Annotated in this window: 52 protein-coding genes, 2 tRNA genes and 1 pseudogene (2 of these 55 only partly in view); 32 read left to right on the top strand and 23 right to left on the bottom strand. The window is 70.6% G+C overall.

Going from position 1 to position 56,577, the window contains the following annotated elements:
- Together L3Q67_RS19210 and L3Q67_RS19215 are read right to left on the bottom strand one after the other, a co-directional pair.
- Positions 1–683 carry the 5' portion of an ankyrin repeat domain-containing protein gene (locus L3Q67_RS19210; protein WP_499190789.1) on the bottom strand. It extends 658 nt beyond the left edge of the window, so only the first 683 of its 1,341 coding nucleotides appear in the window; it begins with the start codon at positions 681–683; its stop codon lies off the left edge, out of view.
- A 135-nt stretch (positions 684–818) separates the two neighbouring features.
- Positions 819–1,640 (bottom strand): LLM class oxidoreductase, encoded by an 822-nt coding sequence (locus tag L3Q67_RS19215; RefSeq protein ID WP_499190790.1) that lies wholly within the window; start codon positions 1,638–1,640, stop codon positions 819–821.
- Between the two features lie 133 nt (positions 1,641–1,773).
- Here L3Q67_RS19215 and L3Q67_RS19220 point away from each other — a divergent pair, with 133 nt between their 5' ends.
- From L3Q67_RS19220 to L3Q67_RS19245, 6 genes are all read left to right on the top strand, one after another.
- Entirely contained in the window at positions 1,774–2,340 is a 567-nt protein-coding gene (locus L3Q67_RS19220) for a TetR/AcrR family transcriptional regulator (RefSeq protein ID WP_499190791.1), read from the top strand.
- 167 nt (positions 2,341–2,507) lie between these two features.
- Positions 2,508–4,106, top strand: a complete 1,599-nt coding sequence (gene serA, locus L3Q67_RS19225; protein WP_499190792.1) for a Rossmann-fold NAD(P)-binding domain-containing protein — start codon at positions 2,508–2,510, stop codon at positions 4,104–4,106.
- 314 nt (positions 4,107–4,420) lie between these two features.
- Positions 4,421–7,759: a S8 family serine peptidase gene (locus tag L3Q67_RS19230; protein WP_499190793.1), complete on the top strand. Its 3,339-nt coding sequence runs from the start codon at positions 4,421–4,423 to the stop codon at positions 7,757–7,759.
- Between the two features lie 265 nt (positions 7,760–8,024).
- Entirely contained in the window at positions 8,025–9,062 is a 1,038-nt protein-coding gene (locus L3Q67_RS19235; RefSeq protein WP_209670008.1) for a 3-isopropylmalate dehydrogenase, read from the top strand.
- Between the two features lie 302 nt (positions 9,063–9,364).
- Positions 9,365–10,972, top strand: coding sequence for a (R)-citramalate synthase (gene cimA, locus L3Q67_RS19240; RefSeq protein WP_499190794.1), 1,608 nt, complete (start codon positions 9,365–9,367; stop codon positions 10,970–10,972).
- Positions 10,973–10,982: 10 nt separating this feature from the next.
- On the top strand, positions 10,983–11,756 hold the full coding sequence (locus L3Q67_RS19245) for a fumarylacetoacetate hydrolase family protein (RefSeq protein WP_499190795.1): 774 nt from the start codon (positions 10,983–10,985) through the stop codon (positions 11,754–11,756).
- Here the strand turns inward: L3Q67_RS19245 and L3Q67_RS19250 are convergent.
- Complete coding sequence (locus tag L3Q67_RS19250) at positions 11,731–12,984, bottom strand: FAD-dependent oxidoreductase (protein WP_499190796.1); 1,254 nt, start codon at positions 12,982–12,984, stop codon at positions 11,731–11,733. The two genes, L3Q67_RS19245 and L3Q67_RS19250, sit on opposite strands and share 26 nt — an antisense overlap.
- Before the next feature lie 107 nt (positions 12,985–13,091).
- Here L3Q67_RS19250 and gltX point away from each other — a divergent pair, with 107 nt between their 5' ends.
- The 6 genes from gltX (at position 13,092) to L3Q67_RS19280 (ending at position 18,532) form a co-directional block, all read left to right on the top strand.
- Positions 13,092–14,579 carry a glutamate--tRNA ligase gene (gene gltX, locus L3Q67_RS19255; RefSeq protein ID WP_499190797.1) on the top strand — a complete coding sequence of 496 codons (1,488 nt, stop codon included), beginning with the start codon at positions 13,092–13,094 and terminating at the stop codon, positions 14,577–14,579.
- A gap of 80 nt (positions 14,580–14,659) precedes the next feature.
- A complete protein-coding gene (locus L3Q67_RS19260; RefSeq protein WP_499190798.1) occupies positions 14,660–15,439 on the top strand; it encodes an HAD family hydrolase in 780 nt (259 codons plus the stop codon).
- 92 nt (positions 15,440–15,531) lie between these two features.
- Positions 15,532–15,603: transfer RNA gene (locus L3Q67_RS19265), tRNA-Gln, on the top strand.
- A 61-nt stretch (positions 15,604–15,664) separates the two neighbouring features.
- Positions 15,665–15,737: transfer RNA gene (locus L3Q67_RS19270), tRNA-Glu, on the top strand.
- A gap of 221 nt (positions 15,738–15,958) precedes the next feature.
- Entirely contained in the window at positions 15,959–16,318 is a 360-nt protein-coding gene (locus L3Q67_RS19275; protein WP_499190799.1) for a hypothetical protein, read from the top strand.
- 99 nt (positions 16,319–16,417) lie between these two features.
- The gene (locus L3Q67_RS19280; RefSeq protein ID WP_499190800.1) at positions 16,418–18,532 is read left to right on the top strand and encodes a WD40 repeat domain-containing serine/threonine protein kinase; all 2,115 of its coding nucleotides are present in this window, start codon (positions 16,418–16,420) and stop codon (positions 18,530–18,532) included.
- A 188-nt stretch (positions 18,533–18,720) separates the two neighbouring features.
- Here L3Q67_RS19280 and L3Q67_RS19285 read toward each other — a convergent pair whose 3' ends face one another.
- Positions 18,721–19,101, bottom strand: coding sequence for a VOC family protein (locus L3Q67_RS19285; RefSeq protein WP_499190801.1), 381 nt, complete (start codon positions 19,099–19,101; stop codon positions 18,721–18,723).
- A 129-nt stretch (positions 19,102–19,230) separates the two neighbouring features.
- Between L3Q67_RS19285 and L3Q67_RS19290 the strand changes: the two genes are divergently transcribed.
- From L3Q67_RS19290 to L3Q67_RS19315, 6 genes and pseudogenes are all read left to right on the top strand, one after another.
- On the top strand, positions 19,231–19,530 hold the full coding sequence (locus L3Q67_RS19290; RefSeq protein ID WP_499190802.1) for a hypothetical protein: 300 nt from the start codon (positions 19,231–19,233) through the stop codon (positions 19,528–19,530).
- Between the two features lie 70 nt (positions 19,531–19,600).
- A pseudogene (locus L3Q67_RS19295) lies at positions 19,601–19,911 on the top strand (CAP domain-containing protein); the annotation flags it as partial.
- A gap of 12 nt (positions 19,912–19,923) precedes the next feature.
- On the top strand, positions 19,924–20,046 hold the full coding sequence (locus L3Q67_RS19300) for a hypothetical protein (protein ID WP_499191815.1): 123 nt from the start codon (positions 19,924–19,926) through the stop codon (positions 20,044–20,046).
- Positions 20,047–20,198: 152 nt separating this feature from the next.
- On the top strand, positions 20,199–20,978 hold the full coding sequence (locus L3Q67_RS19305; RefSeq protein ID WP_499190803.1) for a maleylpyruvate isomerase family mycothiol-dependent enzyme: 780 nt from the start codon (positions 20,199–20,201) through the stop codon (positions 20,976–20,978).
- Between the two features lie 278 nt (positions 20,979–21,256).
- Positions 21,257–21,817 carry an EF-hand domain-containing protein gene (locus L3Q67_RS19310; protein ID WP_499190804.1) on the top strand — a complete coding sequence of 187 codons (561 nt, stop codon included), beginning with the start codon at positions 21,257–21,259 and terminating at the stop codon, positions 21,815–21,817.
- A gap of 261 nt (positions 21,818–22,078) precedes the next feature.
- On the top strand, positions 22,079–22,369 hold the full coding sequence (locus L3Q67_RS19315) for a hypothetical protein (RefSeq protein WP_499190805.1): 291 nt from the start codon (positions 22,079–22,081) through the stop codon (positions 22,367–22,369).
- Between the two features lie 55 nt (positions 22,370–22,424).
- On the opposite strand, the gene L3Q67_RS19320 is transcribed toward L3Q67_RS19315, so the two are convergent.
- Entirely contained in the window at positions 22,425–23,303 is an 879-nt protein-coding gene (locus tag L3Q67_RS19320; RefSeq protein WP_499190806.1) for a glycoside hydrolase family 19 protein, read from the bottom strand.
- A gap of 311 nt (positions 23,304–23,614) precedes the next feature.
- Here L3Q67_RS19320 and L3Q67_RS19325 point away from each other — a divergent pair, with 311 nt between their 5' ends.
- On the top strand, positions 23,615–24,067 hold the full coding sequence (locus tag L3Q67_RS19325) for a hypothetical protein (RefSeq protein WP_499190807.1): 453 nt from the start codon (positions 23,615–23,617) through the stop codon (positions 24,065–24,067).
- Here L3Q67_RS19325 and L3Q67_RS19330 read toward each other — a convergent pair.
- The 5 genes from L3Q67_RS19330 to L3Q67_RS19350 form a co-directional block, all read right to left on the bottom strand.
- Positions 24,042–24,377, bottom strand: a complete 336-nt coding sequence (locus L3Q67_RS19330; RefSeq protein WP_499190808.1) for a hypothetical protein — start codon at positions 24,375–24,377, stop codon at positions 24,042–24,044. The two genes, L3Q67_RS19325 and L3Q67_RS19330, sit on opposite strands and share 26 nt — an antisense overlap.
- A 368-nt stretch (positions 24,378–24,745) precedes the next feature.
- The gene (locus L3Q67_RS19335) at positions 24,746–25,135 is read right to left on the bottom strand and encodes a VOC family protein (RefSeq protein ID WP_499190809.1); all 390 of its coding nucleotides are present in this window, start codon (positions 25,133–25,135) and stop codon (positions 24,746–24,748) included.
- Positions 25,136–25,154: 19 nt separating this feature from the next.
- Positions 25,155–26,564 (bottom strand): alpha/beta hydrolase family protein, encoded by a 1,410-nt coding sequence (locus L3Q67_RS19340; RefSeq protein WP_499190810.1) that lies wholly within the window; start codon positions 26,562–26,564, stop codon positions 25,155–25,157.
- A 36-nt stretch (positions 26,565–26,600) separates the two neighbouring features.
- Positions 26,601–28,877 (bottom strand): S9 family peptidase, encoded by a 2,277-nt coding sequence (locus tag L3Q67_RS19345; RefSeq protein WP_499190811.1) that lies wholly within the window; start codon positions 28,875–28,877, stop codon positions 26,601–26,603.
- A 23-nt stretch (positions 28,878–28,900) separates the two neighbouring features.
- The gene (locus L3Q67_RS19350) at positions 28,901–29,566 is read right to left on the bottom strand and encodes a DUF4097 family beta strand repeat-containing protein (protein WP_499190812.1); all 666 of its coding nucleotides are present in this window, start codon (positions 29,564–29,566) and stop codon (positions 28,901–28,903) included.
- A gap of 222 nt (positions 29,567–29,788) precedes the next feature.
- On the opposite strand from L3Q67_RS19350, the gene L3Q67_RS19355 reads away from it, so the two are divergent.
- Positions 29,789–30,511, top strand: a complete 723-nt coding sequence (locus L3Q67_RS19355) for a helix-turn-helix domain-containing protein (RefSeq protein WP_499191580.1) — start codon at positions 29,789–29,791, stop codon at positions 30,509–30,511.
- Positions 30,512–30,555: 44 nt separating this feature from the next.
- On the opposite strand, the gene L3Q67_RS19360 is transcribed toward L3Q67_RS19355, so the two are convergent.
- Together L3Q67_RS19360 and L3Q67_RS19365 are read right to left on the bottom strand one after the other, a co-directional pair.
- Positions 30,556–30,684, bottom strand: coding sequence for a hypothetical protein (locus L3Q67_RS19360; RefSeq protein ID WP_281068347.1), 129 nt, complete (start codon positions 30,682–30,684; stop codon positions 30,556–30,558).
- 135 nt (positions 30,685–30,819) lie between these two features.
- Complete coding sequence (locus L3Q67_RS19365; RefSeq protein ID WP_499190813.1) at positions 30,820–31,746, bottom strand: GlxA family transcriptional regulator; 927 nt, start codon at positions 31,744–31,746, stop codon at positions 30,820–30,822.
- A 412-nt stretch (positions 31,747–32,158) separates the two neighbouring features.
- Here L3Q67_RS19365 and L3Q67_RS19370 point away from each other — a divergent pair, with 412 nt between their 5' ends.
- A complete protein-coding gene (locus tag L3Q67_RS19370; protein WP_499190814.1) occupies positions 32,159–33,364 on the top strand; it encodes a sigma-70 family RNA polymerase sigma factor in 1,206 nt (401 codons plus the stop codon).
- Between the two features lie 82 nt (positions 33,365–33,446).
- On the opposite strand, the gene L3Q67_RS19375 is transcribed toward L3Q67_RS19370, so the two are convergent.
- Positions 33,447–34,208, bottom strand: coding sequence for a hypothetical protein (locus L3Q67_RS19375; protein ID WP_499190815.1), 762 nt, complete (start codon positions 34,206–34,208; stop codon positions 33,447–33,449).
- Between the two features lie 27 nt (positions 34,209–34,235).
- The gene (locus tag L3Q67_RS19380) at positions 34,236–35,339 is read right to left on the bottom strand and encodes a PA2928 family protein (protein ID WP_499190816.1); all 1,104 of its coding nucleotides are present in this window, start codon (positions 35,337–35,339) and stop codon (positions 34,236–34,238) included.
- Positions 35,340–35,582: 243 nt separating this feature from the next.
- Between L3Q67_RS19380 and L3Q67_RS19385 the strand changes: the two genes are divergently transcribed.
- The 5 genes from L3Q67_RS19385 to L3Q67_RS19405 all read left to right on the top strand — a co-directional run bounded on the left by L3Q67_RS19385 (position 35,583) and on the right by L3Q67_RS19405 (position 41,820).
- A complete protein-coding gene (locus L3Q67_RS19385) occupies positions 35,583–36,827 on the top strand; it encodes a hypothetical protein (RefSeq protein WP_499190817.1) in 1,245 nt (414 codons plus the stop codon).
- The gene (locus L3Q67_RS19390) at positions 36,824–37,813 is read left to right on the top strand and encodes a hypothetical protein (RefSeq protein WP_499190818.1); all 990 of its coding nucleotides are present in this window, start codon (positions 36,824–36,826) and stop codon (positions 37,811–37,813) included. The genes L3Q67_RS19385 and L3Q67_RS19390 overlap by 4 nt, the downstream gene beginning before the upstream one ends.
- Positions 37,810–39,474 (top strand): hypothetical protein, encoded by a 1,665-nt coding sequence (locus tag L3Q67_RS19395; protein ID WP_499190819.1) that lies wholly within the window; start codon positions 37,810–37,812, stop codon positions 39,472–39,474. The genes L3Q67_RS19390 and L3Q67_RS19395 overlap by 4 nt, the downstream gene beginning before the upstream one ends.
- The gene (locus L3Q67_RS19400; protein ID WP_499190820.1) at positions 39,468–40,661 is read left to right on the top strand and encodes a CHAT domain-containing protein; all 1,194 of its coding nucleotides are present in this window, start codon (positions 39,468–39,470) and stop codon (positions 40,659–40,661) included. Before L3Q67_RS19395 ends, L3Q67_RS19400 begins: the two co-directional genes overlap by 7 nt.
- A 355-nt stretch (positions 40,662–41,016) precedes the next feature.
- On the top strand, positions 41,017–41,820 hold the full coding sequence (locus L3Q67_RS19405) for a DUF1206 domain-containing protein (protein ID WP_499190821.1): 804 nt from the start codon (positions 41,017–41,019) through the stop codon (positions 41,818–41,820).
- A gap of 1 nt (position 41,821) precedes the next feature.
- On the opposite strand, the gene L3Q67_RS19410 is transcribed toward L3Q67_RS19405, so the two are convergent.
- On the bottom strand, positions 41,822–42,454 hold the full coding sequence (locus L3Q67_RS19410) for a TetR/AcrR family transcriptional regulator (protein WP_499190822.1): 633 nt from the start codon (positions 42,452–42,454) through the stop codon (positions 41,822–41,824).
- Between the two features lie 120 nt (positions 42,455–42,574).
- Between L3Q67_RS19410 and L3Q67_RS19415 the strand changes: the two genes are divergently transcribed.
- Positions 42,575–45,271, top strand: coding sequence for an MMPL family transporter (locus tag L3Q67_RS19415; RefSeq protein WP_499190823.1), 2,697 nt, complete (start codon positions 42,575–42,577; stop codon positions 45,269–45,271).
- Entirely contained in the window at positions 45,271–47,226 is a 1,956-nt protein-coding gene (locus L3Q67_RS19420; RefSeq protein WP_499190824.1) for a YhgE/Pip family protein, read from the top strand. The genes L3Q67_RS19415 and L3Q67_RS19420 overlap by 1 nt, the downstream gene beginning before the upstream one ends.
- On the opposite strand, the gene L3Q67_RS19425 is transcribed toward L3Q67_RS19420, so the two are convergent.
- Positions 47,176–47,661, bottom strand: coding sequence for a hypothetical protein (locus L3Q67_RS19425; RefSeq protein ID WP_499190825.1), 486 nt, complete (start codon positions 47,659–47,661; stop codon positions 47,176–47,178). The genes L3Q67_RS19420 and L3Q67_RS19425 overlap by 51 nt on opposite strands.
- 82 nt (positions 47,662–47,743) lie before the next feature.
- Here L3Q67_RS19425 and L3Q67_RS19430 point away from each other — a divergent pair, with 82 nt between their 5' ends.
- Positions 47,744–48,295: a TetR/AcrR family transcriptional regulator gene (locus tag L3Q67_RS19430; protein ID WP_499190826.1), complete on the top strand. Its 552-nt coding sequence runs from the start codon at positions 47,744–47,746 to the stop codon at positions 48,293–48,295.
- 205 nt (positions 48,296–48,500) lie between these two features.
- Here L3Q67_RS19430 and L3Q67_RS19435 read toward each other — a convergent pair whose 3' ends face one another.
- The 6 genes from L3Q67_RS19435 to L3Q67_RS19460 all read right to left on the bottom strand — a co-directional run bounded on the left by L3Q67_RS19435 (position 48,501) and on the right by L3Q67_RS19460 (position 52,546).
- A complete protein-coding gene (locus tag L3Q67_RS19435; protein ID WP_499190827.1) occupies positions 48,501–49,430 on the bottom strand; it encodes a YihY/virulence factor BrkB family protein in 930 nt (309 codons plus the stop codon).
- 5 nt (positions 49,431–49,435) lie between these two features.
- A complete protein-coding gene (locus L3Q67_RS19440) occupies positions 49,436–49,966 on the bottom strand; it encodes a hemerythrin domain-containing protein (protein ID WP_499191581.1) in 531 nt (176 codons plus the stop codon).
- On the bottom strand, positions 49,869–50,774 hold the full coding sequence (locus L3Q67_RS19445) for a cytochrome c oxidase assembly protein (protein WP_499190828.1): 906 nt from the start codon (positions 50,772–50,774) through the stop codon (positions 49,869–49,871). The genes L3Q67_RS19440 and L3Q67_RS19445 overlap by 98 nt, the downstream gene beginning before the upstream one ends.
- A complete protein-coding gene (locus L3Q67_RS19450) occupies positions 50,771–51,211 on the bottom strand; it encodes a DUF2243 domain-containing protein (protein WP_499190829.1) in 441 nt (146 codons plus the stop codon). Before L3Q67_RS19450 ends, L3Q67_RS19445 begins: the two co-directional genes overlap by 4 nt.
- Positions 51,208–51,948, bottom strand: coding sequence for an ANTAR domain-containing response regulator (locus L3Q67_RS19455; RefSeq protein ID WP_499190830.1), 741 nt, complete (start codon positions 51,946–51,948; stop codon positions 51,208–51,210). The genes L3Q67_RS19450 and L3Q67_RS19455 overlap by 4 nt, the downstream gene beginning before the upstream one ends.
- Before the next feature lie 67 nt (positions 51,949–52,015).
- A complete protein-coding gene (locus L3Q67_RS19460) occupies positions 52,016–52,546 on the bottom strand; it encodes a hypothetical protein (protein WP_499190831.1) in 531 nt (176 codons plus the stop codon).
- Between the two features lie 98 nt (positions 52,547–52,644).
- Here L3Q67_RS19460 and L3Q67_RS19465 point away from each other — a divergent pair, with 98 nt between their 5' ends.
- Positions 52,645–53,067 (top strand): hypothetical protein, encoded by a 423-nt coding sequence (locus tag L3Q67_RS19465; RefSeq protein ID WP_499190832.1) that lies wholly within the window; start codon positions 52,645–52,647, stop codon positions 53,065–53,067.
- Here L3Q67_RS19465 and L3Q67_RS19470 read toward each other — a convergent pair.
- Positions 53,051–54,280: a cytochrome P450 family protein gene (locus L3Q67_RS19470; RefSeq protein WP_499190833.1), complete on the bottom strand. Its 1,230-nt coding sequence runs from the start codon at positions 54,278–54,280 to the stop codon at positions 53,051–53,053. The genes L3Q67_RS19465 and L3Q67_RS19470 overlap by 17 nt on opposite strands.
- A gap of 117 nt (positions 54,281–54,397) precedes the next feature.
- Here L3Q67_RS19470 and L3Q67_RS19475 point away from each other — a divergent pair, with 117 nt between their 5' ends.
- Positions 54,398–54,997 carry a TetR/AcrR family transcriptional regulator gene (locus L3Q67_RS19475; protein ID WP_499190834.1) on the top strand — a complete coding sequence of 200 codons (600 nt, stop codon included), beginning with the start codon at positions 54,398–54,400 and terminating at the stop codon, positions 54,995–54,997.
- A 5-nt stretch (positions 54,998–55,002) separates the two neighbouring features.
- Positions 55,003–56,577 carry the 5' portion of an MMPL family transporter gene (locus L3Q67_RS19480; protein WP_499190835.1) on the top strand. 591 nt of this gene lie beyond the right edge of the window, so the window shows 1,575 of its 2,166 coding nt (coding positions 1–1,575); its start codon is at positions 55,003–55,005; its stop codon lies off the right edge, out of view.

Here is a 56,577-nt window from a genome sequence, read left to right on the forward strand (position 1 = left end):
AGGTGCAGCAGGCCGTTGTATCCGGCTTGGTGCAGCGCGGTCCAGCCGTGCGCGTTCGCGTGGTCGACGGGCGCACCGGCGTCCAGCAGCACCCGCACCAGGCGCTCGTCATGGGTGGCCGCGGCCATGCCGAGCAGGTCGTTGCCGTTGGTGCCCTGCGCGTGGACCAGGTCGGGGAAGCGGTCCAGCGCGGCCGAAAGCCCCGGCACGTCCTGCGCTTCGATCGCCCGGTAGGCCCGCGTGAACGGCTCGTCGCCGAGTTCGCGAACGTGCCGCAGCAGCGCCGCCCAGCTGTCGAAGCCGTGCTCGACGGCGACCACCGTGCGGGCACCCGCCCTGGTCAGCGGGGCTCCGCGAGCGGCGAAGGCGGCGACCGCGGCCGGTGTGCCGTCCTTCGCCGACGCGAGCAGGCCGAGCGCCCGCCCGGTGTAGTACTCCGCATCCGGGTGGAAGGCGTGCCGCAGCCCGGGACCGAACCGGGCGAGTCTGTCCACATAGGACTTCAACTTCGGCCAGCTGGGAAAGCCCTGCTCCCGGGCGATCACGTGCTGGGCGTCCGCCAGTTTCACCGGTTCGAGGACCGCTCGGACCGCGCGGAGCCGGTCGGCGGCATCGGGATCACCCGCGCGGTGGGCACGCAGCAGATCCTTCGCGCGCTTGCGCAGTTGTTCGGCGTTGAGCATCGGTACTTCCTTCCCCACGCCCGTTGTCCGCCGGTACCGGGCAGGAAGAAAGCACTGCTGGCAAGGGGGTGGAGCCCGGGGTGGGCTCGGCCCTGCCCGCGGACGGGACGCGGCCCCGGCCGCGCCCGGCCGACGCTACACCAGCTCCGCCAGCGCACGCCACCGCGAACGTGGCAGGCCGTCGCCGAGCACCTGCACGCAGACGTGGTCCGCACCCGCGTCGAGCTGGGCGCGGATCCGGTCGTGCACCGCCTGTTCCCCGCCGTGGGCCACGATCGCGGTCACCAGCCGGTCGCTCACCTCGGTGAAGTCGTCGTCGGTGAAGCCGAGGCGCCGCAGGTTGGCGCGGTGGTGCGCGGCCAGTTCGACGTACCCGCGCACGAACTCGCGGGCCTTCTCGCGGGCCTCGGCCGGGTCGGGATCGAGTACGACGGTCTGCTCGACCGCCAGATACCCGTTGGGGCCCAACGCTTCCCTGGCGAGCGCGGTGTGCTCCGGCGGGACGAAGTACGGATGTGCGCCGTCGGTGCGTTCGGCGGCCAGGCGAAGCATCCGCGGCCCCAGCGCGGCCAGCACGCGGCGGGACGAACCGGCCGGGAAGGTCAGCTCGGCGGCGTCCATGCCGTCGAGGTATCCGGTGATCCTCTCGAGTGGACGGTCGCCGGGCAGGTGCCCGCCGAGCCCCAGCACGAACCGGCCGGGGTGAGCCTCGGCGAGGGTGCGCCACGCGGCCGCCGCGGCGTGGGGCGTGCGCTCGCCGAACCGCGCGATGCCGGTCGCCACGGTGAGCCCGCTGGTGGCGGCGAGCAGCAAACCCGCCTGGGTGAACGCTTCGCGCCCGGCGTACTCGCCGAACCAGATCGAGTCGAACCCCAGTTCCTCGATCTCCTGAGCCGCCTCGACGACCTCGCCGACGGGCCGCGCGTCGAACGCGAAGGTCCAGATGCCCACGCTCATCGGCCGACCTCCGGGCTCCGCGTTTCGCGGTCGATCAGTTCCATGAAGTTCCTGACATGAGGCTGCCTCCGGTTGACTGAGGCGACTATACGGAGGCTGCCTCCGAAACGCTGGCGACTATGCTCGGGCAGCGATGACCACCGCGAAACCGCTGCGTGCCGACGCCCGCCGCAACTACGACCGGCTGCTCGCCGAGGCGGGCGCCGCCTTCGCGCGCCACGGCGTCGACGCGTCACTGGAGGACATCGCGAAGGCCGCCGGAGTCGGCATCGGCACGCTCTACCGGCATTTCGCCACGCGCACGGCGTTGCTCGAAGCCCTGCTGCGCGACCGGTTCGACCGGCAGGCCGAACTCGGCCGCGAATTGCTGGAACACGACAAGCCGGGAGAAGCCCTGTTCCGCTGGTTCCGCGAACTCGCCACGGTGTCGACGAGTTTCCGCGGTCTCATCGAAGCGGTCGCGGCGGCGCTGAGCGACGAAACGTCCGAGTTGTACGAGTCGTGCCACGCCATGCGGGAATTCGGCGCGCGACTGGCGGCGCGGGCGCGGGAAGCCGGTGATCTCCGCGAAGACGTCGCAACCGAGGACATGTTCCTGCTGGTCCACGGGGTAGCGTGGGCTTCGCAGCACGATCCCGCTGGGGACGAGAGCGTGCCCAGGTTGCTCGACTTTGTTTTCTCCGGGTTGCGTCCCAGTTAACGAGACGGGTCTCCAGCGGGCTAAACTGCGCCTGGTCCGGGCACACCGTCGTGGCCGGTCAGCGGAGGTGGGGCGCGAGCGGCTTACTGGCACGGATCGGCTGACCGCAGGAAAAAGCGTTGCCACTCAAGCACTTTCTGCCGAATCCGATTCATGGGAGCCCCATCGTGACCACACCCGGCAAGCCCGTCGTACTCATCGCGGAAAAGCTCGCGCCGTCCGTGCTGAGCGTGTTCGGCGATGAGGTGGATGTCCAGCATGTGGACGGTACCGACCGGCCGGCGCTGCTCGAGGCGGTGAAGGGGGCCGACGCGCTCCTGGTGCGCTCCGCCACCAAGGTCGACGCCGAGGTACTGGCCGCCACCACGCGGCTCAAGGTGGTCGCGCGCGCCGGGGTGGGCCTGGACAACGTCGAGGTGCCCGCCGCCACCGAGCGCGGGGTGCTCGTGGTGAACGCGCCGACCTCGAACATCGTCTCGGCCGCCGAGCACGCGGTCGCGTTGCTGCTGGCCGTGGCCCGCCGGGTGCCCGCCGCCGACCAGAGCCTTCGTGGCGGCGAGTGGAAGCGCAGCTCCTACTCGGGTGTCGAGCTGAACGGCAAGACCATCGGTGTGGTCGGCCTCGGCAAGATCGGCCAGCTGTTCGCCCAGCGGCTCGCCGCCTTCGGCACCACGCTGATCGCCTACGACCCCTACGTCTCGGCCACGCGGGCCGCGCAGCTCGGCATCGAGCTGGTCAGCCTGGACGAGCTGCTGGCGCGCGCCGACGCCTTCTCCATCCACCTGCCGAAGACCCCGGAGACCAAGGGCCTGATCAACGCGGAGGCGCTGAAGAAGACCAAGCCCGGCGTGATCGTGGTGAATGCCGCGCGCGGTGGCCTGGTCGACGAGGACGCGCTCGCGGACGCCATCAAGGAAGGCCACGTCGGCGGTGCCGGTGTGGACGTCTTCGTCACCGAGCCGACCACCTCCAGCCCGCTGTTCGGCCTGCCCAACGTCGTGGTCACCCCGCACCTGGGCGCCTCGACCGCCGAGGCGCAGGACCGCGCGGGCACCGACGTGGCCCGTTCGGTGCTGCTCGCGCTGCGCGGGGACTTCGTGCCGGACGCGGTGAACGTCTCGGCCGGTGGCCCGGTCGGCGAAGAGGTCCGCCCGTACCTCAGCCTGACCCAGAAGCTCGGCACCGTGCTGGCCTCGCTGGACCCGAAGGCGCCGGCCACGCTGACCGTGCACGTGCGCGGCGAGCTGGCTGACGAGGACGTCAGCATCCTGCCGCTGGCCGCCGAGCGCGGCGTGTTCGCCGGCGTGGTGCGCGACCCGGTCACCTTCGTCAACGCGCCGCGGCTGGCCGAGGAGCTCGGGGTCCGCGTCGAGCTGACCAAGGAGTCGGAGAGCCCCAACCACCGCAGCCTGGTCACCGTGCGCGCGGTGCACGCCGACGGCAGCACGCTGTCCGTCTCGGGCGCGCTCACCGGCAAGGACGAGGTGGAGAAGCTGGTCGAGGTGAACGGCCGCTCGTTCGACCTGCGTGCCGAGGGCAACTTGCTGCTGCTGGAGTACCCGGACCGCCCGGGCATCATGGGGCGCGTCGGCACCGTGCTCGGTGAAGCGGGCATCAACATCGAGGCCGCGCAGATCAGCCAGACCACCGACCGCGCCGACGCCGTCATGCTGCTGCGCGTGGACCGGTCGGTGGACCAGCACGTGCTGGAGCCGATCGGCACCGTGGTGCAGGCGAGCACCATTCGCGCCATTTCGTTCGACTGATTCCCCCGTGGGTGCGCGGGGTCGTTTCTCCACGACCTCGCGCACCCACGAGTTAATTTCCGTCCTCGTTTCGAATGCATAACGCCGTCGGCGGAGAACGGGGTGTCTGTGCAGGTGAGACCCGGCGTCCGTCATCCAGCCGGGTGGTGCTCACTCGAATGGCCTACCAAAGTAGGTGCATTCTGCGACTAAATTTCCACCCGCGAGGCTGAACCGCGCGCCGTCAAGGGCACGGCACGCGCGCCGGTGCTCACCGTCGGGGGTGTTCGAGCCAGGCAGGTTCTCAGTTACGCCTCGGGTGAGGGCACTTCGTGATGGCAAAAACTCGCGTACCCAGATGGGCCGCGCGGTCGTCGGTGGCGGTGCTTTCCGCCGTGCTGACGGCCGGATTCATCGGAGTCCCGGCCGCATCGGCCCAGGACGTCCCGCTCGCCGACGCGCTGCCGCAATCCGGCGCCGCCGGCTTCTCCGGCAAGGTCGAGCCGCGGCTGAGCGCCGCGCAGGGCAAGGTGACCGCGTTCGTCGAACTGGCCAAGCGGCCGGCGGTCGACGCGTTCCACGCCGAACAGAACAAGGGTGCGGGCAAGGAGAAGGCCAAGCAGGCGGCGAAGGCCGCTCAGGCCGACACCGAGGCCGCGGTCGACTCCGTGGTCGGGCAGCTGACCAGTGGCGACGCCGGCACCGAACTGCTCGCGGAGACCTCGACCGCGGTCCCCGGCGCGGTGGTGACCGCCGACGCGGCGAAGATCCGCGAACTGGCGCACCGCGACGACGTGGTCTCGGTCCGCACGGTGGTGCCGAAGAAGCGGACCAACACCAGCGCCGTCCAGCTGACCCAGACCCTCGCCGCGTGGCAGCAGACCGGCCGCTACGGCGACGGCGTCCGCGTCGGCATCATCGACGACGGCATCGACTACACCCACGCGGACTTCGGCGGCCCCGGCACCAAGGAGGCCTACGACGCGATCGACCCGACGCAGATCGCGCCGTCGTTCTTCCCGACCGCCAAGGTCGTCGGCGGGGTCGACCTGGTCGGCGACGAGTACGACTCGGGCGGCGACGGTGAGGTCACCATCCCCAAGCCCGACCCCAACCCGATCTCCTGCGGTTCGCACGGCACGCACGTGGCCGGTACCGCGGGCGGGTTCGGCGTGAACGCCGACGGCACCACCTTCACCGGTGACTACTCGAAGCTCACCCCGGAGACCGTCGCGCAGATGCGCATCGGCCCGGGCACCGCGCCGAAGTCACTGCTGTACGCGATCAAGGTGTTCGGCTGCCACGGTTCGACCAACGTGGTCAGCGAAGCGCTGGACTGGGCGCTCGACCCCGACCGCGACGGCGACCCGACCGACAAGCTCGACCTGGTGAACCTTTCGCTGGGCAGCGACTTCGGTGCGCCGGACGACCCCGACTCGCTGTTCGTGCGCAAGCTGGCCGCGAACAACGTGCTGCCGGTGTTCTCCGGTGGCAACGGCGGCGACCGCTACGACGTCGGCGGCTCGCCGGGCAACACGCCCGAGGCGCTGACCGTGGCGAGCACGCGGGACGCTTCGATCCTGCGCGACGCCGTCGACGTGGTGGCCCCGGCCGGTTCGGCAGGTCAGAAGCCGGGCCAGTTCAGCCAGGACTTCGCCGGCTACGACACGCTCGACCTGACCGGCCCGGTGGTCAAGCTGTCCGCGGCCAACGCGGCGGGCTGCGCGCCCTACTCGGCCGCCGACAAGGCCGCCGTGCAGGGCAAGATCGCCTGGCTGGAGTGGGACGACAACGACGCCACCCGCCCGTGCGGTTCGGCGGCGCGGGCGAACAACGCCCAGGCCGCCGGGGCCACCGGCGTGCTGCTTTCGTCCATTTTGGAGAACTTCGCCGCGGGCATCGCCGGCAACGCGACGGTGCCGATGTTCCAGCTGACCGGTACCGCCACCGCCTCGGTGCGCCCGGCGCTGGACGCGGGCACGCTGCAGGTGCGCCTGGCCGGTTCCGGCCGGTCCGCGCTGCAGACCTACGACCAGTCCATCGTGGACACCCCGAGCTCGTTCACCTCGCGCGGCGTGCGCGGCCCGGCCGTGAAGCCGGACGTCGCCGCTCCCGGTGACAGCATCTCCTCGGCGTTCAGCGGCAGCGGCAACGGCCGCACGGTGATGTCGGGGACCTCGATGGCCGCCCCGCACACCGCGGGCATCACCGCGCTGATCCGCCAGGCCCACCCGGACTGGTCGGTCGAGGAGGTCAAGGCCGCGGTGATCAACACCGCCGGCGCCGACGTGGCCGAGGGCGGCAAGGTGTTCGGCCCGCAGCGGGTCGGCTCCGGCCGGATCAACGCGAAGTCCGCGCTGGACAACCAGGTCCTCGCCTACGTGCAGGACAACCCCGGCGTGGTGAACGCTTCGTTCGGCACCGTCGAGGCGGCGGGCCCGGTCAGCCTGACCAAGACCATCAAGGTGGTCAACAAGGGCGTGCGGCCGGTCGAGTACGCCGTGGCCTACCAGGGCGTCACGCAGACGCCCGGCGTGCGGTACGAGGTGAACAAGAGCAGCGTCAAGCTCAGCCCGCGCGGCATCGCCACGGTCACCGTGACGCTGAAGATCGATGACCCGAAGGCGCTGCGCAAGGTCATCGACCCGACCATGCAGGCCACGCAGGCGGGGCTGGCGCGCCAGTTCCTCACCGAGGCGTCGGGCCGGGTGGCCTTCACCCCGAAGAGCGGCGCGACCGTCGGGCTCCGGGTGCCGGTGCACTCGGCGCCGAAGCCGGTCGCGGCGATCACCACCCCGGGGCAGGTCGCCTTCGCCGCCGGCCAGGAGCAGGCGGTGCTCAACCTCGGTGGCCGCGGGGTCAACCAGGGCTCCGGCACGCAGGCCTACCGCTCGCTGGTGAGCCTGTTCGAGCTGCAGGCGCAGTCGGGCCAGCTGCCCGAGTGCGACGACCAGCCGACGCAGTGCACGGTCAACGACACCGCCAAGGGCGGCGACCTGCGGTACGTCGGCGCGGCCTCCACGGCCCCGCTGGCCAAGCAGCAGGGCGCTCCCGAGGAGTCGCTGCTCGCCTTCGGCCTGGCCACCTGGAGCAACTGGGCCAACCTGGGCAGCAACACCATCCCGTTCGTCGACATCGACACCACCGGCGACGGGCAGCCGGACTTCGAGTCCTACGTGACCAAGGCGACCTCGAGCGACGTGCTCCTGGTCAACACGGTGGACCTGAACAAGCCGGGCTTCCCCTCGGTGGACCTGCAGCCGCTCAACGGGCACCTCGGTGACGTGGACACCAACGTCTTCGACACCAACGTCGCGGTGCTGCCGGTGCGCCTGGCCGCGCTCGGGATCGACCCGAACGCGGACTCGCACCGGATTTCCTACACCGTGGGAGTCACCGGCTACTACACCTCGCCGGGCAGCGGCGTGATCGACAGCATCGACACCCCGCTGTCGTTCGACGCGGTCTCGCCGGGGTACTGGGTGCAGGGTGGCGGGGACGCCGCGCTGTCCTACCTGGCCCGTCCCGGCACCGCGCTGGTGGTCAACCGCGACGCGGCCGCCGCCGGGCAGGACACCGTGCTCGGCCTGCTCTCGCTCAACCACCACAACGCTTCGGGCGACCGGGCGAAGGTGGTGCAGCTGAACGTGGCCAACACGGCCGACGCCAGCTGATCCACCTGGAAAACGGCGCCCGGGAGCTTCGGTTCCCGGGCGCCGTCCGCGTTTCTTACGGTCGTAAGCCGACCGTGTGAAAAAGTGAGACTTGTTCCTAACGGAGTAGCGGGCGACACTTCCGGGTGTCTCACCACGCGGGAGGATCAGACATAAGGGTGGTGCGGCTTCGGCCGAATGTCGGCAGCCGGTAACCTGCCGTCGCTGGAGTTTTGTGCGGATGGGCCATCCGGGACGCCGGACCCAGATCGACGGAGGTGTGTGGATGCGGCTCGCTGTGATCCCAGGTGACGGGATCGGGCCCGAGGTGGTCACCGAGGCGCTGAAGGTGCTGGGTGAGGTCGCGCCGAACGCGGAGACCACCAACTACGACCTCGGCGCCGCGCGGTGGCACTCCACCGGTGAGCTGCTCCCGGAGTCGGTGCTCGGCGAACTCCGCCAGCACGACGCGATCCTGCTGGGCGCGGTCGGTGATCCGTCGGTGCCCAGCGGCATCCTCGAGCGCGGCCTGCTGCTGCGCCTGCGGTTCGAGCTGGACCACCACGTGAACCTGCGCCCGGCGCGGCTCTACCCGGGGGTGCGCGGGCCGCTGGCCGACGCGACCGAGATCGACATGGTGGTGGTCCGCGAGGGCACCGAAGGCCCGTACGCGGGCAACGGTGGCCTGCTGCGCAAGGACACCGAGCACGAGATCGCCACCGAGGTCAGCGTGAACACCGCGTTCGGCATCCGGCGGGTCGTCTCCGACGCCTTCGACCGGGCCGAGCAGCGCCCGCGCAAGCACCTGACGCTGCTGCACAAGACCAACGTGCTCGAGCACGCCGGGTCGCTGTGGTCGCGCGTGGTCGAAGAGGTCTCGCTGGAGCACCCCGACGTCACCGTGGCGTACTCGCACGTGGACGCGGCGACCATCCACATGGTCACCGACCCGGGCCGCTTCGACGTGATCGTCACCGACAACCTGTTCGGCGACATCATCACCGACCTGTCCGCCGCGGTGACCGGTGGCATCGGCCTGGCCGCGAGCGGGAACCTGGACATCACCCGCCGCAACCCGAGCATGTTCGAGCCGGTGCACGGCAGCGCGCCGGACATCGCCGGGCAGGCGCTGGCCGACCCGACCGCCGCGGTGCTGTCGGTCGCGCTGCTGCTGGACCACCTCGGCCAGAAGGAACCGGCACGCCGGATCGAGGCCTCGGTGGCCTTCGACCTGGCCACCCGGGACCAGGCCAACCCCGGTTCCACGCACGCCATCGGCGACCGCCTGGCCGCCCTCGTCTCCTCGAACACCCGCACCGGCTGACCCCGGAACCGCTCTCCCGGCCGAGGCCGAATGCTATGAGTGGGGCATTACTTGCGTTGATTGCAAGTAATGCCCCACTCATTGCATTGGCGGGTTCCATCATGTGGGAAGTGGGCGCCAAAGCTTGGAACCGGGGCCGGGGTGTGGCACTATCGGGCCCGTGACTTCCTCCGCCATCATTATCGGCAGGCGCGCCGGGTAGCTGTTCTCACGAACACCCGGCGCGCGACCTCTCGCATCATCCTGCGGGAGGTTTTTTGCTGTTCTGGGGCCTTTTTCGCCACGAAACCGAGGAGATTCCCGTGACTCGCACCGAACCGGCCGGGACCGCGCTGGGCGACGAGTTCCACCTCTACGACACCACGCTGCGCGATGGCGCCCAGCGTGAGGGGATCTCCTATTCGGTCACCGACAAACTGGCCGTCGCCCGGCTGCTGGACGAGCTCGGCGTGGGTTTCATCGAAGGTGGCTGGCCGGGCGCGCTGCCGAAGGACACCGAATTCTTCGCCAAGGCGGCGGGGGAGCTGAGCCTCAAGCACGCGGCGCTCGTCGCGTTCGGGGCCACCCGCAAAGCCGGGACCACCGCGGAAAAGGACCCGCAGGTGCGCGCGCTGCTCGATTCGCAGGCGCCCGTGGTGACCCTGGTCGCGAAAGCGGACCTGCGGCACATCGAGCGCGCGCTCAAGGCCGAAGTCGGCGAAGCCTGCGAAATGGTCCGCGACACGGTCGGTTTCCTGGTCCGCGAAGGCCGCCGCGTTTTCGTCGACCTGGAGCACTTCTTCGACGGCTACGCGTTCAGCAGGGACACCGCGCTGCGCGTGGCCGACGCGGCGGCGGGCGCCGGTGCCGACGTGGTGGTGCTCTGCGACACCAACGGCGGCCAGTTGCCGCTGGGCCTGGCCGAAACCGTGCGCGAGGTCAAGGAACGCACCGGGTTCCGGCTCGGGATCCATTGTCAGGACGACACTTCCTGCGCGGTGGCGAACAGCGTCGCCGCCGTGCAGGCCGGCGTGACGCACGTGCAGTGCACCGCCAACGGCTACGGGGAACGGGCCGGCAACGCCGACCTGTTCGCCGTGACCGGGAACCTGGTGGCCAAGCTCGGCATGGAGGTGCTCCCCACCGGGAACGCCGCCGAGCTCACCCGGGTCTCCCATGCGCTTGCCGAAATCGCGAACATCGCCCCCTACGCCCACCAGGCTTACGTAGGGGCGTCGGCCTTCGCCCACAAGGCGGGGTTGCACGCGAGCGCGATCAAGGTGGATCCGTTGTTGTACAACCACATCGATCCCCCTTCGGTCGGCAACGGCATGCGGGTACTGGTCACCGAGATGGCCGGCAGGGCCAGCCTCGAGCTCAAGGGACGTGAGCTCGGTGTCGACCTTGCCGGCCGGCCCGAAGCGCTGACCAGCGCGGTGCGCAAGGTGAAGCGGCTGGAGGCCGAGGGCTGGTCCTTCGAAGCCGCCGACGCCTCACTGGAGCTGCTGCTGCGCCGGGAGGTGGGGGAGGACCTCGACGATCCGCCGTTCGTGCTGGAGTCCTACCGCGTGGTGCTCGACCACCGCGCCGACGGCGAGATCGTCTCCGAGGCCACGGTCAAGGTGCACGTCGGCGGGCAGCGGGTGATCGCCACCGCCGAGGGCAACGGCCCGGTGCACGCGCTGGACGCCGCGCTGCGCGAGGCGCTCAGCCCGCATCTGTCCTGGTTGGACAGTGTGGAGCTGGCCGACTACAAGGTGCGCATCCTGCCCGGCCACCCCGGCACCGACGCGGTCACCCGCGTGCTGGTGGAAACCAGCGACGGCTCGCGCGAGTGGACCACGGTCGGGGTGCACGGCAACATCGTCGAAGCCAGCTGGCTCGCGCTCTGCGACGCCCTCGTCCACAAGAGCCTGCGCCAGACCACGTAGGATCACCGGTGTGCGCCTAGCCCGAATCGCTCATCCCGGTGGTGTCGCCTTCGCTTCGATCGAAGGGGACGGTGACGACGCCCAGGTACTGGAGATCGCCGAGCACCCGTTCGGCGACCCGAACTTCACCGGCAAGCGCTGGCCGCTGGCCGACGTGCGGCTGCTCGCGCCGATCCTGCCGTCGAAGATCATCGCGGTGGGCCGCAACTACGCCAAGCACGCCGCCGAGTTCGGCAACGAGGTGCCGCAGTCGCCGATGCTCTTCCTCAAGCCGTCCACCAGCGTGATCGGCCCGAACGCGGCGATCAAGCTGCCCCCGGCGGCCGGCCGGGTGGACTTCGAGGGCGAGCTCGCCGTGGTGATCGGCCAGCCGGTGAAGAACGTGCCCGCCGCCCGCGCCTCGAGCGTGGTGCTCGGCTACACCGTCGCCAACGACGTCAGCGCCCGTGACCTGCAGAAAGCGGACGGGCAGTGGGGTCGCGCCAAGGGTTATGACACCTTCTGCCCGCTCGGCCCGTGGATCGAGACCAAGCTGGCCGAGCCGGGCACCCTGTCGCTGAAGTCCGAGGTGGACGGTCAGCTGAAGCAGGACGGCAACACCGCGGACCTGATCCACAAGATCCCGGAGCTGGTGGAGTTCGTCTCCTCGGTGATGACGCTGCTGCCCGGCGACGTCATCCTCACCGGCACCCCCGAGGGCGTCGGCCCGATCACCGACGGGCAGCAGGTGTCGATCACCATCGAGGGCATCGGCACGCTCACGAATCCCGTGGTGCAGGGCTGAGAGGGGCCCTTCGCGCGAACTCCGGCGCGTGCTCGGGCCGCAGGCCCACCCCGATCAGGTAGGCCGGGACCACCGACAGCGCCGGGAACGCGCTCAGCGCCGCGATCACCGGCTTCGGCGGCCCGTCCCGCCTGCCCTCCATCACCGGCCGCATCACCGCGCGGTGGAGCAGCCGCTGGAGCAGCTGCACCGCCACCGTCGGCAGCCACCGCCGTCGCCGCACCCTGGCCAGGTCCTTCACGCTCGGCCTGCCGCGGCGCAGCGGGGCGGCGAGCAGGTGCGCGGTGGCCACGGCGTCCTGCACGGCCAGGTTGATGCCGACGCCGCCGACCGGTGACATGGCGTGCGCGGCGTCGCCGATGCACAGCAGACCCTCGGTGTGCCAGCGGTGCAGCCGGTTCAGCTTCACGTCCAGGAACTTCACGTCGTCCATCGTTTCCAGCGCGCCGAGCCGGTCGGCGTAGCCCGGGTAGGCGTCGGCCACGCCGGCCCGGAACTGCTCGATACCGGCGTTGCGCAGGTCCTCGTCGGAGCCCTTCGGCGCCAGGTAGGCGATCTGGAAGTAGCCCTCGCGCGGCAGGGCCACGGCGAACTTCCGGTTGCGCATCTGCGGGCTGATGGTGTCGCCGCGCTCGCCATCGAGCCGCGGGAGCCGGAACCACCAGGCGTCGAACGGCACGTCGAACTCCTGCGGCCGCAGCCCGGCCTGCCGCCGCCCCAGCGACCAGCGGCCGTCGGCGGCCACGGTCAGCCCGGCGCGGATCTCGCCCTCGGTGCCGTCGGCCGCGCGGTAGCGGACCCCGGCGATGCGGTCGCCCTCGGAGACCAGCCCGGTGACCTCGGTACTCATCCGCAGCGTGAACGTCGGCTCGCTGCGTCCGGCGTCGGCGAGCAGATCGAGGAAGTCCCACTGCGGCACCATCGCCACGTACGGGTAGCTGACCTTCAGCTTCGACAGGTCGGCGAAGGTCAGGGTCCGGTCCCGGCCCAGCGGGAAGCCGATCTGCTGGATCTCGCTGTGCGGCAGCGCGTGGAAGCGCTCGCCCAGCCCCAGTTCGTCGAGCAACTGCAGGGTCGACGGGTGCACGGTGTCCCCGCGGAAGTCACGCAGGAAGTCGGCGTGCTTCTCCAGCACGGTCACCTCGACGCCGGCCCTGGCCAGCAGCAGCCCCAGCACCATGCCCGCCGGTCCGCCGCCGATCACCACGCAGTCGGTGCGCTCGGCCACGGCAACCACCTCATCTCGTCTTTTTCATCGCTTGTTGAATAACTCGAGAGTGCACCCGGTACCACCGGTGTGTCAAGCCTCCCGGCACTGGATACGCTGGTCGGGCTATGACTGAGACCACGCCTGTGCGCGCCCGCTTCTGCCCGTCGCCGACCGGTACCCCGCATGTCGGGCTGATCCGGACGGCGCTGTTCAACTGGGCCTTCGCCCGGCACCACGGCGGCAGCCTGGTGTTCCGGATCGAGGACACCGACGCCGCCCGCGACTCCGAGGAGTCCTACGAAGCGCTGCTCGACGGGCTGCGCTGGCTGGGGCTGGACTGGGACGAAGGCCCCGAGGTCGGGGGCGAGCACGGGCCGTACCGGCAGAGCCAGCGGCGGGAGATCTACGCCGACGTGGCCGCCAAGCTGCTCGCGGCCGGGGAGCTGTACGAGGCGTTCTCGACCAACGAAGAGGTCGAGGAGCGGCGCAAGGCGGCCGGGCAGGACCCGAAGCTCGGCTATGACAACTTCGACCGCGAGCTGACCGACGAGCAGCGCGCCGCCTTCCGCGCCGAGGGCCGCAAGCCGGTGCTGCGACTGCGCATGCCCGATCGCGACCTCGGCTGGACCGACCTGGTGCGCGGCGAGATCAGCTTCCCGGCCGGCACCATCCCCGACCCGGTGCTGGTGCGGAACAACGGCGAGCCGCTGTACACGCTGACCAACCCGGTCGACGACGCGCTGATGAAGATCACGCACGTGCTGCGCGGTGAGGACCTGCTGCCGTCGACGCCCCGGCAGATCGCGCTGTACGCGGCGCTGGAGCGCATCGGGGTCGCCGAGCGCACCCCCGAGTTCGGGCACCTCCCGTACGTGATGGGGGAGGGCAACAAAAAACTGTCCAAACGGGACCCTTCTTCGAATCTGTTCAACTACCGCGATCGCGGTTTCATCCCCGAGGGCCTGCTCAACTACCTGGCCCTGCTCGGCTGGTCCATCGCCGACGACCGGGACATCTTCAGCGTGGCCGAACTGGTCGAGGCGTTCGAAATCGGCAAGGTCAGCGCGAACCCGGCGCGGTTCGACCTGAAGAAAGCCGAAGCCATCAACGGCACGCACGTCCGGGCGCTCGACGTGGACGATTTCACCGCGCGCGTGGTGCCCTACCTGCAGAGCGCGAACGTACTTCCGGCGGAACCGTCCGAAAGCGAGCTGGCCCGGCTGCGCACCATCGCGCCACTGGTGCAGGAGCGCGTGACCGTGTTGTCGGACACTGTGGACATGGTTCGTTTCCTTTTCGTGTCCGAAGAGGAATTCGCGCCGGAGGAGGCCGCGGCCACCAAGGTTCTCGGGCCGGACTCGGAGCCGGTACTGCGTGCCGCTGTGGAAGCGCTCGAGGAACTGTCCTCCTGGGAGACTCCGGCGATCGAGGAAGCGCTGAAGACCGCACTCGTGGAGAAGCTGGGTCTCAAGCCCCGCAAGGCTTTCGCGCCGGTTCGCGTGGGGATCACCGGTCGTACCGTTTCACCACCGCTTTACGAATCCATGGAACTGCTCGGCCGCGAGGTCTCTCTCGGACGGTTGCGCCGCGCACTCGAGGGTGTCGGGCTGTAACTGCTTGACCGTGTCAGTTTTTTCTTAGTTCACCTCGTTGGTCGAATCGGTGAAGCCGTGGCTACCCCTAGCCTCTCTGAGTGGAATTTGCGCTCGCACCCCCGAGACAGCGGGGGACAACCCCGGCTTCACCGGCCGACCCGTGGTCGGCCCCGGCCCTGCGCCTGGTCTGCCTCGACATCGACGACACCCTGATCGACTTCTCCGCGTCCAGCAGCGGCGCGCTGGCCGCCGTGCTCGGCCGCGACGACCTCTGGCCGCTGTGGGAGGCGGTGACCGACCGGCACGTCGCCATGGTGGTCGCCGGTGATCTCGACTACGCGGCGATGCACCGCACGCGTACGCAGAGCTTCCTCGCCGAGATCGGGCGGCCCGTGTGCGTGGAGGAGGCCGCGTCCTTCGAACGGCGGCGACTGGAGCTGCTGCGCCGCTCGTGGCGCCTGTTCGACGACGTGCTGCCCTGCCTGGAGTGGCTGCGGGCGGCCGGGGTCCACCTGGCCGCGGTGACCAACGCCTCGGGGGCGCACCAGCGCACCAAGCTCGCCGACCTCGGCCTCGCCCGGTTCTTCGACCACATCGCCATCGCCGGCGAGATGGGCGTCGCCAAACCCGATCCGGTGATGTTCCACACGGTCTGCCTGGCGCTGGGCTGCGACCCCGGCGAAGCGGTCCACGTCGGCGACAAACTCGACACCGACGCCATCGGCGCCAGCGACGCCGGCCTCGGCGCGGTCTGGCTCGACCGCTCGGCCTCCGGCGCCGAGGTCCCCCGCGGCGTGCATGTGCTCGAAGGGCTCGCGGAGCTGCCTGAACTGCTGGTTTGCGAGTTCGCCAGGGTCGGCGTGCCCTCCCCGCGGTGACCGTGGGTGCCCCCCGTGCAGGGCCCGCCGGGCGGTGGTCTATATTTCTTCTCGGCGGTGCGAAGCCGGTCAAGATCGGAAACGCGCCCCAATGGGGTATGGTGTAATTGGCAGCACGACTGGTTCTGGTCCAGTTAGTCTAGGTTCGAGTCCTGGTACCCCAGCTGCAAGAGGGAAAAACCGGTCTGGTAAGTTCTCTCTCGCAACAAAGCAAGGAAGTTCCTAGCCCCCGTCGTCTAGCGGCCTAGGACGCCGGCCTCTCACGCCGGTAGCGTGGGTTCGAATCCCATCGGGGGTACGTAGAGTCATCAGTCGGCCCGCCACCTTCCGAGGTGGCGGGCCGGCTGTTTTCCGCGGTCATGATGTCGAGGACCCGCTCTTTCGCCCGGATGCAAGCGGACCTCGAGCTGTGTCACGTCGAACAGGCGACGTAGGAGTTCCTGTGAAGCCTTGGCAAGGTTGAGGGCCGTCCGGGAGCGGGTACGGGAGCAGGCGCTGCACGAGGGCAAGCTCGTCTACATGGCGGTGCCGAAGATCGCGAAACCGCTGCCGTTCCACCTGCTCGACCCGGCGCAGGTCGGCGTTGAATCCGCCAGGAGCAGGCGGGCTGCCGAGGTGGCGCCGACAGTCGGTCCGGACACCATGCGCCCGGTCGACTTGGTGGTCTGCGGCTCCGAAGAGCCGATGGAACGTGCATTACGAAGTTCGAGTGACTGCCTGGGCAGAATTGCTCGACAACGTCGAGATCAGCCTCGACTTCTCATTCCGGCCGAAGACGATGATGCATCGACCGGCGAAGCGGCGGCCAGTTGCCTCCGCGGATCATTCCGCGAATCCGACCTGACCGTGCGTTCACCTCCGCTCGAACCGCGTCCTTGACGAAACCTCCATGTCGGCGACCCCGTCGTGCTCTAGCGGTGCCGGGCACCTCTTGCCACTCGGCGGCACGCGCTACGACACGGCCGTCCCGATGGCAAGATGTCCTCCGAGATCCTGGCTTCCTTCGCCGAGTTCAAGGGGCGTGACGGCGGGCTCCCAGGACATGAACACGGAGGTGCGATGAACTCCCCGCTCTGGAACGAGCCCTTGCGGCCGGGTGATCCGCGCCAGGCGGGGGCCTACCGGCTGGAGGGACGGCTGGGGGGCGGCGGAATGGGGCAGGTGTTCCTGGGCCGCTCTCCCGGCGGACGCCCGGTCGCGGTCAAGTTGGTGCGGCCTGAATTGGCCGACGATCCCGGGTTCCGGCGCCGGTTCGCACTCGAGGCCGAGGCCGCCCGCCGGGTCGGCGGGTTCTACACCGCCCAACTGGTCGACGCTGACCCCGATGCAGACCCGCCGTGGCTGGTCACCGCCTACATTCCCGGCCCCTCCTTGTCCCAGGCCGTCGAAGCGCACGGCCCGATGCCCGCGGGGGCGATCACCGTATTGGGGGCGGGGCTGGCCGAGGGGCTCGGCGCGATCCACGCGTGCGGCCTGGTGCACCGCGACCTCAAACCCTCCAACGTGATCCTCGCCGCCGACGGCCCCCGCGTCATTGACTTCGGCATCACCCGTGCCCTGGATGCCACCTCCCACACCCTCTCCCGAGCGGTGATCGGCACGCCGTCGTTCATGTCCCCGGAACAGGTACGAGGCCGCGAGATCGGCCCACTCAGCGATGTGTTCTCCCTCGGACTTGTCCTGGCGTACGCCGCCACCGGTCGCAGCCCGTTCGGCACGGGACAGGCCGAGGCGATCGTCTATCGCGTGGCCCACGACGAACCCGACCTGACCGGCCTGCCCGCCCAGCTGTCAGACCTGGTGCAGCGCTGCCTGGCCAAGGATCCCGGCGACCGCCCCAGCGTGGGCGACATCCTCCAGGAACTCACCAACCCCACCCAGACAACCACCCCGTGGCTTCCGCAGCCGATCGCGACGATGATCACCGAACGCCAAGCGCAGACCCTGCCTGGTCCGACACCTTCCTCTTCCGATCCCAGCAGGACGAGGGAGGATCCCGACCACGGTCGAACCCTGAGCACACCCGGCGACACGGAGCCTCACACGCATGAGCCGGGTAATCGGGCACCCGGCGGCACAGACACGCTCGTCAGCAGGCGCCGCCTGACCCGGCGCCTGCTCTTGGCCGGTGGCCTGGCCGCGGTGGGCGCTGTGGCCGTCCCGGTCGGCTGGAACCTGGTGTCCCACCGCAACCGGCTGACCGACGAGGACCTGTACACGGTGGCGTTCAGCCCCGACGGGCGCACCATCGCGGGAGGCAACATCCACGGTGACGGCTGGCTGTGGGCCGCCGACTCGCACGAGGTGATCGCCGACTTCTCCTCCGGCGATTCGCCCAACAGCGCCATGGCCTTCACTCCGGATGGCTCCGCACTGGTGACAACCGGCATGAAGGTGCCGCTGAGCTTCCGCGACCCTTCCACCGGGAAGGTGACGCGCTCGCTTTCCTTGCCGGTCGGAACCGCCCACACGATGGTGTTCAGCGCGGACGGAACCCGGCTGCTCGTCGCAGGAAACATTCCGGTCGGCAACCCGGAAGCCCCGGAGATCTGTGTCGTGTGGGATGTCGCAGCCGATGAGCCGAAGGGTGAACTGCCGTTCGCCACGAGGGCCAGTTCCGCAGTGAACTCGGCGGCGTTCATCGACGGCGGCTCGGTCCTGCTGGCAGGGACGGACCTCACCGAAGCCGACGGGACGGACGGATTCTGGCGCTGGAACCCCGACAGCGGTGACCTGAAGCCGCTCGGCCCCGGAGGGTACGGCTCGGCGGTGGCCACAAGCCCGAACGGAGAGCAGTACGCACTCGGCGGCGCCCACGGCTGCTCCCTGACATCCGATCAAGAAGCCGGGCTGAACACCATCAGCAACGCGGAGGTCGATGCCGTCGCCTTCAGCCCTGATGGCGCCACCTTGGCAGTGGCCGACAAGGATGGCATCCGGCTATGGGACGCCGCGACCGGTCGGGCGAAGGTGACCGTAACCGACCGCAGGGCCGCCGCACTGGCCTTCCACCCCGATGGCACCTTCCTGGTGTCAGGAGGCTGGTTCGTCGATGCCGGTGGCTGCTGGCTGTGGCCGGTTGAAGGCACGTGATCCGGTGTCAGTCTCGCCTTGAGCGACCGTTGTCGCGGCACTTCCTGGCCCTTCTGATCTTCCACTCGATCAGCTGCCAAGGAAGGACAATCTGCTGGCGGGCGCATGCCGCGACGACTGAGGCCGGGCTGGCTGTTTTCGTGGTCAGGCCGGGCCTGCGGCGGATCCACAGTGGACCCCCGCCCGGGTCACCCCGAGGGGGCCACGCTCAGGTCGACCACGCAGAACGGGTTGCCGTCCGGGTCGGCCAGTACGACGAAGTCCGGGTTCGGCGGGTAGCTGTCCCAGTCGAGCTCGGTCGCGCCCAGCTCGATCAGCCGCCGGACTTCGGCCTCCTGCTCGGCCGTGGTGTCCACGACCAGGTCCAGGTGCAGCCGCGGGTACCGCTCCACCGGCGACTCGCTGTACATCAGCCCGAGCGCGTGGCCCGAACCGTCGGCGTGGTCCAGCGTGCGCCAGGTGTCCTTGGCCCACTCCGGGTTCTCCACCAGGTTCAGCGCCGCGGTCCAGAAGGCGACGGCCCGCGGCACGTCCGTGACGCCGACGACGGGGAATCCCAACCTGAGCACGTGACCTCCCAGTTCTTGATGTAAGCGAACTGTAGTGCGCGGAAGCGGCTCAGGCGCGGGCCTCTCCCTCAAACCCACGAGGCCGCCCGCGCACGTACTGCTCGTCCACCTGCCGACAACGGGCCTCTCGTGCTCGGCCTCGCGTGCCCGCGGCTGAATTGTGGGCTGTTCGTGGGCGGTCAAGGCTCCGCGTGGGCCGACTTTTTCAGTCGGCGGGAGAAATTGACGGACCTGCCCTACGGCTACAAGTTCTTCGTCGACGACGGCTCCGGCGGACTCACCATCTTCGTCAACACCCAGACCGGCATCGACCTGACCGGTCTCACCGCCGGACGGACCGTTCAGGTCACCGGATTCAGCAGCCAGTTCGACACCCACTACGAAATCGACCCTCGATTCCAAGCCGATGTCACTCTGCGGCACCGGTGATGTGCGAAGAAGGGAAGAGGACATGAAGAACGGATTCTCCGACCAAACGAGCAAAGAATTCTTGAACAGCATGGTGGCTCGCGTGAACGAGTACCGGGCGAAGCATTCGGCCCCACCGGTGGAACTCGACACGGAGCTCGTCAACTACGCCAAGTCCCGCGCCGAACTGGTCGCGGACAAGGGCGACCTGGTCCACGACGGGCTGCAGAAGGGCTATGGGGAGAACCTCTCCTGGCAGGCTTCGTCCGGCCCGACGCAGGGCTCGGCCGAAGGGCGGCCGACAGCTGGTACAACGAGATCAAGGACTACCACTTCGACAACCTCGCCGCCAACGACTCGAACAAGATCGGCCACTTCAGCCAGCTCGTCTGGAAGGGCAGCACGAAGGTCGGCGTGGGCCGCGTGTGCGGCAAGAACGCGGACAGCCCGTGGCACGAGACCTACATCGCGCTCAACTTCTCCCCGGGCGGGAACATGGCGGGCGCGTACCAGGAGAACGTTCTCCCGCCGAAGTAACCACCGCGGGAAGCCGGAGCCCAGACCCGGCGTGGTCTGGGCTCCCTGCCCCGCACCCTATCGATCCGGAGTCGTTTCACCGCGCTACTGCCCGGTCACGGCCTGAAGGAGCAGGATCGAGGCATTCGACGGAGCACTGGGAGAGGCAGCGAATGGACACGTCCGCGTATTTGAACGCAGTGGTGGAACAGACGAGCACGCTCGCCGAGTGGGTGGACGGCAGGGACGCGGCGGCCCCGGTGCCGACATGTCCTAAATGGACGCTGACCGACCTGGTCGACCACGTCGGCGCGACGCAGCGCATGGTGACGATGCTGGTGGGTGCGCGGATGACCGACCCGAGCAGGGCGTTCGCCGGCTACACCCCGCCCCCGGCCGATTCGGCCGAATGGCGCACCTGGCTGACCGATGGCGCGGCCGAGGCGAAGCTGGCGTTCGAATCCGTCACCGACGACACGCCGGTGTGGGATCCGTCCGGCGCCGACGCGGGCGTGCCGTTCTGGTCACGCCGGCTGTTCGGCGAGATCTCCGTGCACCGCGCGGACGCGGCCGCGACGCTCGACGTGCCCTACGAACTGGCGCCGGAGCCCGCCGTCGCGGCCATCGAGGACTGGCTGGACACGCTGACTTCCCGCGGCTACTGGGAGAACCGGCCGGACTTCGCCAATGCGCTGCGTGGCAGCGGCCAGACCCTGCACTTCCACGCGACCGACGCGCCAGGGGAGTGGCTGGCCCGCCGGGAACCGGACATGGTCGCCCTGGAGCGCACGCACGCCGATGCGGACGTCACGGTCCGCGGCCCGGCCGCGGACCTCCTGCTCGTGCTCAGCCGTCGTCGCCCGCTGGGTGCGGTCACCACGCTGGAAATCCAGGGGGAGCGGGCACTGCTCGACCTCTGGATCGAGCACATGGACTGGGTCACCGACGCCTGAGCTTCTTGACCCGGTGGAGTGGGGCGTGTGCCCGGACGACGTCAGGGCCGGAGAGCGTTTTGATCGTGCAAATCAACGTGACGCGCCCACTCCCACCGCGGCGGCGAACTGCTGCGGGAGGAGTTCGCCGACCGGTCCCGGCTGGTCGGCGTCGACGGCAGCGGGAGAGTTCCACCCGGCCGAGTGACGGCCGCGACCCGGACAGCCCTATCCACGGTGTGCTGCTGGGCCGATGCTGTGTCCGGCCGGGTGTTTTTCCCACGTCCACGGAGGAAATCGTGCCGCTCAGCGAGCTGCTCAGGGCGAAGATCAACCACGGGTTCGACTACCTCGACGTCGACGGGGACGGTCTGCTCACCGAGCAGGACCACGTCCTGATGGGCCGCCGGGCGGCGGAAGCGCTGGGGCATGCGGCAGGATCGGCGGAGGAGCGGCGCATCCTGGACGCCTACCTCCGCATCTGGCACGACCTGCACCGGCCACACATCCCCGGCGGCGGTGAGGCGATCACGCGTGAGCAGTTCGTGACCTCCACCGGTTCCCTGGCCGATGATCCGCAGTCCGCACGCGAAACCGTGGGCGCGCTGGCGGAGGCTTTCCTGGCCATCGCGGACACCGACGTCGACGGCCGCGTGAGCCCGGCCGAGTTCCGGAAGTTCCACCAGGGGCACTTCCCAGGCCTTACGGACGCGGAGACGGCCGAGGCGTTCGACCACCTCGACACCGACGGCGACGGCCAGCTCACGGCGGAGGAGTTCGTCCGAGCCTGCGTGGACTACTGGACGAGCACCGACCCGGATTCCCCGGCCAACTGGTGGACCGGCTGGCCCATGAGCTGACCCGCTGCCTGTTCAGCACGAAAGGCGTTGCGGGACCGCATCAGTTCCGTCGCCTCAGTGATGCAACAATACGAACGGTCGTATGGAACCGTGATCACGGCATCTCGGACGAGTTGTCATACGACCGTTCGTATTGTTTAGGTCCGGTTGCAGGCTGAAATTGGACCGATCGAACCGCTCGTCGTCACCCGTTCGGGCAGGTGCCGTGGTTTGCCGGAATCGGCGTTCGGCTATCCCTCGCGTGCTGAGAGGAGGAACGCCATGGTCGAATATCAGATCGGGCGCCCGCTGAGCAGGGAACTCCGTTCCCGTCACGCCGCCGCCTTGCGGACCGAACGGTCGGCCAGGATTCGCGCCTGGCTCGCCGGGCACCGGGCGGCGGCCATGCTCGTGGCCGCGACGCTGGCCGCGCTGGCGGGATGGGGGCTGGCGGCCGCGCGGGACGGGGCGAATACCCAGGACCTCGTCTTCTGGGAACTGATCCTCGTACCGGCCGCAGTGCTCGCCACGTGGGTATTCCTCGCCCGCATCCGGCGCCGCGGCTCCGTTTGAACGTTCGAAGGGGCTCTTCACCGCGGTGAAGAGCCCCTTCGATTCCTGGAATGGGTCAGCAGTACAGGTTGGCGCCCGGGCTCACGCCGAGGATGCCGGTGAACTGCTGGTACTTGGTCACGCGGCTCTGCACCTGGGCGGGGTTGCCGCCGTTGCACTCGATGCTGCCGTTGATGCTGCGGATGGTCTCGCCGAAGCCGCGGCTGCCGACCATCGCGTTGTGCGGGGTCATCGTACCGGGGCCGTTCTGAGTCATCCAGTACCAGATGCCGGTCTTCCAGGCGACCGCCGCGTCGTTCTGCACCAGCCACGGGTTGGTCAGCAGCGGCAGGCCCAGTGCGTCACCGGCGGCCTTGTAGTTGAAGTTCCAGCTCAGCTGGATCGGACCGCGGCCGTAGTAGGCGGCGTTGCCGGCCGGGCAGCCGTACGACTGGCTCGTGTCGCAGTAGTGCGGGTAGTTGGCCTGGTTCTGCTCGACGATGTGGACCAGCCCGCCGGTCTCGTGGCTGACGTTCGCCAGGAAGGCCGCGGCCTCCTGCTTTTTGATGGTGTCGTTGCCGGTGCCCGCGAAGGCCGGGTACGCGCTCAGCGCCGTGACCAGGCCGTTATAGGTGTAGAAGGGGTTCCGGTTCGGGAACATCTGGTCGAACTGGGCCTGGCTGACCACGAACCCGGACGGGTCCGGCTGGCCGCCGCCGCAGGTGCCCTGGTCGGCCCAGACCTGCGCGCTGCCCGGGGTTTCATTCTGCGTCCACCACTTCGCGGACCAGTTGCGCCCGTTGTGGGAGGCGGTGTCGCCGCCCCAGTAGACCGAACTGGCGTTCCACGGGGTCACGCAGGCCGCCGCCGAAGCGGACTGGGCCGGGACGACCACGGCGATCGCGGTGACGGCAAAGGTGGCGGCGACGGCCGCGAGGAGACGTCTTAGCGACATCGATGGCTCCTTCGTGCGGGGGGACCGGAAAGGAGGGAGATTGGTCTATACCTCCAGGGGTATGGCTCACAGGTATAGACCATTGCGGGCGAGAAACCAACAGAAGGCCGGCGGAACTGCCTGTACGGCCCTGCGGTGACAGCTGAACGGCCTAACCCGTGCGCCGGGTCGCTGGCGGTGCCGGATAGGGGCGAGCTGTCGCCGGGGGTGGTCATGGTCGGCGGGTCCGGGGCATCGGATCGGAACAACGACACGTACTTCCGGCGATCCGCGAGCACCTCGTGGCCGCTGGGCGGGCGGATGTGCCGTGGGTGGTCATCAACAGCTGCCCCTGCACGACACCTGCCGTGCACGCGCTGGCCGGCGCCCTGTCGCGCGGCACACCCGGTGATCGTGACGCCGCTCCGGCCGCATACGGCGAACTCGTCGAGGCCGGTCGCCGCGGGGCTGACGTCGCCGAGGCGTCACAAATGATTCACGCCGCCCGGGTTCTGCGCGAGTATGGCGACTTCTGGGCCGAATTGGACGAGCGTCTGTGGGAATTCACGAAACGCGAGCAGGGCCACGATCCCATTCCTGACGTGCTTCGCCTGCATTGTCCGCACTTGGCGTTGTTCGGCGGATCGTGGCGAGCGGGCCACCCTGACCGTCGAAGTGCGCCGGGCGCCGGGCACCGAATCCAACTCGACGGCGGCACCCGACTGGCGCCCGGCTACCTCGAAACGCTGACCAGTTGGGTCAGGGACGGCCGTCGTCGGTGTTGATCAGGTCGCTGGCGCAGTTCTCCGGACTCTGACCTTCGGCGGTGTTCACCCCGGCGGGCAGCAGCGGGACATCGATGCCTTCCGCGACGTCGTGCACCGGGACCTGGACGATCAGCACGTTGATGTTCTGGTTGCAGAAACCGACGGCCCCCTCGACGTCGTACAGGGCGTCGACGTTGTTCGCGTTGACCAAACCGTCATTGCTGTCGTCGAAGGCGCGGGCGGTTTCCCCGCCGGCGGCGGCCACACCACCGAACACGACAACGCTCGCGGCCACCGTACCGGCGACGGCACCGATCTTCTTCAGCACGAAAGACTCCCGAACTCGAGCAAAGGTGTGATCGAATCCGCGCGGTGAACGGACGCACCGGGCGCGGAGGCTGAAAACCTATCGGAAGAAGCGAGACCGAGGCGAGGACGTTACCCCTTTCGATACCACGCCCGGGCGGCCGAACTGGAAACACCCGACTCGATCAGGTGTCGAGCCGCTGCTGCTTGGAAGGCCTATATCTGAGATGGCCGTCAGGCACGCCGCTCACGTACGAACTCCGGACCTGAGGCCAACGCCACCCGGGTGGCTCGTGTGCGGCGAGTGTGGGGTTCGACTGCGGGAGTGTGGGGTTCGGATGCCTGAGTGTGGGGTTCGGGTGTCTGGGGGTGGGGTTCGGTCGAGTGCGGTTACGCACGTGGGGCTGGGGAGAAGCTTTCGGGGGTGACCAGGCAGAAGGGGTGGCCTGCCGGGTCGGCGTATACGCGGTAGCCGATGGGCTTGTCGGAACCGTCGAGGAGGTGCCCGCCCAGGGCGAGCACCTCCTGTTCGGCGGTGTCCAGGTCGTCCACGAGGAGATCGAGGTGCAGTTGCTGCGCCGGGTCGCCGCTCACCCAGTCCGGGCGGACGTATTTCTCGGTGCGCTGCAGGGAGATGTCCGGCTGGCCGGGACCCAGTTCCAGCAGCACGCAGTCCGCGTCATCCCTGGTTCGCCTCGCGGCCAGAAGTGCCTCGTAGAAGGGCGCGAGAGCCTGGGGCTCAGGGCAGTCCACCACGACAGCGGCGAGTTTCGCGGGCATCGACCCAGTCTGCCAGGCGCTACCGGGACGGCCGGAGGAATTTCGGCGCGGTGTACCGGGTGAACGACGGCGCCACCGCCTTTGTTTCCCCGGTGAACATGTCCATCACCTGGTGGTCGTCCGGGGCGAACGTGCCCACCGCGGCGTTGAGCCCGGCCGGGTCGACGCCGGACCAGCGGCCGGTGTTCACCCGCGCCAGCAGCGCTTGCAGCGACACGATCTCTTCGGCCGCGCTGTACGAGCAGTGACCGCCGCGGGAGAGGTACGCCGAGCGCAGCCGGTCCGGATCGCCGTGTCGCCGGACCTGTTCGGCGTACCAGCGCACCTGATCGGGCACCGCGCCGCCGTCGCCGATGGTGTGCAGCGTCAGCACGGGCGACGGAGTGCTGCCCCGGACCACGGTGTGCCGGTACATGTACGCCAGCGCGCCGGGGTCGGGGGTGATCCGCGGGGCCTTCGCCAGCCGGTCGAGGTCGGCGTCGAGGTTCGCCCCGGGGGCCGCCCGGTATGCCTGCACGGCCAGGTCCCGCTGGGCCGACTGGGCGAGCAGCCGCTGGTAGTCGATGCCCACGTTCCAGGACGGGTTCCCGCCGGCCCGCCGCTCCAGGTCCTCACGGCCGACCGGGCCGATCCCGTAGACGTAGGCGGTGTCCACCCACGCCAGTTGCTGGCTGAGCCGGTCGGCCAAGTCCGTCGGCGCCGGCTGGTGCGTGGTGCTCCAGCCCGGGATGTTCGCGAGGGCACCGGCCAGCGCGAGCCGGGCCCGGCCCTGCTCGGACTTCTGCGCGTCCGCGATGACCTCGCGCAGCCGGTCCCGGCTGGCTTCCGGGTCGCGGGCCTCCACCAGGTCGATGTCGGCGCCGGGAGCCAGCAGTTCCTTGATCGCGAAGGTGATGTCCAGTGCGCTGTTCCACGTGCCGTTGCCGTCGTACTCGCCGCAGGTGGCGAGGACCCCGGCGAAACGCTCCGGGTGGCGTTCGGCGAGCCCGATGGAAACCAGCGCCCCCATCGACATACCGCTGGTGATGGTCTGGCGTGGACGTCCGATGTGGACCTCGAACCAGTCCAGCACCGCCATCTGGTCCCGCAGTGCGTCTTCGACCGCGTAGCCGACCAGGCCCTGGTAGTTGGACGCGGCCAGCGCGTAGCCGTGGTCGAGCAGCCACTGCTCGGTCCGCGGGTGGGTGGCCAGCATGACGTGCCCGGGTTCGGGCGGGTACTCGGCCAGGTAGTAGCCGTGGCTGAACAGCACCAGCGTGCCGTTCCAGCGCGCGGGCACCTTGACCCGGAACTCCGTGCCGTTGATCTCGTCGTGGTGGTCGCGGGTGCCTTCGGCGGCGCCACCGGTGGCGCCGCCGGTCAGCAAACCGGCCAGGAGCAGCACGACGAGCACCACGGCACGTCTGAGGACCACGGGGTGAGCTTTCATGTGGCGAGAATAGGTGACCAAAAGGTCACGCGTCAATCAGGCGAACATCTCGGCGAGCAGCTCGGGCCCGATGGGGATGGGCGCAGGCCGGTAGGCGGGCGGTGGGGTGCCCATCAGCTCCCGCACCAGGAAGTCCCAGCAGCGCGTGCGGACGTAGGCCAGGCAGTCGATGAACGTGTGCTCGGCTCCGGGCACGATGAGCAGCTCGAAGTCCTTGTTCGCGGCGACGAGCCGGTCGGCCAGCCCCAGGGTCTGGTGCGGGTGGACCTGGTCGTCCAGTTCGCCGTGCACGAGCAGCAGCTTGCCTGCCAGCCGGTCCGCGATGTCCACATTGGACGTGTGGGCCCAGGCGTCCCGGTTGTCCGCACCGTCGTAGGTCTCGATGAAGCCCGGGTTGAAGGTGGGGGCGTCGTGCGAGCCGGAGAGGGCGACCCCTGCCCGGTACACCTCGGGAAAGTCCAGCATCGCCCGCGCCGCGGCGAATCCGCCGCCGGAGTGGCCGAACGCCGCCACCCGGTCCAGGTCCAGCCACGGCCGGGTCTCGGCCAGCTGCCGCAGCGCGGCGACGTGGTCGGCCAGGCTGCCCGCGTCGGCCAGGTTGCCGTAGGAGGCGTCGTGGAAGGCCTTGCTCCGCCCCGGCGTGCCACGGCCGTCGACCGCGATCACGGCGAAACCGAGTGCTGCCAGGGGTTCCGCGTCGAGACCCATGCCGCCGGGGTCGAAGCCGGGGGAGACCCGTTCGACCTGCGGGCCGGGGTAGATGGTGTCCACCACCGGGTAGCGCTGCTCGGGGTCGAACCCCCGCGGCCGGTACAGCACGCCGTAGACGTCGGTCACCCCGTCGGCGGCCTTGACGCGGAAGCGCTCCGGCGGGGTCCAGCCGGTGGCGGTCAGCTTGCCGATGTCGGCGCGCTCCAGTTCGACCAGCACGCGGCCGGACCAGTCACGCACCACCGTCACCGGCGCGGTGTCCACAGTGGATGCGGAGTCCAGGAAGTACTCGTGGTGCTCCGGCAGGGTCACCACGTGGTCCAGTTCGTCGTCGGTGACCTTGGCGAAGCCGGAACCGTCCAGGCCGACCCGGCACACCGTGCGGCGGTACGGATCGGCGTCAACCAGCCCGGAGGCGGTGAAGTAGACCAACCGCTCCGCCTCGTCGACGTGCAGGATCTGCCGCACCGCCCACTGCCCGGAGGTGACCTGCCCGAGCAGTTCGCCGGTGCGCAGGTCGTACCGGTACAGGTGGCCCCAGCCGTCGCGCTGCGAGTACCACAGCACCTCGCCGTCCAGCACGCGCACGATCGGCGGCTCGAACAGCCACTGGTTGGGCTCCACCCGGGTGTCCCCGGTTTCGCTCAGCACGGTGGTCACCTCGCCGGTGGCCGGGTCGAGGCGGTGCAGGGTGAGGGTGCGCAGGTCACGGGGCTGTCCGAGGTAGTAGACCGCCGAGCTGTCCTGCGCCCACCACGCCCAGCGGAGCATGATCGGCGACACCTTCGTCGTGATCAGCGGCTCGGCCTGTGCTCGGACCACCTCGCCGTCGGCGACGTCCAGCACGACCAGTTCGGCCAGCGGCAGGTGTTCGTCGCCGGGGTAGGCGTACCGCTGGGTGTGCAGGCGCGGTGCGCCACCGTCGGCGGGCCGGGCCTCCACGAGGTGCGTCTGCCGGACCTCGCGCTCGTCGATCCGGTGCGCCAGCACCTTCTTCGAGTCGGGCGACCAGGCCACCGCGGGCGGCAGGTACGGCAGGCCGATCTTGCGCAGCAGGGTGGCGTTGCTCGTGGAGCCGGGCCCGGGGCCGTACTCGCAGGCGGGTTCGCCGTCGGTGGTCAGTGCCCACTCGCGGCCGTCGGACCGCGAGTGCGCCCACAGGTCGTGCCCTCGCCGGGACACCGCGAACTTCTGGTCGGGTGAGGCCACCTCCAGCGGGTTGCCCGGCGGCGTGAACTCGGCCCGCTCGAGGGAGTAGTCGTCCAGGCGGCAGCGCCAGTACTCGCCGAACGCGTCGAACTCCACGGTGTTCCCGGCCGGGTTGATGGCCGTGAACGGCAGGGCCTCGGGGTCGACCTGCTGCCCGGTGACGGTGGTCAGCGCGGCGGCGAGCCGGTCGTGGTCGAAGGCGGGCTCGCGGGTACCCGCCGCCGGGTCGGCCAGGACGAACCGCTTGCCGCCGCCGGTGTTGACCGCGTACCAGAAGCGGGTGCCTCCGTCGATCCACTGTGGTCTGACCTTGTCGCCGGTGACGAGCTCACCGGGTCGAGCCGGACGGCGCAGGAGTTGTTCGGCGGCTTGGTAGTCCGCTGTGGTGATCATGGCTTGTGGTGCTCCTTCGAGGTTCAGAGGCTGCGGGCGGTGATGTCGCCGTAGGCCGTGGTCGCGTGGATGGTCAGTTCGACGTCGCCGCCGGTGTTCTTGAGCGAGTTGTGGATCCGGCCGGTGGGGGTGCCGGCGTCCAGGGAGGCGGACACCCCGGCGGCGGCGTCGACCGTCACGTCGCCCACCTCGGTCCGCAGCACGACCTCGCCGCGCACGGCCTCGGCGATCCGGATGTCGCCCTTGCCGGTGCTGATCTCCGCGGGCCCGGTGAGGCGGCCGACCGAGACGTCACCGGCGTGGGAGGTGAGGCGGACGCTCGCGGCCTCGTCGAGCTTGACCTCGCCGTGCGAGCCCTCGAAGGTGACGTCGCCGAACCGGCCGACGCCCCGGAAGTCGGCGCTGGCGGCCTTCGCTTCGACGTGGGACCCGGCGGGCAACTGGACCGTCACCTCGATGGAGCCGGAGGCGCCGAGCAACTGGTTCTTCGCCGAGGCCTCGATCCGCAGGACGCCGTCGCGGAATCCGACCGTGGTCTGCTCCGCGACCTTCACGTCGCGGCTCTTCGAGGCGTCGGCGGGCTGGATGTCGACCGCGGTGTCGGCCCGGTCGGCGGCGATGAACTGGACGCGGCCGGCGGGGATGTCGAGGACCGCGGTGATGGGGGCGGGGGATTCGAAGGTCTTCATGGTGTTCAGCTCCTGTGCTCGTTGTTTCCGATGATGGAAAGCTACGTTGCGTTCATGAATCGGGCAACGAGTTCGTTGCAGTGAAAACAGATAACTGCACTTCAACGTCCTGAGATCATTGCAATGGACGTGAATCTAACGCAACATGACGGTACATGTCGTTGCAATGGAAGGCTGGTGAACGCTATGCTGCGCGCACTACGGAGCACGGAAGGGATCGCGATGCCGGGAGGCAGGCTCACCCAGCAGGAACGCCAGCAGATCGCGCTGGGCCTGGCCGACGGCCTCGCTTACGCGGAGATCGCCCGGCGGCTCGACCGGCCCACGTCGACGATCACGCGTGAGGTGATGCGCAACGGCGGCCCGGCCGCGTACCGGGCGGATTTGGCGCACCACGCCACCGAACGCCGTGCCCATCGGCACCGGCAGGCCGCGCCGCGCCGGGCTGGGGCGCCGCCGCGGGCGGACGGGCGTGACGCCGAGGCGGTGCGTGAGTACGAGGAGACGTACACGACCCTGCTCATGCAGTCGGGTCTGCCCAAGATGATGGCCCGGGTGCTGACCTGCCTCACCACGAGCGACTCGGGCAGCCTGACCGCGGTCGAACTCGTGCAGCGGCTCCAGGTCAGCCCGGCTTCGGTGTCCAAGGCGGTCGCGTTCCTCGAAAGCCAGGGGCTACTTCGCCGGGAACGCGACGACCGCCGCCGCGAGCGGTACATCGTGGACAACGACGTCTGGTACCAATCGATGGTCGCCAGCGCTCAATCGCACGCGCTGCTCGCCGAGACCGCGCGGCAGGGCGTCAACGTCCTCGGGTCCGGCACTCCGGCCGCCGTTCGCATGGAGAACATCGCCCGCTTCATCGACTTCGTCGGCGAAAGCATCGCACGCGCCGCTGAGCAGGCCCGGGACATCCTGCACACGAAACCCGTGGACCGGAACTGAGCCGTGGCCGTCCAGAAGTGCTGGTCGGCCACGGCCCGGTTACCTCACTGGCAGGCTTCGCAGTCGGGGTCGTCGATGCGGCAGGCGGCCCCATCGGTGAGCGGGAAGTCGAAGTCGTCGAGCACCGGTACGACCGGCGAGGTGGACGCTTCCTGCGGTGCGGCTGTGGTCATGTCACTCCCTTGCGTGCGAATGAGCTACACCACGGTGTAGCGCTGAAGATCGGCTGGCATTCCGTGACGCACGCCACTGCTCAGGGCACCCGGAATCCCCGGCGCGCAGGGCCTGGACGAACTCCGCCCGGGACACTAGGAAACGCGGAACGCCCGCCGGTAGGCGCCCGGGGTGGTGCCCACCTGGGTGCGGAAGCGGCGGCGCAGGTTGACCGCCGAGGTGAAGCCGACGCGGGCGGCGATCGCGTCCACCGGCAGGTTCGTCTCTTCCAGGAGGGTGCGTGCCTCGGCCACGCGGCGGGACAGCAGCCACGCGCCGGGGCTCGTGCCGAGCTGGTCGGCGAAACGGCGGGCCAGCGTGCGGGGCGAGACGTTGAGCCGCATGGCCAGTTCGGCCACCGACAACGGGGTGCCGAGGCGTGCGTCGGCCCATTCGAGCAGGCCGTCGAGCGCGTCCTCGGGCGGGACGTACTGCACCTGGCCGCCGTCGCGCTGCGGTGGCATCACCATGTGCCGGGCCAGGAGAGCGGCGTGCGCGGCGCCGTGGTCCCGGCGGACGAGGTGCAGGCACAGGTCGATGCCCGCGCCCGCCCCGGCGCTGGTGGCGACGTCGCCGTGGTCCACGTAGAGGCGGTCCGATTCCACGCTGACGCGGGGGAATTCCCGGCGCAACCGGGCGGCGCGACCCCAGTGCGTGGTGGCCGACCGGCCGTCGAGCAGGCCCGTGCGGGCGAGCGCGAACACGCCGGAGCAGATCGAGACGAGCCGTGCCCCGCGGGCGTGGGCCCGCAACAGCGCACGGTGGACGCGCGGCGACAGCGGCGCCTCCACCGGTGCCCAGCCGGGAATGATCACGGTGTCCGCGTCCGCGAGCGCCGACAACCCACGCGGCACGGCGATCGTGTACCCGGCCGTGGTCGGCACCTGGCCGGGCGTTTCGGTGCAGACCTCGAACTCGTAGTGCTGCGGCACCCCGGCTCGATCCGTGCCGAAGACCTCGGCCGCGCAGCCGAGTTCGAAGGTCGACTGCACCGGCCGTACCAGGGCCACCACGCGATGCATGGCCTGAAAGTACCCCATGGTGTCTTTGTCGACACGATCCTCGGGCGGGAGGGCCGCACCTCCGCCGCCGTCGGCGAAGCCCCTGTCCGGCAACTGTTCCCGGGCATCCACTGGCGTCCACTGTGGACAGACATGAACGGACGCCGGTCCCTCACGGCCCCGCCGAGACGTCCGCGACTCGGACCGGAGGGGGCTAGCCATGTCACGAATGTGGCTTTGGGAGCCGATTCCGCTCCGAAAGCCACATTCGTGTCACGAGCGCGTCATGCTGCCGGTCACCGGGAAAGCGGGGTCGGGGAGCCGTCCGGGTGATCATGCGGTAGATGTGGTCCGGGCCACACTCTTCTCGCAAGGCGTCATAACGGGCGGGTGTCGGCACACCGGTAATCGAGTGCCTACCCGGGAGTGCGCGATGTGGGAGCAGGACGGGGCGTTGGACGAGGTCCAGCTCGATGCCGTCCGCGACGGTGACTTCGGGGCCTGTGACGTGCTGTTCCGCCGCCACGCCCCGGCCGCTCGGCGGGCCGCGGCGCGCTGGGTGCGCGACACCGCCGAGTGCGAGGACCTGGTGGCCGAGTCGTTCGTGCGGGTGCTGATCGCCGTGCGGTCCGGCGCGGGGCCGCGGCAGGAGTTGCGGCCCTACCTGCTGACCACGATGCGTCACCTGGCCATCAACTGGCAACGCCGCCACGCCCGGATCGACCTGCGCGAGGAGGTGCCCGACCGGATCGTCGCGGGCACCGGCGCGGACGAGCTGATGGTCCGCCGCTGGCAGGCGGGACTGGCCTGGGCCGCGTTCTGTTCGCTGCCTGGCCGCTGGCGGACGGTGGTGTGGCACACCGAGGTCGAAGGGACGCCCGCCGCGGAACTGGCGCCGTTGCTCGGGGTTTCGCCGAACGGTGTCGCGGTGCTGGCGATGCGCGCCCGCGAAGGGCTGCGCCGGGCCTACCTCCAGGTGCAGGTGCCGGACACCAGCAGACCCGAGTGCGGCGAGATGCGCGCGGACATGGGCGCCTGGGTGCGCGACGGGCTGTCGCCGCGGCGGTCCGCCCGGATCGCCGCGCACGTCGGCCGGTGTGCGGACTGCCGGGCGGTCGCCGCCGCGCTGACCGAGACCAACCAGGAACTGCGGCCCGCGCTGGCCCGGCGGCACGCCGGTTCCGTGCTGGTCTCGCTGTCCGCCGGGATGGCGACCGGCGGCGGCAAGGTCGCGGCGGTGGTGGCCGCCGCCGTGGTGGCGGTCGCGGGCGGCGGGGTGCCGCTCCCGTCGCTGGCCCCGGCCCCCGTTCCCGAGACGGTGGTCTCGGCACCGGCGCAGCCCCAGCCCACGGGTGCGGGTGCGCGGGTCTACTCCGTCCGGCCGGTCGCCGCGCCGTCGCCCGCCCACCCGGCGGATTCCGCAGAGCGGACCGGAACGGCAGTCGATCTCCACTCGGCGGAGAGGCCCGAGCCGAACAGGGCGGCGTGTTCCGGCCGGGGGTGCGGTCATGCGAAGGCGGACAAGCCGAACAGCGGAGGCGGGAACAAATGGGCAGGCGAAACGGCACCGCCGGGGCAGGCCAAGCCGTCCAAAACGCCGCCGGGGCAGCAGAAGAAGAAGGAACGCGGCAAGGGGTGATCGTCGGAACCACGCGGGTCCCCGATCCGCGCCGGCGACCTCATCGACGTGCCGGCCACCCCCGCCGCGGTCCTTTGTGGACTCACGGCACCAGGCTGGTGACCACCGCGACCTCCGACTCGTCGTGCGGCAGGTAGCGCACCCCCACCACCATGCCCGGCTGCACCTGGCCGACCGCGACCGGCGGCAGCTTCTTGTCCTGCGCCACGTCGAAGCTGGTGCCGTCCGCCCTGGTCACCCGCAGGCCGAGGCGCACCTCGGAGCGGCCGTCCCCGGTCTGCCCGGTCGGCGTCATGCTCAGCACCAGCGCACTGCCCTCGACGCCCTGTTCGGCGATGCGCAGCTGGTTCGGCGTCATCCAGCCCTTCGCCAGCTGCACGCGGTTGAGCGCCGCCTGCAGTTCGTGCTGCGGGGCGTCGGTGGCGAGCACCACCCGGCCGTCGGGCAGGTACCGGACCGGCAGCGTCGCGCCCGGCTGCACGGCGGCGAGATCGGTCAGGTCGACGATCTGCCGGGCCGACGAGGGGAACGACCGCCCCTCCGGCGTGTCCACCCGCAGCTGGATCTCCAGCTGCGGCTGGTCGTTGACCACCAAGCCGGTCCGGGCGACGCCGGTGACCGTGCCCATCCCGATCGGCGCGCCGTGGAACTCCTTCGGCAGGCCGCCGAAGATCCCGCCCAGGCCGCGGGTGAAGGCGAACGGCAGCCCGGCCAGCAGCAGGAACGGTCCGCACACCCAGCCGTTGAGCCAGGCGAACTCGTCGTCGCCCGTCAGGCCGACGGCGACCCAGATCGCGGTGCAGACCAGGCCGGCGAACAGGGGGAGGAGAAGTAGTGCCCTCATGATATTTCCTTTCGTGGGTAAGGGGTTTCAGGCGGAGCCGAAGAGGTCGGAAGCGCCGATTTCGAGTGGGATGACCGAGCCGTCGCCGCGGGCCAGCACCACCGCGTCACCGGCGGTGACCACCGTGGTCCCGTCCGGGCCGACGACCGCGCTTTCCGGCGCGGAGCTGATCGGAAGCGAGCCGGTGACCTCGCCGGTCGCCAGCGAGACCAGGCTGAGCCCGAGGCCGGTGTCGTTCAGCGAAAGCCGGTGCTGGACCAGCACGTGCCCGGTGGCGGCCCCCGCGGCCGTCCCGTCGGCTATGACGAGCCGCGCCTGGGGGAACGCGGTCTCACTGACCTGGATCTTGCGGCCGTCCTCGGGACCGCGGAACAGCACGCTGCCCAGCTCGCCGAATCCCACGTCCTCGAGCACGACCTGTTCCGAGGAACTGGGCAGCAGTCCGGCTTCGTTGCCGGCGACCTCGAAGGTGGTGGAGCGCGGCCTGTCGGCGGACAGGCGATCCGCCCACGCCGAAGCGGTCTCCTCGTCGACCGTGACGGCCTTGGTCTGGTCCAGTTCGATTGCCCGCACGGCACCGGACGACGTCAGCGCGAGGATCCGGCGGCTCTGCGCGTCGTAGGCGTACGCGGCCCGGGACGTCAGGTACGCGCCGTCGAGGCCCGGCACGTCCTCCCCCTGGATCTCCACCGAACCGTCGCTCAGGTCGAGGATCATCAGCCCGGAGTCGGTGGCGAGGTAGGCGTAGTCCCGCCCGGCGCCGAGCACCGAAGCCTCCCAGATCAGCTCGTCCGAGAGCTGCGTGTCCCACAGCACCTCGTCGGAAGCCGGGTCCACGGCGGCGAGCCGGACCTGGAACATGTCCTGCGTCAGCAGCTGGAACATGCCCCGGGCGCCCTGCCGCTCGTACGGTACGAGCACCACGTCCCGCCCGCCGAGTTCGGCGAAGGCGACGCCCGGCTGCGCGCGGATGCGCGCTTCCGGTGAGACGAGGTAGGAACCGCCGAAGAACAGCAGGGCGAAGATGCCCAGGAAGGCCACCATCGCCAGCGGGACCGGCTTGCGACGGCGGCGCGGCGGCGTGTCGTAGAGCGACGGGGCCGGGGCGTACTGCGGTGGGTTCTGGTACATGGGTGAAGCTTCGGCGCGACTGCCCGCCTACCGGTCCCAGAAACGGTTCGGCGGCCCGATCATCGACTGGGCGCTGTCCTGTGAGTCTGGTAGATGGGCTTCGTGATCCAGGTGGTTCCTGGCGGTGCGGGCGGGTCGGCCTCGTACTGGCCGTACTCGGCCGCGCCCGCCCGTGCCGCCAGGGGCCGCCTGGGCGCGAAGAGCGCTAGCGTGACTTGCAGGACAGCGCCTAGGCTCAGCCGGGTGACCACCGCGACCGCCACGCTGCCCCGCGGCCTGGTGATCGCGCAGGCGTGGAGCGAGCTGGGTGACGCCGTCGCGCCGCTGAGCAACGCCGCGGGCCGCCCGCTGACCCGCACGGTGAAGCTGCTCCTCGAACCGCTGGTGCTGCGCCCGGTCCGCAATCCCGAGTTCGCCGCGGGCGCGGTCGCCATCGAGCACGTCGACGCCCTGCGCGCGCGGATCGCCGAGGCGGGGCCGGTGCTGGCCGCGACGGCGAGTTGGTTCGTGGCGCTGAAGTCCGAACGCCGGCGGCTGCGGCTCACCGACGGCAATCCGCAGGACCTCTACTTCCAGCGCTGCTTCGAACTGGCCACCGGACACGGACCGCCGGGACCGGACGCGGCCTCGATCGCCGCGGCGACGCTCGCCGAGGTGCACGGTCAGGACGGCCCGACCGTCGGCGCGCTGCGCGGTTTCCTTTCCGACGCGGCCAACGCCGGGGAACTGACCCGGCTGATCGAAGCGACTTGGGCCGCGATGACCGTGCCACGCCCGGAACCCGTGCCCGCCGCCGTGGTGGCGTTCCTCGCCACCTGCGCGACCGCGCCCGACCACCGGACGTTCCAGGCGCTGGTCGCCGGCTCGGCGGGCAGCGCGTGGGCCGCGGAACTGGATCGGCCGGGTGTAGCGCAGGCACACGGGCTGACCGATCGCGACCGGCCCGCGCGGCCCGAACTCGGGGAGCGCGCGTCGAAGGCGAACCTGCCCAAGCCGTTCGACCGGTCGATCCTGGAACGGCTGTTCGCGCCGCTGACCAACACCTTCCTGCGTGCCGGGCTCGCGGAAGTGCCCGTGCTGGTGCGGCAGGAGATCGCGCGCTCGGCCGGGCCGTGGCAGCTCGCGGACGAGGTGAGCCGCGTGGTCATGGTCCTCGGCCGGGAGGCGTCCGCGGACCTCGCCGGGGTCACGACGGGAGAGCCGGGCAGCGCCGCGGCCCGGCTGCGGTCCCGGTGGGAGCGCGAGGCGTACGTGCACCGGGTCCTGCGGATGCCGTCGGCCGCGCCACCGGGTATCCGCGCGGACGTGCGTGACGTGCGTGCCGCCTACCTGCGGCGGTTGTGGGTTCGGGTGCACGGCCGGGAACTGCGGCGGGACGAGGTGACCGCCGACCAGGTCTGGAACGTGCTCGACGGGGTGTTGCGCTCGGTCATCCTCGACCAGCGCGATCGGTTGCGGGCGGCGCTGGAGCGGGAGGCCGGGGCATGAGGGTGTCGCGTGTGGCGGGTCTGGTGGCCGGTGCCTGGCCGGACCTGCCGGAGACCACGGCGCTGCTGGAGGCCTCCGGCGCGGTGCTGGCGTGGGACGTGCTGGCGGACGGGCCGGTGCCCGCCGCACGGGTGCACGACCCGGAACTGGCGTCGGACTGGCTGTGGGAGATCTACGGTTCGGCGACGGACGGCATCCTCAACGGGGCCGAAGAGGTGAACGTGCCCGTGGACGGCGACTGGCGGGTGCGCGCGGCCTGCCGGATCGTCGCGCAGCTGAACTGGGTGGAGGCCTGGTGGCCCGCGTCCGCGGTCGCGGGCGTACCGGCGGTGGACCCCGTCACGCTGCACGCGGAACGCGCGATCAACCTGTCCGTTGTGGAGCACTTCCTGGACGACCTGGACGCGGTGGTGCGCGCGCTGGCCACGGTGCCGCCGGAGGTGCACCCGGAGCTGGCCGCGCGGATCGAGGCGCTTTCCGAGGACTACGGCGTGGTGCGGCCCGCCGCCGCGGTGCCGAGCCAGGCCGATTACGCCCTCGCCGCGGGTGGCGGCCCCGGTTCCCCCGGCATCACCGTGCTGACCGGTTCCTCCACTGTGGACTGGACGCTCGTGCCCGCCGGGGTGCTCGACGCGGCCGCGCCCGCGGAATGGGCCGTGGTGCGGCGGCAGGGCACGACGGCGCTGGACGTGGCCGTGACGCCGGGACCCCGGCCGGGGCCGCGACTGGCCGCCCGGTTCGGCGAAACGGACGTGGGCCTGGACGAGGTCGACGACCTGGGCCGCTTCACCGGGTCCGCGCCGGTGCCGCCCTCGGTGCTGATGCTGCCGCCGGAACGACGGGTGGTGACCGTCTACGCACCCGGCTTCGCCGAACCCTCGGCACTCGCTCCCGGCGCCGAAGAGCGACAGGCCGCGATCATCGCCTACGCGCGTTCCCGGGTCGGGTCCGCCACCGCGACGCTGACCGAGCGGACCGCGCGTTGAGCGAGTGGTCCGACCTGCACGACCAGGGTGTGCAACTCGTGGCGGACGGCGATCTCGACGGCGCGCGGGCCGCGCTGGAAACCGCGGTCGCGACGGCGGCGGTGGAGGATCGCGCGCAGGCACTGCTGAACCTCGCGCACGTCGTGGACCTGGCGGGGGAGCGGCAGCACGCGGTTGACCTGATGACTGAAGCGCTGGCCGTGGCGCAGCAGCCGTTGCGGGCGCTGATCGTCGCGGCCCGCGCGAGCCTGTTGCCGTGGCTGGACCGGTGGGACGAAGCGTGGTCGGATGTGGCGGCGGAACTGGAGGAAGCCGATTCGCCGCAGCAGGTGGCCTTGCGGCACAGCCGGTCCGGGCTGCTGATGGTGGCGGGCCGCCTGGACGAGGCGAAGACGGAAACAGTGGCGGCGCTGGAGCTGGCCGAGTCGCACGCGCCCGAGTACCTCGGTCCGCTGCACGCCGACCTGACCTCCACCCTGCTGGCCCGCGCGTGGGAGCACCACGCGGAAACCCGGCTGCCCGAGGCGCTGGCGGAGCTGAACGAGGCGGCGGTGCACGCGGCACACCTCGGTGAGGACGCCAAGCTGTTCACCGGCACCATCGCCGCCATGCGTGCCCGCGTGCTGGTGACCGGCGGGTCGTACGCGGACGCGGCCGACGCCGCGCAGGTCGCGCTGGAGCACGCGCACCTCATCGAGCCGTCGATGGTCGCCTCGGTGCATTCGACGCTGGCGGAGGTCACCAGCGGCACCGGTGACCTGGCCGGGGCCGTCGAACACCTGGCGCTGGCCCGCGAACTGTCCGCGATGGCGGGCGACAGCGAGGGCGAGTTCACCGCGGTGCTGAGCACAGCGCGGCTGGCGTACCTGGCCGCCGATGCCGAGCGGGCGGAAGCCCTGTACGGCGAAGCGGAGTCGCTGGTCGCCGATGATCCGCGACGGCTCGCGATGTGCCTGCACGGGCGGGCGGCGGTGGCCGTGCTGACCGGCCGGGCCCGGGAGGCGCTCACGCTGGCGGACCGTTCGCAGGCGTTGTTCGGGGAGTCGGCGACCCCGCTGGAACTGGTCGCGGTGCACCAGGTGCGCGGCTCGGTGTTCGAGGCGCTGGGCGAGTTCGCCGACGCCGAATCCTGTTACGCCGAGGCGGCTGCCCACTGCGACGCGGCCGGGTGGTGGCACGTGGCGCTGGGCATGGCGTGGTGGCGCACGGACGCGCTCGTGCGCCGGGCCGCGGCGGTCACCGGTGCCGAACGGCGGGCGATCAGCCTGCGGGCGCTCGACCTGGGGCTGCCAGCCGCGCTGGCGGCGGAGGCCGTGCGGCAGCGCTTCCCGCACGGCCCGCTGCGGGAGCGGTGGGTCGCGCTGGCCGCCGCGCCCGCGACGCGTTCGGCGTTGCTGGCCATCCGGGCGGTCGAAGATCCGTTGCTGGCGGCGGAATACCTCGACCACCTCGCCGGCGCGGTGTCGCTGCACGCGGAAACCGCGGTGGCCCGCGATGAACTGGTCTCCCTGCCCGAACCGCCGGCTGCCGGCGGCTTCGAACTGCCGCCACGGGTGCGGGTCGACCCGGCGGTACCGTCCGGTTTGGACGCGTGGATCGACGTGACCGAGCAGCGGTACGGGTTTCCGGTGCGCTCGGGCGGAGCGGTGGCGTCATGGTGACCGTGCAGCTGAAACTGGTCGACGCGGGGGACCTGTACTACACGTGGCGGTGGGAGCACCAGCCCGCCGAACCACGGGTGATCGTCGTGCCGCGGGAGCTGGTCCAGGGCACGCTGGACGAATGGGCGGCGGCCGTGCCGTCGCCGTTGCCGGGGGAGAGCGCCGCGCAGGCGCTGCGGCGCTCGCTCACCCACGGTCCGCTGGTGGACCGGGAACGGGAGATCGCGCTGGCGACCAGGTTGTCCAGCGCGTTGCTGCCGCACCGGCTGGCCGGTGAGCTGAATTCGCTGTTGTCCCAAGGGGTTCGGCCGCACCTGCGGATCCAGCCGTCCCCGTCGACGGCTCAGGTGCCGTGGGAAGCGCTGCACGTCGACGAGGGCGAACGGGCGGTGCACAACGTCGACATCTCCGTGCTGGCCCCGGCGACGGTGAGCAACGCCCAACACCGCCGCGTGGTCCCGTTCGATCCACAAGGGGCGGTCGTCGGCGTGCTGGACCCGCGCGTGCCCGGTTTCCCCGACGCGTCGGCCCTGGGGTCGGTGCTCGGCGAGGTGACCCCGGAACTGGCGGCGCTGGCCACGGGCGGGGTGCGCCGGGACGACGCCGACCGGGAGTACTTGGAGGAGGCGCTGGGCACGGCGTCGCGGTTCCTCTACGTCGGGCACGTGACCACCGGGGAGCACGGGCTGGACGCGCGGATGCACCTGTCCTGCACCGCGGACACCACCGGCCGGGCGGCGCCACTGGGCGCGCACCGGCCACTGACCGCCGCGGACCTCGTGCTGGGCCACCGCCCGGGCCCGGCGCGGCCGTGGCGGATCCCCGCGCGGGTGGCGCTGGTGGCCTGCGAAAGCGGCGGGGACCTGCGGTTCGCCGAGCCCACCGGCCTGGTCACGGCCATGGTCCACGGCGGTGCCGAGCACGTGACCGCCACGCGGTGGACCCTGCCCACCGACGAGGGCCTGGCACGGCTGGTCCCGGACTTCCCGGCGGCCACCCCGGTCCTCGGCCCGGCCGTACTCGCGGTCGACGCCGCCCACCGCGCCCCGGACCCCGTTGCCGCCCTCAACGACTGGCAACGCGCGATGGCGACTCGATGGGAAACGACCGGGGACCTGAGTTGCTCGCCGCTCGTATGGGCCGCTTTCACCACAACCTGGGCACCACGCCGGTCTTCTTCGGCTTAGCTGGGGAGTAGGTGGGAGTCCGCCCCGGTTTTTGATTGTGACTACGGCTGGGGCTTCGATGTCAAGGCGGGAAAGATGCCTTGACATCGAAGCCCCAGCCGTGTTTTTGGCTGTGGACCGGGGTGGGGTTTGGGCGGGTGCTCCCGGTGGGTGCCCTGGGCGGCGGCGTGTGGGGGTGGGGTGGGGGTCTGGGCGGGTGCTCCTGTTGGGTGCCCGGGTGGCGAGTGTGTTGGGGGCGGTGACATGGCTGCTGGCGGGGGGGCACGGCACCTGTTCTGTGGGCTGGTGGGGTGCTGGGCCGTTTCGTCCGGCTTGGGCTGGTTTCCTCGGGTAACGTTCACCCGATGGTGGAGTTGTGAGCGGGTCCGGAGCCCATGAAGTCGCCCGGAGTGCGCCGGTGCAGTTGGCGGCGCGGCTCGGGCTCGTGGCTTATGGGGTGGTGCACCTGCTCGTCGCGTGGCTGGCGGTGCAGGTCGCGCTCGGCAGCGGCGAGAAGGCCGACAAGACCGGCGCGCTCCAGTCGCTTTCCGGTGGCACCGGCGGTGACGTGCTGTTGTGGCTGATCGCCGCCGGCCTCGCCGTGACCTCGTTGTGGCAGGTGTTTTCCGCTGCGACCGGCAGTTGGAGCAGCGGGCAGGAACGCTGGCTGCGGGTGATGAACCTCGGTGAGGCCATCCTGTTCGGCTACCTGGCGTTCAGCGCGGGCAAGCTCGCGGCCGGATCTCCTGCCAGTTCGACCGACAGCGCCCAGTTCGGCCTGATCGACGGCCTGCTCCGCGAGAGCTGGGGCAAAACGGTGGTCGTGGTGCTCGGGCTGGCGGTCATCGCCGCCGGGGTGTTCATCGCCCGCCACGGCATCACGCGCCGGTTCTGCCGCGAACAGGACTTCGGCCGGGCGAGCAAGGTGACCAGGAAGACGGTCATCCGCCTGGGCCAGGCCGGGTACACCGCGCTGGGCACGGTGTACGCCGTCGTCGGCGCGCTGGTCGTGGTGGCCGCGCTGCAGCACAAACCGGAGCAGGCCACCGGCATCGACGTCGCGCTGAAGAACCTCGCGGGCCGCCCGTACGGCGCGATCCTGCTGGTGGTGCTGGCCATCGGCCTGGCGGCCTTCGCGGTGTTCTCCGTGTTCGACGCCCGCTTCCGGCGCGTGGACTGACTCACTCGGCCGGGGCGATGAGGGCACCGACCAGGCGGGGGAGCACCTCGGTCAGGTAGCGGCTGCCCGACTCCGGTGACTCGTCGATCAGTGTGCGTTCCAGCATCGCCTCGTACAGGGCGGTGATGGTGACGACCGCGCTGCGTGGGTCGACGGTCAGTCGCGCGCCGAGGCGGTCGAGCATGCCGAAGAGGATCTCGGCGACGACCTGGTGGAACCGCTGCTCGGCCGCCGCCGTGGCCGCGCGCAGTTCGGGTTGCCGCAGCGCCTGCGCCCGGAATTCGGCGTACAGCAGGTACCACGTGGTGTCCGCGGCGACCGAATCGGCGAACAGCGCGCTCGCCTTCTCCGCGACCGCGGTGACATCGGCCGGCGTGGACGCGGCGGCGGTGGAGACCGCCACCAGCAACCGGTCCGCCCGCTGTTCCATCTGCACCTCGTAGAGCGCGAGGAACAGTTCCTCCTTGCTGGCGAAGTTCGAGTAGAAAGCACCGCGGCTGAAGCCCGCCCGATCGCAGATCAGCTCGACCGGGGCGTCGCGGATGCCCAGTTCGCTGAACACCTCGTAGGCCGCTTCGATCAGCCGCCGCCGGGTTTCGGCGCGCCGCCGGGACAGACCACCCGTTCTGGTCATCAACCCTCGTTCTCCCACTCGCGAGCCACCACCCACCGCATACTGCGCTCGCACGATACACCGTGCATCGGATACGGTGCGTATCGCGATACACCGTGTATCGAGTCGGGAAGGAGAGCCGTGTCGTCGTTCCTCTACCGGGTGGGCCGGGCCGCCGCGCGGGCTCGCGTGCTGGTCGTGGTCCTCTGGGTGGTGGTGCTCGGCGTGGCGGGCGGGGCGGCGGCGCTGCTCAACCAGGGCACGGACGACACGTTCGCGATCCCCGGCTCGGAGTCCCAGGAGGCGCTCGACCACCTCGGACGGGTCTTCCCCGAGGTCAGCGGTACTTCGGCGCAGCTCGTGCTGCTGGTCCCGGACGGCCAGCGCGTCGACACCGAGGCCAGGCGCGCGGCGGTGGCGGACGCCGTGGCGCGGATCAACGCGGTGGACCAGGTCGCCACCGCGGTCGATCCGTTCAGCGACAACGTTTCCGGCGCCCTTTCCGAGGACGGGCGGGCGGCGATGATCGCCGTGCCGCTCGACGTCGGTCTCTCCGAACTGGCGCCCGGCACCAAGCCCGCGCTCTCGGCCATCGCGGCGGACCTCGGCACCGCGGCCGGCGCGCAGGTCTACACCGGCGGTGACGCCTTCTCCGACAAGGTGCCGAAGCTCAGCCCGACCGAGGGCATCGGCCTGGTCATCGCGCTGCTGGTGCTCGTGCTCATGTTCCGTTCGGTGATCGCTTCGGTGATGCCGCTGGTCACCGCCGTAATCGGCGTGGGCCTGTCGATGGGCCTCATCTACCTGGCCACGCTGATCATCCCGATCTCGTCGACCGCGCCGATGCTGGCGGTGATGCTGGGGCTCGCCGTCGGCATCGACTACGCGTTGTTCCTGCTGTCCCGCCACCGCGACCAGCTCGCCGAGGACATGGCGGTCGAGGAGTCGATCGCCAGGGCCACCGCGACGGCGGGGTCGGCGGTCATCTTCGCCGGGCTGACGGTGATGATCGCGCTGGTCGGCCTGGCGGTCGCGGGCATCCCGTTCCTCACCACGATGGGCATCGCCGCCGCGGTGGCCGTCGCGCTGGCCGTGGGTATCGCCGTCACGCTGGTGCCCGCGCTGCTTTCGTTCGCGGGCAAGCGTTTGCGGCCCCGGACGCCGCGCCGGAGGAAGAAGAAGCGCAAGCCCAGGGTCGCGCGCTGGTGGGTGCGCACCGCGACCAGGGCGCCGCTGGTGACCGTGCTGGTGGTGGTCGCCGGGCTGGCGGTGTGCGCGATCCCCGCGCTGGAGCTGCGGCTCGCGTTGCCGGACAACGGCACCGAGGCCGAGGGCAGTCCGGCGCGCGAGACCTACGGCGTGGTCAGCGAGCACTTCGGCCCCGGCTTCAACGGGCCGCTGATCGTCACCGCCGACATCATCACCAGCACCGACCCGATCGGCCTCGTCGACCGGCTCGCCGACGAGATCCGCGTGCTGCCCGGCGTCGCGTCGGTCCCGCTGGCCACGCCGAACCCCAAGGGCGACACCGGCATCATCCAGGTGGTCCCGGAAACCGCGCCGGATTCCCCGCAGACCGACGAACTGGTCGAGCGCCTGCGCGGGCAGGAACAGCACTTCCTCGACACCTACGGCACGCAGACCGCGGTCACCGGCATCACCGCCGTGGGCATCGACGTCTCGGAGCAACTGGGCAGCGCGCTGCTGCCGTTCGGGGTGCTGGTGGCCGGGTTGTCACTGGTGTTGCTGGCCATGGTGTTCCGCTCGATCTGGGTGCCGATCAAGGCCACCGCCGGCTACCTGCTCTCGGTCGGCGCGGCCTTCGGTGCCACTTCCTTCGTGTTCCAGCAGGGGCACTTCGCCGAGGTGCTGCACGTCAGCCACGTCGGCAGCGTGATCAGCTTCCTGCCGATCATCCTGATGGGCGTGCTCTTCGGCCTGGCCATGGACTACGAGGTCTTCCTGGTTTCCCGCATCCGCGAGGACTACGTGCACCGCGGCGATCCGCACCACGCCATCGAAACCGGGTTCGTCTCGGCGTCGCGGGTGGTGGTCGCGGCGGCGGTGATCATGTTCGCCGTCTTCGCCGCGTTCGTGCCCGAAGGCAGCGCCACCATCAAGCCGATCGCCTTCAGCCTCGCCGTCGGGGTCTTCGTCGACGCCTTCATCGTGCGGATGACCCTGGTGCCCGCTGTGCTGGCGCTGCTCGGCCACCGCGCGTGGGGACTGCCGCCGAAGCTCGACCGCGCGCTGCCGGTGTTCGACGCGGAAGGCGACGCGCTGGTGCGCGAACTGCGGCTGGCGGACTGGCCCGGTCGCGACGAGGTCATCAGCGCACGCGGCCTGCGTGTGGACGACGACCGCGGCCACCCGGTCTTCCGTGAGGTCGAACTGCATGTGGCGCGCGGGGAAGTGCTCGTGCTGCACGGCACCGGGTTCACCGGCAAATCCGCGCTACTGCTCACCCTCGGCGGCCGGATCGCCAAGGTGCAAGGCGATCTGAAGGTGCTCGGCCGGGTGCTGCCGCAGCACACGCACGCGCTGCGCCGCGCGGTCACGGTGATCCGCTGCCGCGACCACGCCGAGCCCGATCGTGAAGTCGCCGCCACCCTCGCCGACGACGTCGAACTGATCCTCATTGACGACGTCGATCTGGTGCTGCGCACGGGTTCCCGCGACCGGCTGCGGGAACTGCTCGCGCAGCGGTACACGCGCTCGGGGCGGCTCGCTTCGTTCGTGCTGACCTGCCAGGACCCCCAGCGGATCGCCGATCTCCTGCCCGCCGGCGCCCAGCCGCTCGCCCTCACCGCACCGACCACGCCCGCCGAGGTCCTCTGATGCTCAAGCCGTTCGCCGACTCCGCCCGCGCGCTGGCCTCCGGCCCGCTGACCTGGAAGACCTGGGCCGGGCTGATCGCCGTGCCCGTGCTGGTGATGGGCTTGCTGACGTGGGCGTTCTGGTCGCCCGGCACCGATCACGGGACCGCCACCGCGGCGGTGGTCAACAACGACGAACCGGTCACCGTCAACGGCCAGACCATCCCGCTGGGACGCCAGCTCGCCGGAAACCTCACGCACAACCCCGATTCCGCCTACACCTGGCTGCTCACCGACGCCGAGGACGCGGCGAGCGGGCTGGCCGACGGCACCTACACCGCGGTGGTGACCATTCCGCCGGAGTTCTCCGCGCGCGGCACGTCGACCGCCACCGGGCAGCCGCTCGACGCCACGAAAGCCGTGCTCGACGTCAAAACCGGGGCCACGTCGGGAGTGGTGGACCCGGCACTGTCCGAACAGGTCGGTCAGGCCACGCGGCAGGCGCTGAACCAGCAAGTCGTGGAGACCTACCTGGACAACATCTACGTCGGGTTCACCTCGATCCACGGTCAGGTGAACCAGGCCGCCGACGGCGCCGGTCAGCTCGCCGACGGGTCGGATCGGTTGCGCGACGCCGCCGGTCAGCTCGCCGACGGCGCGAACCAGCTCGCCGATGGCACCCGGCAACTGGCCTCGGGGTCCTCGGACCTGTCCACCGGCCTCGGTCAGGCCGAACAGGACACCGCGCGACTGCCGGAACTGACCAGGAAACTGGCCGACGGCGCCGAGCAGGTGGCCCAGGGCAACCAGCAGCTCGCCGACACCGTGGTGCCGCTGGCCGACCGCATCATCGCCGCGATCGACGCGCTGCCCTCGGCCGAGGAGGCCGCCACCGAGATCCGGCGACTCGCCGACGAATGCACCGGCGTGCCGGAGTTCTGCGAGGACCTCAAGGCCGTCGCCGACCGGCTCGTCGCCGATGCCGGGAAGATCGACCAGGCGAAGAACGGCATCCGCGCTTCGGCGGTCGAGGCCCGGGACGCGGTCAACGCGCTCGCGAGTGGCGCGCGTCAGGTCGCCGACGGCAACGCCCAGCTCGCCGGGCAGGCCGGGAAGCTCACCGAAGGCATCGCCGCCGCCGCGGAGGGCGCGCGCCAGCTCGATTCCGGCATCCGGCAAGCGAACTCCGGCGCCACCGAACTCGCCGATGGCGCCGGGCAACTCGACAACGGCGTGGTCAAGGTCGACGACGGCGCACAGCGACTGGCCAGCGAACTGGACAAGGGACGCGACCAGGTTCCCAGCTACACCGACGACGAGCGCGCGCACCTGAAGACCGTCGCCGCCGATCCGACCGCCGCGGTCGTCGACGGGACGCCGGTCGGCACGCTTTCGGTCACCCTGTTCGCCGCGCTGGCGTTGTGGGCGCTGGCGCTGGCCACCTACATCGTCACCCGTGCCGTGCCGGACGCCGTGCTCACCGCCCGCGAACCCACCTGGCGCATCATCGTGCGGGCCGCGCTGCCGGGTGCCACGGCCGCCGCGCTGGCCGCGCTCGCCATCAGCGCGATCGCCATCCCGGTGCTGAAGCCCGGATTGGCCGGTGCGCTCGGATTCCTGGCCGTCGCGCTGCTCGCCGCGTTCGCCTTCGTCGCGCTGAACCAGGCGGCCACCGCGATCTTCGGCCGCGCCGGGCGGCTCGCTTCACTGGCCGTGCTGGTCCTCGGCGCGGCGACCGGCATCCTGTCCACGTTGCCCGGTCCGCTCTACGCGCTCTCGGACTACCTGCCCACGCACGGTGCCGTACTCGCCCTGCGCGCCACCGTGACCGGCGGTCCGGGCCTGCTCACCGGCGTCGCGGAACTGGCGGCCTGGCTGGTGCTCGGCACCCTCGCCACCATCGTGGTCACCGATCGCCGCCGCTACCTACCCGCGCGCCGCCTGCGCCGCCCGGCGTCGTTGTCCGTCGTGGAGTAGGCCGGGCGCCAGGCGGCGGTGGACGGCGGACAGCGGTGGCCAGACGAGGTGACCGATGGCGCGGTCGTAGCGCAGGAGCGTGATCAGCGAGACCTGCCCGGCGGACGCCTTCACCACCAGGTTCGAGGAGAGGAACCAGGAAGCGGTCTCCAACCGGATCCAGTCCTCGCCGCGGCCGGTGATCCGCCAGCCCGCGACGGTGTCCGGAGAGGCGCCGTGGTGGAGTCGCAGGCCGAGCAAACCGCGCCAGATCAGGGTTTCCCCGGCGCTGGGCACATCGCCGAGCATCGCCCTCGCCCAGTCTTCCGGCGTGGCGATCACGTCCGTCTCGAGGGTGAACACATCGGCGTAGTGGGCGTCCGGCAGGGAACCGAGTGCGCTCAGTTCAGGTGGTACCTCGCGCGTCCCGTGGACTTCGTGGTTGGGGAGTGTCATGGCGAACTCCTTCTATACGATGGCGTATATCAGGCAGCTTATACGGTGGCGTATATCAGCGAGAGGTGAGGTGGGACACGTCGTGGGCACTGCGCGCACGCCGCGGGACAGGTGGGTCGAGGAAGGGCTGCGGGTGCTGGCCACCGGTGGCGTGGACGCCGTCCGCGTCGAAGCGCTGGCGAAACGGCTCGGCGTCACCAAAGGCGGGTTCTACGGCTACTTCGACGATCGCGGCGCGCTGCTCGAGGCGATGCTGGACACCTGGGAACGCGAAAGCACCGACGAGGTGCTCGACCGCATCGAGCGCGAGGGCGGCGACCCGAAGCAGAAGATCCACCTCGCCGGTGTGCTCACCTTCTCCGACGATCGCCTGCTGCCCATCGACCTCGCCGTCCGCGACTGGGCCCGGCGCGACGAGGCCGTCGCCGACCGGCTGCGGCGGGTCGACAACCGGCGGATGGACCTGCTGCGCGAAATGATCGGGACCTTCTGCGACGACCCGGACGAGGTCGAGGCCCGCAGCATGCTCGCCTTCTGCGTGGCGATCGGCGCGCACTTCCTGGCCGCCGACCACGGCGACCGCAGCCGGGACCAGGTACTCGGCCGGGCCGCGGACCTCCTGCTCGACCGCTGAGCCGTCCTCCTGGCGGCCCTTCAACGTGGGATTCGGCTGCCTGAGTGTGGATTTCAGCTGCCTGAACGTAGAACTCGGCTGCCTGAGTGTGGGGTTCGGCTGCGGGAACGTGGAACTCGCCCCGCCAATGCTATGAGTGGGGCATTACTAGCGTTTATCGCAAGTAATGCCCCACTCATAGCATTCGGCTGAGGCTGGGAGGGGGTTATGGGGGGTCGGTCATGGCTTTGGTGTCGCGTGGGGGGAGGAAGGGTTCCTGCTCCTCGGGTACGCCCTCCTCGATGCGGCCGCCGCGGGTCAGTTCGGCGTCGAATTCGGCGCCGAGCAGGACCGCGATGTTCGAGATCCACAGCCACACCAGGAACACGATCACGCCGGCCAGCGAGCCGTAGGTCTTGTTGTACGACCCGAAGTTCGCCACGTAGAGCGCGAAACCGCCGGACGCCAGCAGCCACAGCACGACCGCCAGCACGCCGCCGGGGCTGAGCCAGCGGAAACCGGGCTGGCGCACGTTCGGCGCGGCCCAGTACAGCAGGGCGAACGCCAGGCTGATCAGCAGCGCGAGCACCGGCCACTTGGCGATGTCCCAGATCAGCACGCCCACCGAACCGACGCCGAGCCACTGCCCGACGCGTTCGGCGATGCCGCCGGTGGCGACCACCCCGGCCGCGCAGATCGCCAGCAGCAGCACCAGCGCGGCGGTCAGCCCCACCCGCAGCGGCAGCGTCTTCCACAGCGGGCGGCCTTCCTCCACCTCGTAGATGCTGTTGGACGCGCGCATGAACGCGCCGACGTAACCCGAAGCCGTCCACAGCGCCCCGACCAGGCCGATGATGGCGAGCGGCCCGGCCAGTCCGCGTGAACCCTGCAACTCCTGGATGGCGCCGACGAGCAGATCGGTCCCGCCGCCGGGCCCCATCCGCCCGGCGGCGTCGATCAGCACCTGGATCGTGCCGGGGCCGAGCAGGCCGAGCACCGCGCTGAGCACGATGATCGCCGGGAAGAGCGACAGCACGCTGTAGTAGGTCAGCGCCGCTGCCCAGTCGGTCAGGTTGTCCTGCTGGAACTCCTTGACCGTGCGCCGTAACACCTGCCACCAGGAACCGCGTGACAGGTCGGTGGGGCCGTCGGCCACGGCGCTCAGCGACCCAGCGCGGAGCGGATGGCGTCCCTGGCGCGGTCCATGATCGCCACCGGCGGGCCGAGCAGCAGGTTCGCCGTCGAACCCTCCACGCCGGGGTGCGGCCGGGTCGGGGCGATCGCCTCCGCGGTCTTCGCGGTGGCGGCCATCGCGCGGCGCCGTTCGTCGCTGAGTTCCTTCCGCAGCAACGGGAACTCGTCGCGCTCCTCGTGCTCGGCGTGGGCCAGCACGTCCTCGCGCAACTGCACCAGCAGGGTGTCGAAGCCGTCCGCGTCGGTGCCCATCTTGTCCATTGTGGACAGCAGTTCCTTGGCGCGGTGCTCCTCGCCGAGCCGCGCCTCGACCACCGGTTCGCCGCCGGTCAGGTCACGCACGGCCGGGTGCACCACCTCTTCCTCGGCGGTCTCGTGCACCGCGAGCAGCCGCACGAGTTCACGGAACTTGTCCCGGCGGTGCGTGCCGGTGGCCATCTCCACTTCGGCGAACAGCGCCTTGATCTCGGTGTGCTGCCGCTGCAGGAAATCGACGATGTCTTCGCGGGTTTCCGGAGTTGTGTTCATGGTTCCGGCATACCCAGCCGGTACCCGCCCATGCGCGGCAGACGAGGACGAGCAGTGTGAGTTCGACCGGGATGGCGCCGTAGTACATCAACTGGCTCGCCGCCTGCGCCTGGTCGGCGGAAATCCCCGGCGGCGGATCCCCGTACAACGACTTGGCGAGCACGTTGTGCGCGGCGAGGGCGAGCACGAGCACCCCGGCCCGCCAGGCGGGCCGCATCCGGTGCGGTGCCGGGTCCGGCCCGCCGAGAACGGCGGCGGTGAACAGGTAACCGGCCGCCAGCAGGTGACCGTGGACGACCAGGTGCAGCCAGGGTTCGGTCCGCATCGCGACGGTGAGGCCCGTCCGGTAGAGCAGCCACAACCCGCCCAGGTTCACCACGGCCGCCACGACCGGGTTAGTCAGCAGGACGACCACGGGGGAGCTGAGCACGGCCGACAGCCGCCGCGCCCGTCGCACCGGGAGCACCCGCAGGAGCAGGGTCACCGGGGCCGCGAGCACGAGCAGCAGCGGGGCGAGCATGCCGAGCAGCAGGTGACCGAGCATGTGCGCGGTGAAGTCGTGGTGCGCGCGGTCGGCGAGCGGGCCAGCCAGGGTGACGGCCACCGCGGTGCAGCCGCCGGTCCACCACAGCAGCCGGTGCACCGGCCACCGGATCTCCTTGCGCCACAACCGGTTCGCCGCGGCGAAGTAGGCGAGCACGGCACCGGCGGCCAGGATGAGCGCGAGCCAGTGCGAGCCGGTGAGCGCGGCCGCCGGCGCACCCGGGTGGTGGTTCACCGCGTGCGGACCGCGGTCCGCACGCTCACCACGATCCCGGCCACCAGCAGGATCGCGGCGCTCACGTTCCACGCCAGGTCGTACGGCGTCAGGTCCACCTCGTACCGGATCTGGTGCAGCCCGAACACCTTGTGCTGGACCAGTCCGTCGTAGAGCTGGAAGAGGCCGACGCCGCCGAGGAACCCGCCGGTGAACACCGCGCCCCGGTACGCGCCTTCGCGGCGCAGCCCGGCCACCAGGAACAATGCCGCCACGGTGGCGAACCAGCTGAACGCGTGGAACAACCCGTCCGAGACCAGCCCGGCCGAGGGGGTCGAGCGGTCGTAGAAGTGGTGCCAGTGCAGCAGCTGGTGGAACACCACCTCGTCGACGAAGGCGATGGTGCCCACGCCCAGCAGGAATCCGGCGAGCAGGTTGCGCCGATACCGCGCGGTCACGGCTCCTGCTTCGGGTCCGGGAGGTCCAGATCGCCGTGCCGCGTGGCGAGGGTGCGCGCGAGATCGGCGAGCTTGACGTTCAGGTCCTGCGAGGTCCGGCGCAGCACCGCGAACGCCTCGTCCGCGGTCATCCCGCGCCGGGCCATCAGGATGCCCTTGGCCTGCCCGATCACGTCCCGGCTTTCGATCGCCCGGCGCATCTGCGCCTGCTGCAGCTCCTGCCGGGTCACCGCCTGGGTGTGCGCTATCGCGAGTGCCGCGTGCGAGGACAGCAACAGCGCGATGCCATTGGCCTCCTCGCCGAGCTGCCCGTGCGAGAAGAGGTTCAGCGCACCGCGGGTGCTCATGAAGTTCTCGGGGTTGGGCAGCAACGCGGTGGACAGCACCGAGGTGAACCCGAGGTCCGCGGCCGCCGGCCCGAACTTCGGCCACTTCTTCTCCTTGGCCAGGTTGTCGCTGCTCCCCGTGGCCGGGCCCTCCGGCAGGGCCGCCTCGAAGCACGGGCCCTCCTGGAACTGGTTCTGCAGCCGGTCGAGTTCCCCGGACAGCGGGGAGCTGCCGACCGGCGTGTGCAGGTGGTCGGAGCGGTCCCGCACGCTGACGCTGACCACGTCCACGCCGCGGATCAGCCGCTCGGCCGCGGCCGCGACGTGGTCCAGCACCTCCGCGACGCTCGACGCGGTCAGCAGGGACCTGGTGAGCACGGCGAACTCACTGGTGAGCGGCTCTCCGTTCATCGGGGCACCTCCTGGGCCGGTCGTCCGGTCCACCGAGTACCAACCTGTTGCTCAGGCTAACCGTCCCTCAGCCGCCGAACGGTGGCTTCGGCACTTCGAAGGTGGGGAGGTGCGGGACCAGCGAAGCCGGGGGAGGCCCTGGCTCGCCGGAGACGATCCGGAGCACGACGGTGCCCTCGCGCAGGTCGGCGACCTGCATGGCGACCACGCCGTCCACCGGTTCGGGGGCCTCCTGCTCGCCGGTGCTGCAGGAGGAGCCGCCACCGTTCTCGTAGAACTTCGAGATGCAGTTGAGCGACAGGCTGCCGGAACTGGTGCCGTCACCCTGGGTCTCGAAGCGGATGCCGTCGCCTTCGACCGCCTGGACCAGCAGCTTGCGCAGTCCGGCGGTCCCGCTCAGCCCGATCTCGGCCGGACCGCTGAGCAGCACCTCGCAGTTCCCGTCCGCGCAAGCCGCGTAGTCACGCCCGTCGGCCGCGGTCAGCTCGGCGGGCGGCGCACTCGACTGGGGGCCCGCGGGTCCGGGGTCCGCCCCCGAACCGCAGCCGGCGAGCAGGAGGGCGGACAAACCCAGCGGTCCCAGCGTTCTACTCCACACAAGCGTCAGCGTAGGTCCCTCAGGCCCCTGGGGACGCTGAGCGGCAGGTAGCGGCCAAGCAGGGGAGGGCTCCCCGGCCACGCTCCTACGCTGCGGCCATGGCGGAGAAGGTGGGCCGGGTCGCGCTCGGTGTCCTGTCGGTACTCGCGGTGCTCGGCGGGGGCGCGCTGGTCGTGATGGTGATCGTGTACTTCGGGGCGAGCGAATACGTGCCGGAACTGAACGAGATCGGCGGGTGGGGCATGCTCGCCGGGCCGGTCGCACTGGCCGTCTACACCGCGGGCGCCTTCGAAGCCCCCCTCGTGGCCCGGGTCAGCGCCGGGATCGGGCTCATGCTCGGCACGTTCGCCGCCTCGACCCTGGTCGCCCACCTGGTCTCCCTGACCGCCGACCGCGGCGGACCGCGAGGCAACCTGGAAGACGGCACCCTCGGCTTCCTCTGGTTCCTCGCCGGTGCCTTCTTCCTCTGGCGCCTGGCCCTCCGCCGCTGGCCGGTGTCGGAGGTCAGGAGTCCCAGGTGAGGGGCATGAGAGTGGGGCCGCGGGTGGCCAGGCCGTCCTTCCACTCGACGTCGGATTCGGGACCGGCGAAGCGCAGGCCGGGCAGCCGGCGCAGCAGGGTCTCCAGTGCGACCTGCAGTTCCATCCTGGCCAGTGGGGCGCCCAGGCAGTGGTGGGCGCCGTGGCCGAAGCCGACGTGCGAGGTCTCGTCCCGCTCCAGGTCGAGCCGGTCGGGGTCGGTGTAGATCGACTCGTCGCGGTTCGCCGAAGCCAAGGCGGGCAGCACCGGCTCACCGGCCCGCACCAGCACCCCGCCCAGTTCGAGGTCCTCCAGCGCGTACCGGGCGATCCCGGCGCCGATGCCCAGCGGCACGAACCGCATCAGTTCCTCGACCGCCTGCGGCACCAGGCTCAGGTCACCCCGCAGCCGGTCCAGCTGCTCGGGGTGGGTCAGCAGCACGTAGACGAAGTTCGGGATCTGCGAGGCGGTGGTCTCGTGCCCGGCGACGAGCAGGGCCTGCGCCAGCGACAGCAGTTCCTCTTCGGACAGCCGGTCGTCGTTGTCCCGCGCCAGCACCATCGCGCCGAGCAGGTCGTCCGTCGGCTCCTCGCGGCGCCGCGCGACCAGCCCGGCCATGTAGACCCGCATCCGCTCCACGTACTCCATCACCTGTTCCGGCGGGAACTTCGTGGTGGAGAGGAACGCGTCGGACCACAGGCGGAAGTCGGCCCGGTCCTCGAACGGCACGCCCAGCAGCTCGCAGATGACCGTGATCGGCAGCGGCAGCGCGAAGCCGGCGACCAGATCGCCGGGCGGGCCCTTGGCGATCATCGCGTCGACCAGGCCGTCGGCGATCTCCTGGGCCCGCGGGCGCAGCCGTTCCACGCTGCGCACGGTGAACGCCTTCGTGACCAGCCGCCGGAGCCTGCTGTGGTCCGGCGGGTCCATGCCGAGGATGTTGCCGGGCGGTGGCAGGTGGGCGCGCATGCGTGGTTCGTCGCGGCCGACGCTCGCGGCCCGGCTGAACCGGGGATCGCCGAGCACCACCTTGACGTCCTCGTACCGGGTCGCCAGCCACGCCGGTTCGCCGTAGGGCAGCACCACGCGGCTCAGCGGCTCTTGCTCCCGAAGCGCGCGGAACAGCGGCTCGTTGCAGAGTTTCTTCGGCTGGCTGAAGGGGTACGACCGAGGTTCGACCGCCTCTGAGGTTCGCGCTGGGGGTGGTGTGGCCATCACCGGCTCCTCTCCGTGGTGGGTCACATACTAACCATTAAAGCAGTCGCTTGACTGGGTTGTGATCTCGGTCGGTTTACCGACCGATTCGGTCGGTCACTCGATAGGGTGATCGACATGGCCCGGCCCTTCCGGCAGCAAGCGGACGAGGAAATCCTCGACCGCGCCGCCGCCCTGTTCGCCCAGCACGGGTTCGCCCAGACCACGCTGAAGTCCGTGGCGGACGCGGTCGGCCTGTCCAAAGCCGGACTGCTGCACCACTTCCCGAACAAGGAAGCGCTCTACGAGGCGGCTCACGAAGTCGCCCGCGAGCAGGGAAAGCGCGTGCTCGACCGGCTGGCAGCGCTGCCGCCGGGCCCCGAGCGCGACGTGCGCGCGCTGGACCTGCTCACCGACATCGCGCTGGACCGCCCGGGACTGGTGGCCCTGGCGTTCCGCGCGGTGACCGCACCCGACGCCGAACCCGCGCTCGCCGCGGAGGACATGTTCGTTTCGAGCATCTTCGGCGTCGACCTCGGCGAGGGCAGCGACGCCCGGCCGGAACGACTTGTGCGGGTCATCGGCGCGTTGAGCGCGCTCGCCGTGCTCACCCTGGCCGCCAACCACCGGGGGGAGAAGACCACCTGGCGGCCACTGATCGTCGCGACCTGCACCGCCGCGCTCGGCCACGGCCGCGCGGCTCCCCTCACTTCCCAGCAAGACCAGGTGGAGGCCTGATCCCGATGGCACGTCTGTTGTACCGGCTCGGTTTGGCCGCCCAGCGGCGCCGGCTGGCCGTGGTCCTAGTGTGGCTCGCCGTGCTCCTCGCCGCCGGCGTCGGCGCGCTGACCCTGTCCGGGTCCACTTCGAACAGCTTCTCGATCCCCGGCCAGGAATCGACCACGGCGCTGACGAAGATCAAGAGCTTCGGCGGGGGCGGGGCGAGCGCCCAGGTGGTGGTGCAGGCCCCGCCGGGCCAGCAGCTGGTCACGCCGGAGAACGCGCAGGTGGTCGGCGGCCTGGTGGCCGAGCTGAAGCGCCTGCCGGGCGTGCTCGACGCGAGCAACCCGCTCGACCCCGCCGCCCCGGCGGTCAACCCCGACCTGAACACCGCCTACAGCACGGTGACCTACGGCGCGCCGCCCGGTGAGGTCACCGTGGACCAGCAGAACGCCTTGTTCGCCGCGGTGGAGCAGGCGAAGACCGGCGGGTTCGTCACCGAGGTGAAGGGCGAGGCCACCATGGTCGCGCCGCACATCGGCGGCGTGACCGAAGGCCTGGGTGTGGTGCTCGCGCTGGTGATCCTCGCGCTGACCTACGGCTCGCTGGTGGCGGCCGGGATGAACCTGCTGACCGCCTCGGTCGGCGTCGGCATCGGCGTGCTCGGCATCACCATCGCCACCGGGTTCATGGATCTGCAGTCCACCACCTCGGCGCTGGCCGGCATGCTCGGCCTGGCCGTGGGCATCGACTACGCGTTGTTCATCATCAACCGCTACCGGCACGAACTGCGGAAGGGCGCGGACGTGCCCACCGCGATCGCCACGGCGGTCGGCACCGCCGGGTCGGCCGTGGTGACCGCGGGCATCACCGTGGTCATCGCGCTGCTCGGGCTGATCGTGGTGGGCATCCCGTTCCTGACCCAGATGGGTGTGGCCGCGGCCGTCACCATCGTGGTCGCCGTGCTGGTCGCGGTGACGCTGGTCCCGGCGGTGCTCGGCTTCCTCGGCAAGCGCGCCCTGCCGCGCAAGCAGCGTGAGGCACCCGCGGAAACCGAGCCGGAGGGCCGCTTCTACGCGAAGTGGATCGGCACGGTCACCCGCCGCCGGGTCACCGTGCTGTTGCTGGCGATCATCGGCCTGGGCGTGATCGCCGTGCCGTTCGCCTCGATGCGCACCACGCTGGTGCAGATCCCGGCCGCGGACAGCACGCAGGCACGGGCCGAGCAGGTGCTCGGCGACGCCTTCGGGCCCGGCGTCAACGGCCCGCTGATCGTGTTGTTCGAGGGTCCCGGCGCGGTCCAGTCCGCCACCGAGGCGATGGGCCCGATCGACGCGCTCGGCGACACCGCGATCGTCGCCCCGCCGAGGCCGGTCAGCCCCACGGCCGCGCTGCTCACGGTGATCCCGGAATCCGGGCCGACCACCGCGGAAACCGAGCACCTGGTGGAAGAACTGCGTGGTTACCTGTCCGGTCTCGACGGGGTGGAAGCCTCGGTCACCGGCGCGACCGCGGTGAGCGTGGACGTGGCCGTCTCGCTCGACGAGGCGCTGCCGATCTACCTGGTGCTCGTGGTCGGCCTGGCACTGTTGTTGCTG

The organism is Saccharothrix sp. AJ9571 (assembly GCF_021725495.1).
Classification (GTDB): Bacteria; Actinomycetota; Actinomycetes; order Mycobacteriales; family Pseudonocardiaceae; genus Amycolatopsis; species Amycolatopsis magusensis.

Coding starts and splice junctions, on each gene's coding strand:
- L3Q67_RS19215 (WP_499190790.1), bottom strand. CDS start 1,640: ATGAGCGTGGGCATCTGGACCTTCGCGTTCGACGCGCGGCCCGTCGGC.
- L3Q67_RS19220 (WP_499190791.1), top strand. CDS start 1,774: ATGACCACCGCGAAACCGCTGCGTGCCGACGCCCGCCGCAACTACGAC.
- L3Q67_RS19230 (WP_499190793.1), top strand. CDS start 4,421: ATGGCAAAAACTCGCGTACCCAGATGGGCCGCGCGGTCGTCGGTGGCG.
- L3Q67_RS19235 (WP_209670008.1), top strand. CDS start 8,025: ATGCGGCTCGCTGTGATCCCAGGTGACGGGATCGGGCCCGAGGTGGTC.
- gltX (WP_499190797.1), top strand. CDS start 13,092: ATGACTGAGACCACGCCTGTGCGCGCCCGCTTCTGCCCGTCGCCGACC.
- L3Q67_RS19275 (WP_499190799.1), top strand. CDS start 15,959: ATGGCGGTGCCGAAGATCGCGAAACCGCTGCCGTTCCACCTGCTCGAC.
- L3Q67_RS19280 (WP_499190800.1), top strand. CDS start 16,418: ATGTCCTCCGAGATCCTGGCTTCCTTCGCCGAGTTCAAGGGGCGTGAC.
- L3Q67_RS19305 (WP_499190803.1), top strand. CDS start 20,199: ATGGACACGTCCGCGTATTTGAACGCAGTGGTGGAACAGACGAGCACG.
- L3Q67_RS19315 (WP_499190805.1), top strand. CDS start 22,079: ATGGTCGAATATCAGATCGGGCGCCCGCTGAGCAGGGAACTCCGTTCC.
- L3Q67_RS19320 (WP_499190806.1), bottom strand. CDS start 23,303: ATGTCGCTAAGACGTCTCCTCGCGGCCGTCGCCGCCACCTTTGCCGTC.
- L3Q67_RS19335 (WP_499190809.1), bottom strand. CDS start 25,135: ATGCCCGCGAAACTCGCCGCTGTCGTGGTGGACTGCCCTGAGCCCCAG.
- L3Q67_RS19340 (WP_499190810.1), bottom strand. CDS start 26,564: ATGAAAGCTCACCCCGTGGTCCTCAGACGTGCCGTGGTGCTCGTCGTG.
- L3Q67_RS19345 (WP_499190811.1), bottom strand. CDS start 28,877: ATGATCACCACAGCGGACTACCAAGCCGCCGAACAACTCCTGCGCCGT.
- L3Q67_RS19350 (WP_499190812.1), bottom strand. CDS start 29,566: ATGAAGACCTTCGAATCCCCCGCCCCCATCACCGCGGTCCTCGACATC.
- L3Q67_RS19355 (WP_499191580.1), top strand. CDS start 29,789: ATGCCGGGAGGCAGGCTCACCCAGCAGGAACGCCAGCAGATCGCGCTG.
- L3Q67_RS19360 (WP_281068347.1), bottom strand. CDS start 30,684: ATGACCACAGCCGCACCGCAGGAAGCGTCCACCTCGCCGGTCGTACCG.
- L3Q67_RS19365 (WP_499190813.1), bottom strand. CDS start 31,746: ATGCATCGCGTGGTGGCCCTGGTACGGCCGGTGCAGTCGACCTTCGAA.
- L3Q67_RS19370 (WP_499190814.1), top strand. CDS start 32,159: ATGTGGGAGCAGGACGGGGCGTTGGACGAGGTCCAGCTCGATGCCGTC.
- L3Q67_RS19375 (WP_499190815.1), bottom strand. CDS start 34,208: ATGAGGGCACTACTTCTCCTCCCCCTGTTCGCCGGCCTGGTCTGCACC.
- L3Q67_RS19380 (WP_499190816.1), bottom strand. CDS start 35,339: ATGTACCAGAACCCACCGCAGTACGCCCCGGCCCCGTCGCTCTACGAC.
- L3Q67_RS19390 (WP_499190818.1), top strand. CDS start 36,824: ATGAGGGTGTCGCGTGTGGCGGGTCTGGTGGCCGGTGCCTGGCCGGAC.
- L3Q67_RS19400 (WP_499190820.1), top strand. CDS start 39,468: ATGGTGACCGTGCAGCTGAAACTGGTCGACGCGGGGGACCTGTACTAC.
- L3Q67_RS19410 (WP_499190822.1), bottom strand. CDS start 42,454: ATGACCAGAACGGGTGGTCTGTCCCGGCGGCGCGCCGAAACCCGGCGG.
- L3Q67_RS19420 (WP_499190824.1), top strand. CDS start 45,271: ATGCTCAAGCCGTTCGCCGACTCCGCCCGCGCGCTGGCCTCCGGCCCG.
- L3Q67_RS19425 (WP_499190825.1), bottom strand. CDS start 47,661: ATGACACTCCCCAACCACGAAGTCCACGGGACGCGCGAGGTACCACCT.
- L3Q67_RS19455 (WP_499190830.1), bottom strand. CDS start 51,948: ATGAACGGAGAGCCGCTCACCAGTGAGTTCGCCGTGCTCACCAGGTCC.
- L3Q67_RS19465 (WP_499190832.1), top strand. CDS start 52,645: ATGGCGGAGAAGGTGGGCCGGGTCGCGCTCGGTGTCCTGTCGGTACTC.
- L3Q67_RS19470 (WP_499190833.1), bottom strand. CDS start 54,280: ATGGCCACACCACCCCCAGCGCGAACCTCAGAGGCGGTCGAACCTCGG.
- L3Q67_RS19475 (WP_499190834.1), top strand. CDS start 54,398: ATGGCCCGGCCCTTCCGGCAGCAAGCGGACGAGGAAATCCTCGACCGC.